The 57,671-nt window shown below is 42.7% G+C and carries 50 protein-coding genes and 1 other RNA gene (1 of these 51 running past the window's edge); 34 read left to right on the forward strand and 17 right to left on the reverse strand.

What is annotated here, in order from left to right; translation table 11 throughout:
• Positions 1-192: 192 nt before the first annotated feature.
• Entirely contained in the window at positions 193-1,311 is a 1,119-nt protein-coding gene (locus QNM18_RS24835; protein ID WP_284138726.1) for a serine hydrolase domain-containing protein, read from the forward strand.
• Positions 1,312-1,403: 92 nt separating this feature from the next.
• Here the strand turns inward: QNM18_RS24835 and QNM18_RS24840 are convergent, their stop codons facing one another.
• Positions 1,404-1,622: a hypothetical protein gene (locus tag QNM18_RS24840; protein WP_211010447.1), complete on the reverse strand. Its 219-nt coding sequence runs from the start codon at positions 1,620-1,622 to the stop codon at positions 1,404-1,406.
• Between the two features lie 98 nt (positions 1,623-1,720).
• On the opposite strand from QNM18_RS24840, the gene QNM18_RS24845 reads away from it, so the two are divergent.
• Positions 1,721-2,638, forward strand: coding sequence for a glycosyltransferase (locus tag QNM18_RS24845; RefSeq protein ID WP_284138727.1), 918 nt, complete (start codon positions 1,721-1,723; stop codon positions 2,636-2,638).
• Positions 2,639-3,142: 504 nt separating this feature from the next.
• Here QNM18_RS24845 and QNM18_RS24850 read toward each other — a convergent pair.
• The 3 genes from QNM18_RS24850 to fliK all read right to left on the reverse strand — a co-directional run bounded on the left by QNM18_RS24850 (position 3,143) and on the right by fliK (position 7,035).
• Positions 3,143-4,015 carry a TolB-like translocation protein gene (locus QNM18_RS24850; RefSeq protein ID WP_284138728.1) on the reverse strand — a complete coding sequence of 291 codons (873 nt, stop codon included), beginning with the start codon at positions 4,013-4,015 and terminating at the stop codon, positions 3,143-3,145.
• A 216-nt stretch (positions 4,016-4,231) separates the two neighbouring features.
• On the reverse strand, positions 4,232-4,528 hold the full coding sequence (locus tag QNM18_RS24855; RefSeq protein ID WP_023401831.1) for an EscU/YscU/HrcU family type III secretion system export apparatus switch protein: 297 nt from the start codon (positions 4,526-4,528) through the stop codon (positions 4,232-4,234).
• 2 nt (positions 4,529-4,530) lie between these two features.
• Positions 4,531-7,035, reverse strand: a complete 2,505-nt coding sequence (fliK, locus tag QNM18_RS24860) for a flagellar hook-length control protein FliK (protein WP_284138729.1) — start codon at positions 7,033-7,035, stop codon at positions 4,531-4,533.
• A 105-nt stretch (positions 7,036-7,140) separates the two neighbouring features.
• Between fliK and ccmA the strand changes: the two genes are divergently transcribed.
• From ccmA to QNM18_RS24910, 10 genes are read left to right on the forward strand one after another with little or no spacing between them, the layout of a single operon-like run.
• Positions 7,141-7,764 carry a cytochrome c biogenesis heme-transporting ATPase CcmA gene (ccmA, locus tag QNM18_RS24865; protein WP_284138730.1) on the forward strand — a complete coding sequence of 208 codons (624 nt, stop codon included), beginning with the start codon at positions 7,141-7,143 and terminating at the stop codon, positions 7,762-7,764.
• On the forward strand, positions 7,764-8,450 hold the full coding sequence (ccmB, locus tag QNM18_RS24870) for a heme exporter protein CcmB (protein ID WP_211010452.1): 687 nt from the start codon (positions 7,764-7,766) through the stop codon (positions 8,448-8,450). The genes ccmA and ccmB overlap by 1 nt, the downstream gene beginning before the upstream one ends.
• Before the next feature lies 1 nt (position 8,451).
• Positions 8,452-9,189, forward strand: a complete 738-nt coding sequence (locus QNM18_RS24875; protein ID WP_211010453.1) for a heme ABC transporter permease — start codon at positions 8,452-8,454, stop codon at positions 9,187-9,189.
• A gap of 2 nt (positions 9,190-9,191) precedes the next feature.
• Entirely contained in the window at positions 9,192-9,398 is a 207-nt protein-coding gene (gene ccmD / locus QNM18_RS24880; protein ID WP_063383319.1) for a heme exporter protein CcmD, read from the forward strand.
• Positions 9,395-9,874, forward strand: coding sequence for a cytochrome c maturation protein CcmE (gene ccmE, locus QNM18_RS24885; RefSeq protein WP_211010454.1), 480 nt, complete (start codon positions 9,395-9,397; stop codon positions 9,872-9,874). Before ccmD ends, ccmE begins: the two co-directional genes overlap by 4 nt.
• A 1-nt stretch (position 9,875) precedes the next feature.
• Entirely contained in the window at positions 9,876-11,828 is a 1,953-nt protein-coding gene (locus tag QNM18_RS24890; protein ID WP_211010455.1) for a heme lyase CcmF/NrfE family subunit, read from the forward strand.
• Positions 11,829-11,830: 2 nt separating this feature from the next.
• Positions 11,831-12,400: a redoxin family protein gene (locus QNM18_RS24895; protein WP_284138731.1), complete on the forward strand. Its 570-nt coding sequence runs from the start codon at positions 11,831-11,833 to the stop codon at positions 12,398-12,400.
• Positions 12,400-12,876 carry a cytochrome c-type biogenesis protein gene (locus QNM18_RS24900; RefSeq protein WP_211010457.1) on the forward strand — a complete coding sequence of 159 codons (477 nt, stop codon included), beginning with the start codon at positions 12,400-12,402 and terminating at the stop codon, positions 12,874-12,876. The genes QNM18_RS24895 and QNM18_RS24900 overlap by 1 nt, the downstream gene beginning before the upstream one ends.
• Complete coding sequence (gene ccmI, locus QNM18_RS24905) at positions 12,873-14,147, forward strand: c-type cytochrome biogenesis protein CcmI (protein WP_284138732.1); 1,275 nt, start codon at positions 12,873-12,875, stop codon at positions 14,145-14,147. The genes QNM18_RS24900 and ccmI overlap by 4 nt, the downstream gene beginning before the upstream one ends.
• Complete coding sequence (locus QNM18_RS24910) at positions 14,148-14,879, forward strand: MlaA family lipoprotein (protein ID WP_023401842.1); 732 nt, start codon at positions 14,148-14,150, stop codon at positions 14,877-14,879.
• Positions 14,880-14,940: 61 nt separating this feature from the next.
• On the opposite strand, the gene QNM18_RS24915 is transcribed toward QNM18_RS24910, so the two are convergent.
• Entirely contained in the window at positions 14,941-16,968 is a 2,028-nt protein-coding gene (locus tag QNM18_RS24915) for a TonB-dependent copper receptor (RefSeq protein WP_284138733.1), read from the reverse strand.
• Positions 16,969-17,196: 228 nt separating this feature from the next.
• A complete protein-coding gene (locus tag QNM18_RS24920; protein ID WP_211010460.1) occupies positions 17,197-18,420 on the reverse strand; it encodes an EAL and HDOD domain-containing protein in 1,224 nt (407 codons plus the stop codon).
• Positions 18,421-18,694: 274 nt separating this feature from the next.
• On the opposite strand from QNM18_RS24920, the gene putP reads away from it, so the two are divergent.
• Positions 18,695-20,173 carry a sodium/proline symporter PutP gene (gene putP, locus QNM18_RS24925; RefSeq protein ID WP_284138774.1) on the forward strand — a complete coding sequence of 493 codons (1,479 nt, stop codon included), beginning with the start codon at positions 18,695-18,697 and terminating at the stop codon, positions 20,171-20,173.
• A gap of 130 nt (positions 20,174-20,303) precedes the next feature.
• On the opposite strand, the gene QNM18_RS24930 is transcribed toward putP, so the two are convergent.
• From QNM18_RS24930 to map, 4 genes are all read right to left on the reverse strand, one after another.
• Positions 20,304-21,008: a hypothetical protein gene (locus QNM18_RS24930; protein ID WP_284138734.1), complete on the reverse strand. Its 705-nt coding sequence runs from the start codon at positions 21,006-21,008 to the stop codon at positions 20,304-20,306.
• Positions 21,009-21,131: 123 nt separating this feature from the next.
• Positions 21,132-21,959 (reverse strand): 2,3,4,5-tetrahydropyridine-2,6-dicarboxylate N-succinyltransferase, encoded by an 828-nt coding sequence (dapD, locus tag QNM18_RS24935; RefSeq protein WP_023401847.1) that lies wholly within the window; start codon positions 21,957-21,959, stop codon positions 21,132-21,134.
• Between the two features lie 11 nt (positions 21,960-21,970).
• On the reverse strand, positions 21,971-24,589 hold the full coding sequence (glnD, locus tag QNM18_RS24940) for a [protein-PII] uridylyltransferase (RefSeq protein WP_211010463.1): 2,619 nt from the start codon (positions 24,587-24,589) through the stop codon (positions 21,971-21,973).
• 190 nt (positions 24,590-24,779) lie between these two features.
• The gene (gene map, locus QNM18_RS24945; protein ID WP_023401849.1) at positions 24,780-25,568 is read right to left on the reverse strand and encodes a type I methionyl aminopeptidase; all 789 of its coding nucleotides are present in this window, start codon (positions 25,566-25,568) and stop codon (positions 24,780-24,782) included.
• A gap of 290 nt (positions 25,569-25,858) precedes the next feature.
• On the opposite strand from map, the gene rpsB reads away from it, so the two are divergent.
• The 16 genes from rpsB (at position 25,859) to dnaE (ending at position 44,209) form a co-directional block, all read left to right on the forward strand.
• Positions 25,859-26,587, forward strand: coding sequence for a 30S ribosomal protein S2 (rpsB, locus tag QNM18_RS24950; protein ID WP_211010464.1), 729 nt, complete (start codon positions 25,859-25,861; stop codon positions 26,585-26,587).
• A 104-nt stretch (positions 26,588-26,691) separates the two neighbouring features.
• Positions 26,692-27,543 carry a translation elongation factor Ts gene (gene tsf, locus QNM18_RS24955; protein WP_211010465.1) on the forward strand — a complete coding sequence of 284 codons (852 nt, stop codon included), beginning with the start codon at positions 26,692-26,694 and terminating at the stop codon, positions 27,541-27,543.
• A 141-nt stretch (positions 27,544-27,684) separates the two neighbouring features.
• Entirely contained in the window at positions 27,685-28,425 is a 741-nt protein-coding gene (gene pyrH / locus QNM18_RS24960) for a UMP kinase (protein ID WP_023401852.1), read from the forward strand.
• 104 nt (positions 28,426-28,529) lie between these two features.
• Positions 28,530-29,087, forward strand: coding sequence for a ribosome recycling factor (gene frr / locus QNM18_RS24965; RefSeq protein WP_211010466.1), 558 nt, complete (start codon positions 28,530-28,532; stop codon positions 29,085-29,087).
• 218 nt (positions 29,088-29,305) lie between these two features.
• A complete protein-coding gene (locus tag QNM18_RS24970; RefSeq protein WP_284138735.1) occupies positions 29,306-30,079 on the forward strand; it encodes an isoprenyl transferase in 774 nt (257 codons plus the stop codon).
• An 11-nt stretch (positions 30,080-30,090) separates the two neighbouring features.
• On the forward strand, positions 30,091-30,957 hold the full coding sequence (locus QNM18_RS24975; RefSeq protein ID WP_211010468.1) for a phosphatidate cytidylyltransferase: 867 nt from the start codon (positions 30,091-30,093) through the stop codon (positions 30,955-30,957).
• 14 nt (positions 30,958-30,971) lie between these two features.
• On the forward strand, positions 30,972-32,162 hold the full coding sequence (gene ispC / locus QNM18_RS24980) for a 1-deoxy-D-xylulose-5-phosphate reductoisomerase (protein WP_284138775.1): 1,191 nt from the start codon (positions 30,972-30,974) through the stop codon (positions 32,160-32,162).
• The gene (gene rseP / locus QNM18_RS24985) at positions 32,162-33,514 is read left to right on the forward strand and encodes a sigma E protease regulator RseP (protein ID WP_284138736.1); all 1,353 of its coding nucleotides are present in this window, start codon (positions 32,162-32,164) and stop codon (positions 33,512-33,514) included. Before ispC ends, rseP begins: the two co-directional genes overlap by 1 nt.
• A gap of 72 nt (positions 33,515-33,586) precedes the next feature.
• Entirely contained in the window at positions 33,587-36,058 is a 2,472-nt protein-coding gene (gene bamA / locus QNM18_RS24990) for an outer membrane protein assembly factor BamA (protein WP_211010472.1), read from the forward strand.
• Positions 36,059-36,069: 11 nt separating this feature from the next.
• Positions 36,070-36,588 (forward strand): OmpH/Skp family outer membrane protein, encoded by a 519-nt coding sequence (locus tag QNM18_RS24995; protein ID WP_211010473.1) that lies wholly within the window; start codon positions 36,070-36,072, stop codon positions 36,586-36,588.
• Complete coding sequence (lpxD, locus tag QNM18_RS25000) at positions 36,588-37,628, forward strand: UDP-3-O-(3-hydroxymyristoyl)glucosamine N-acyltransferase (protein ID WP_284138737.1); 1,041 nt, start codon at positions 36,588-36,590, stop codon at positions 37,626-37,628. The genes QNM18_RS24995 and lpxD overlap by 1 nt, the downstream gene beginning before the upstream one ends.
• Positions 37,629-37,639: 11 nt before the next feature.
• Complete coding sequence (gene fabZ, locus QNM18_RS25005) at positions 37,640-38,092, forward strand: 3-hydroxyacyl-ACP dehydratase FabZ (protein WP_023401861.1); 453 nt, start codon at positions 37,640-37,642, stop codon at positions 38,090-38,092.
• Between the two features lie 2 nt (positions 38,093-38,094).
• Positions 38,095-38,865 carry an acyl-ACP--UDP-N-acetylglucosamine O-acyltransferase gene (lpxA, locus tag QNM18_RS25010; protein ID WP_211010477.1) on the forward strand — a complete coding sequence of 257 codons (771 nt, stop codon included), beginning with the start codon at positions 38,095-38,097 and terminating at the stop codon, positions 38,863-38,865.
• Positions 38,866-38,977: 112 nt separating this feature from the next.
• Positions 38,978-40,132 carry a lipid-A-disaccharide synthase gene (gene lpxB / locus QNM18_RS25015; RefSeq protein WP_284138738.1) on the forward strand — a complete coding sequence of 385 codons (1,155 nt, stop codon included), beginning with the start codon at positions 38,978-38,980 and terminating at the stop codon, positions 40,130-40,132.
• Positions 40,122-40,715, forward strand: a complete 594-nt coding sequence (gene rnhB, locus QNM18_RS25020; RefSeq protein ID WP_023401864.1) for a ribonuclease HII — start codon at positions 40,122-40,124, stop codon at positions 40,713-40,715. The genes lpxB and rnhB overlap by 11 nt, the downstream gene beginning before the upstream one ends.
• 2 nt (positions 40,716-40,717) lie before the next feature.
• Positions 40,718-44,209, forward strand: a complete 3,492-nt coding sequence (gene dnaE / locus QNM18_RS25025; RefSeq protein WP_284138739.1) for a DNA polymerase III subunit alpha — start codon at positions 40,718-40,720, stop codon at positions 44,207-44,209.
• A gap of 71 nt (positions 44,210-44,280) precedes the next feature.
• Here the strand turns inward: dnaE and accA are convergent, their stop codons facing one another.
• Entirely contained in the window at positions 44,281-45,240 is a 960-nt protein-coding gene (gene accA, locus QNM18_RS25030) for an acetyl-CoA carboxylase carboxyl transferase subunit alpha (RefSeq protein ID WP_211010480.1), read from the reverse strand.
• Between the two features lie 666 nt (positions 45,241-45,906).
• Here accA and tilS point away from each other — a divergent pair.
• A complete protein-coding gene (tilS, locus tag QNM18_RS25035; protein WP_284138740.1) occupies positions 45,907-47,229 on the forward strand; it encodes a tRNA lysidine(34) synthetase TilS in 1,323 nt (440 codons plus the stop codon).
• A complete protein-coding gene (locus QNM18_RS25040) occupies positions 47,219-47,560 on the forward strand; it encodes a hypothetical protein (RefSeq protein ID WP_211010482.1) in 342 nt (113 codons plus the stop codon). Before tilS ends, QNM18_RS25040 begins: the two co-directional genes overlap by 11 nt.
• 42 nt (positions 47,561-47,602) lie before the next feature.
• Here the strand turns inward: QNM18_RS25040 and QNM18_RS25045 are convergent, their stop codons facing one another.
• On the reverse strand, positions 47,603-48,499 hold the full coding sequence (locus tag QNM18_RS25045) for a GGDEF domain-containing protein (protein ID WP_211010483.1): 897 nt from the start codon (positions 48,497-48,499) through the stop codon (positions 47,603-47,605).
• A 196-nt stretch (positions 48,500-48,695) separates the two neighbouring features.
• On the opposite strand from QNM18_RS25045, the gene QNM18_RS25050 reads away from it, so the two are divergent.
• Entirely contained in the window at positions 48,696-50,693 is a 1,998-nt protein-coding gene (locus QNM18_RS25050) for a monovalent cation:proton antiporter family protein (RefSeq protein WP_211010912.1), read from the forward strand.
• Here the strand turns inward: QNM18_RS25050 and QNM18_RS25055 are convergent.
• Positions 50,690-51,835 (reverse strand): patatin-like phospholipase family protein, encoded by a 1,146-nt coding sequence (locus QNM18_RS25055; RefSeq protein ID WP_023401871.1) that lies wholly within the window; start codon positions 51,833-51,835, stop codon positions 50,690-50,692. The genes QNM18_RS25050 and QNM18_RS25055 overlap by 4 nt on opposite strands.
• 361 nt (positions 51,836-52,196) lie before the next feature.
• Here QNM18_RS25055 and QNM18_RS25060 point away from each other — a divergent pair, with 361 nt between their 5' ends.
• Both QNM18_RS25060 and ffs read left to right on the forward strand, forming a co-directional pair.
• Positions 52,197-53,111 (forward strand): DUF3014 domain-containing protein, encoded by a 915-nt coding sequence (locus QNM18_RS25060; RefSeq protein ID WP_211010484.1) that lies wholly within the window; start codon positions 52,197-52,199, stop codon positions 53,109-53,111.
• Positions 53,112-53,258: 147 nt separating this feature from the next.
• Positions 53,259-53,355: signal recognition particle sRNA small type (ffs, locus tag QNM18_RS25065), an RNA gene on the forward strand.
• Positions 53,356-53,696: 341 nt separating this feature from the next.
• Here ffs and QNM18_RS25070 read toward each other — a convergent pair.
• From QNM18_RS25070 to QNM18_RS25085, 4 genes are all read right to left on the reverse strand, one after another.
• On the reverse strand, positions 53,697-55,184 hold the full coding sequence (locus QNM18_RS25070) for a DUF6035 family protein (protein WP_284138741.1): 1,488 nt from the start codon (positions 55,182-55,184) through the stop codon (positions 53,697-53,699).
• 446 nt (positions 55,185-55,630) lie between these two features.
• Positions 55,631-56,446: a hypothetical protein gene (locus QNM18_RS25075; RefSeq protein ID WP_284138742.1), complete on the reverse strand. Its 816-nt coding sequence runs from the start codon at positions 56,444-56,446 to the stop codon at positions 55,631-55,633.
• A gap of 92 nt (positions 56,447-56,538) precedes the next feature.
• Complete coding sequence (locus QNM18_RS25080; RefSeq protein ID WP_284138743.1) at positions 56,539-57,411, reverse strand: hypothetical protein; 873 nt, start codon at positions 57,409-57,411, stop codon at positions 56,539-56,541.
• Between the two features lie 100 nt (positions 57,412-57,511).
• On the reverse strand, positions 57,512-57,671 hold the 3' end of the coding sequence (locus QNM18_RS25085) for a PIN domain-containing protein (RefSeq protein ID WP_284138744.1). It continues 932 nt past the right edge of the window; the window shows 160 of its 1,092 coding nt (coding positions 933-1,092); its start codon lies beyond the right edge, outside the window; the stop codon is at positions 57,512-57,514.

Below are 57,671 nucleotides of genomic sequence, written 5' to 3' on the forward strand. Positions count from 1 at the left end.
CTTAAATTAAAAGGTGCCAAATGGCGCCTTTTTTAGTTTTAAGGTTTTAACGATTTTTGCTCAGCTCAGCCTAACCTTCTATCAGCGTTCACTTCCTATATGTGGCTTACTTTAGTGATAGTAAGTCGTTGCCTGCAACCTTAATGGTTTCGCAGTATTTATCTGGTTACTATGTTGTTCCAAGGAGGAGCAGTGTTCAAAATATTGATAGGCTTAATCGCATTTTGGACTGTTATAGGCTGCAGTCAAACAGTAAATGGACTACAACAAAAATTAGAACAGCAGGTTGTCAACAATGCAGCAGTGCATGGCATACCAGCTCAAGCTGTTCTGGTAAATAAAAATGGTAAGGTGATTTTTAAGTATGCTACGAATTCACCGAGTTCTAGGCTGCCCCAAACTCTAGATGAACATAGTGTTTTTCCTATTTTTTCTGTGAGTAAGCTTTTTGCTAATGTGCTCGTTTATCAGCTTTTAGAAAGGGGAGAATTAAACTTAGAAGATAATATAGGTGACTATTTAAATTTACCGCAGCAATGGCAAAAAATCCCCTTACGTGCACTACTCAACCACACATCTGGCATACCTGAATATTTTACAATGACGGATGGTCAGGTTGTCGCACCGAAAACGATAGAAGAGGTAATCATAGCGTTTCAGGACCAGCAGCTAACATCACAGCCAAATGAGAAAATAGCATATACACAAACCAATTATTTGCTGATTAAGTTACTATTAGAGGCGATCACAGCACAATCGTACGAAACGTTAGTAGAGGAACGCATATTTCACCCATTGCAAATGTCAAACACATATCTGCATGGGCGTTCAGATACCAGTAACTCGGTAGCATCATACCTTCCCAACGGCGGGCAAGATCTTGTGGCTAATCAATATGTTTTTCCTACCTACGGTAACTCACACACGGGTGCATACTCCACGGCACACGACTTAAATAGTTTTTTATCAGGACTAATGTCAGGCAAATTGGTGAATGTTACGCTCTTGAGAGAGCTTTGGCAGCAAAATAAGCTCACTAATGGCGATATGAATTATTTTTCTTCTGGTTGGCACGTAGAAAAAATGGGGCCTTGGCAGAGTGTTGGACATGATGGTGGTGCTTTGTTGCGAGTAACGGCTATGCTAAATCAGAGATCAGGTGAGTATATGCTTTTTATCTATCTAACCAACGGTAATCTTGATGGCGTTTGGAGCAATCGCCTCATAGGTTCATTACAGCAGCACGTCTTGCCAGACACTTTTTCTCGATTGATAGCTTGGGCCAGATATAAAGACTGGTTTATATTTTAAAGCTGGTATAACAAAACCCAGTAATTGATGCCTATCTTGTTCACTAAGTCTGAGACTGCATACTTCAAACTTAGACTGACTAACGCGTTATGTTAATCCCACTTAGTCGTGCAACCGTCACGGCAAGAATACTCTTGGGTTGGCATGCATGCAATGCAGCCGGTATGGCCTTTGGTCACTTTACAGTTCCTCATTGGATCTGTAGGGGGCAAAGATCCAAACCCACCGGCAACTTTGGGGGTTGCCTCTCGCATGGCATTGTCATTTTTCATCAGTTGCTTCAGATGCTTTTTGTTCATTGAAGGTTTCATAGTTCACTCCTTTTTTGTTTTATTTAGGTTAATTTTGTGTAAATGTACCTTATGTGGTACTGTAGTACAACATTTAATCGGTACGTCAAGGAGTTGGCATGAGTTTGAGTATAATTATTCCCTTTTTAAATGAAGGGATTAACGTTGAAAAAACCGTAACTAGCATTTTTAGTACTGTCAAAGGTGATGTAGAAGTGGTTTTGATTAACGATGCCAGTGATGATGATTTTGCATATGAGTCGGTTGCAAAGCAATATCACTGTGAATACATTCGTAACTCATTCAGGGTTGGCGTCGCAGCATGTAGGGATCTGGGGGTCAAACTTGCGAGTAATGAAGCCGTAATGTTTCTAGATGCGCACATGCAGTTTTTCCAAACGGGTTGGGATAAGCTGGTACTTGAGCGAGTTTTACACGAACCGAACACTATTTTTTGTGCCCGCTCAGTATACATGAATTTAAATTGGGAGGTTGTTAGCAATGCACCCCAAGGTTGTGGCGCGTTCATACCATTTGAGAACGTACAAGATTTCCTGGCGACAAAGTGGTTAATTAATCCGACTGATGATCATTCAATACCTTGTATTTTTGGTGCGGCGTATTGTTTTAATAAAAGCTTTTATGAGCAGCTTGGAGGATTATCTGGTTTACTTCAGTGGGGTGGAGATGAGCAGTTTTTGAGTGCAAAAGCTTTTATGTTTGGCGGGCGCTGCGCGTTGCTTCCTGAACTCTCTGTGGGTCATGTATATCGAGAAATATATCCATACGAATGCTCCCAAACTCTAAATGTTTACAATCAGCTTTATATTGCGTCAGTACTGCAACCAAAGGCATCAGCAGATCGCATGGTGAACCGCTTTTTGAACAGTGTAAGTCAAGTTGAAGGCGCCCGAGATTTGCTAGATGATATGCGCGAAGAAGTCCAAGCACATCGTGAATACTATTTGTCTTTCCTCAATAAGCGCAGCTTCGCAGAGTTTTTGGCGTACAATGAGGCTTTTCGACATAGGCATTAATTCATTAAGCAACTGCTTAGAGAAACGCGGCGAATGTGCAGACATTTAGTAATTATTTGGAGCCTGTTACTCAAGCTGCCTGTTCGGTTTATATCACGAGACAGTGCTGAACTGTGCTAAAAGTGTGGTGAAGTGTTCTTTGTTAGGCGCATTTGAGTAATGAATTATACCTATGCTAAAGCGCTGTTTGTTTTTTCACCAGTTTTTTTGTTGGTAGTAGCCTTGCAGCTGGAACTGTTTTGTTTTTAATCTCCTGAAGATGCCAATCGGAATAGTATGGAATTGCATAGCATGATGATATTGGAAGCGATTCAACATTTTCATATTTAGGAGGGACGCTAGTCGGATTCTATCGCCGAGATAGAGGAGAGGTTGGCAATGAGCCCGCCTCGGTGTTTATTGACGGGACAGCCATATAACATTCAATTATTAGACAACTTTTTGTTGCCCAAGTGTGAGAGGCAATCCTTAAAGGTTGCAATTGATTGAGCTGTTTAAAAAGCGTTACTGCTGTGATTTTAAATTTTTAATGATTTGTGCATCGACCCAGAAAATATCGACATTGTCATAGTTGCCAGTATTCATATTTCGATTGAAAAAAAGATATTTTCCATCAGGTGTAACATTGGCTAATGCTTCCCATGCTGGCGTGTTAATCTTGTCGCCCATATTTATCGGATCTCCCCAGCTACCATCGGCAGACTTAAAGCTGATATAAAGATCTGAACCGCCAAACCCTTCAGCTCGGGTGGCATCAAAAATCAAGTAGGACTCATCTGGAGCAATAAACGGGTGGAAGCTTTTTCCTGCGTTGATGTTTTTACTTAAAAGCTTGGGAGCTTCATATTTTCCTTCAATCAATCGAGCGTAGCGGATGTCGCCAGTGAAATCTTTTTTAAATTCATCGAAAAAGAAGGTTCCTTTTGCTGACACTGTCAGGCGCATTGTAGGTAACGTACCAAATGGTGCCGGTAGCTTTTTTATTTCAGACCATTTATCACCAATTTTGGTTTTGTAGCGGCTACTTAAATACATAGTTTGGCCATCAGGAGAAATAAACGGGGTGCCAACTCGTTTTGAAACGACTTCCTCATGCCACTGACCTTTTTCATTTCTATATCTTGTCAATGTTGGTGCTGTGTAAGGCCCTCCGTTGCGTATCAAATAGAATGAAGACATGTCATGGGAGAATAACCCTGTGAGCTCGTAGTGCTTTGTTGTGACTTTGCCTGGCGCAAAAGGTTTAGGAGTTAGACCAGGGGGCTGTTCACCTAAATATGGGTTGAGGTTAGATGAAGAGGGTTCATTGCTATTGGCTGCGACTGAAATAAATACGGCAGATAAAACAAGTGTGGCAATCAAGTTTGTTTGCTTCATGGAGTTACCTTATATTCGAATGATCCTAGCAAGCTAGGTTAATTTACACATATAATAAGGTACTCGTTTACATGACACTTGATGTTGTAATGATTTCCTGCTGATTTATCAATCGAACATGAAGAACGGATTTATATTCATTATTATCAAATGCTTACTCATTATTACGACAAAAAATAATTTAGTTGGGGTACTATTTCAAAGGCCTCACAGTCCCTAAGCTTTTATATTCAATTTACCCTGAAAGTTTTTCCATCCAGGTGGGAATTTACCCCGTAAAACATATGAAAAAGCGATGAGCTCTGCGATTACGTAGTAGAGTTCTTTTGGTATTTCTTCATGTAAGTCAAGTTGCCCTAGTGTTTTAACTAACGCTGCATCTTCATGGATCATGATCTCTTTTTCTTTCGCAAGAGCGATGATCTCTTCGGCAAGATCCCCAAACCCCTTGCATACAACTTCAGGAGATTTACCTGCTTCATATAATAGCCCGACGGCTGTTTTTTGTTCCATTTTTATACCTTTATATTGACGATGGCATGTTTATCATAAAACTGCCTTACTTGGACAGCATCTTCGCGTAATTCAATATCTCCGACTTGTAATCCATGTGCAGCAAGTTTGCTGCGCAGTGCATCAAGATGTGGCGCTGCAAGTTGGCACACGCTTGGACTATCGCCAATGATTTCACAATCGACAGCTCTGTCCATTAGCTCAGCTTGCACGCTTAGCTGGCCAAGAGCTTCATAATCAAAGTTTAGTCTGACAAACCATACCTGTTTGTCTGGAAGTCCGGCCTTACTTGGTTTTTTATAATTACCAATTTGTAGTTCACTTTGCTTACATTCCGGTGGGGTCTTCATTGGCAGAAACAAGTTGATTAACAGCTGACTCTCACTATCAAACTTTTGACCGAGTGCTTGGGGTTGATTAGTCAAAGACATGGCATTTTGAATAAAGCCGAGATCTTCAACCAAACTTTGCTGTGCGGTTAAGTTAACGGCTTGAATAAACTGTTTTGGTTGCTGTAGTTTGTTGCCTGGGAACAAAGTTTCAACCATAGTTGCAACCCGTTGTTCTTGAGTCACATTCTTGGGTAATTGACTGTTATCTTGCGTACTTAGTTGTGTGCCCAATAAAGTCACAAGCAGTTTGTCTAAGGCTTGAGTAAAGCTGGTAATTGGCACGCTGGTATTGAGCGGTGTAGCAATGTTGGGCAATCGGCTAAAGAGATCTTGGCTAACTGTTTCTGGGGTTGCATTACGCTCATCCATCAAGCGTGAAAAAGCTTGATGAACAAGGCGTGTGAGGTCTGCGGACTGGCTGCTTCTAAAGGTTATTTTTTCAGAGATCTTTTCACTTAACAATGCCGGATCTTTGTGATCAGGAGTCAGTTCTTGAGTTAAGCTTGATTCACGCAAAGGCTTTGTAAGAATGTGAGTGAGCGGTAATGATGGTGCGCTCGTAGTGACTGTACCTTGTGCGCTGCGCATTGGTATTGAAGTATTTTGAGGCGGCTGTGAACCCAACTTGGTTTGCGTTAAATTGAGCTGTTCAGCGGCAATGGGGGCAGCTGCTTTTGGCAAGGCTGCGGCGAATACTTGCTGGAGCAGTTGCATGCGCGCTTCGAATGGGATTTTTATATTGCTGTTATTTGAAGAGGGTAGAACCGGTTTAGACGATGGCGCTGGCATCTCAGCGCTTGGCACTTTATTTTGTTGTTTTTGTGCGTGATCACTTTGTACTGTATTTGGTTGAACTGTTGCCTTTTGCGCAGTAGTGTTGATTGGTTGGCTCGAAGCCTGAGGCGCATTGGGCGAGGAATTAAGTTTATCTAGCCCCGTAAAATTTTGTTTGATACCTTCGCTCAGTGTCATCAACGGAGAATTATTTGGGCGTACTGCATCGGGTGTAACTAATGGTTTGTGCAAATAGCTCAAATTGGTTGAAGACATAGCAGGTATGGCCGGTTGGGCTAGCTGACCTGTTTGGGCAGTACTTTGTTTCGCAGTGCGGTTAAAAAATGGAGTTTGGGTGATAGATTGCAGTGCTTGCTTGACTGTTTGTTTGATATCCGCCAATGAAACGTTAAATAGTGGCTTGTCATACTTTAAGGTTGGTTCACTTTGTGTGCGAGTGGCGACTTTCAGTTGCTCTTGAAATTCATGTGTATCTAACTTAGGCAATATGCTCTTCAGTGAGGTGGTGAGTTTGATTGTGGTTGATTTGGTTGCAATCGCTACCTCAATACCATCGTGATGACTACTGAGCTTTGCACTGTGCCAAACCTGTTTTTGCAATTGGTTTAACTCAGAGGGCGTTGGTGTCTGAAGTTGCGTGATGTTGTGTTGATTTCGACCAAGTTTTAGCGTGCCTTTGTTTTGTGTCAGTTGCACATAATTGGTCTCTTTCTGGCTAAGTTGACCAACTAGCTGAGCAATTGCTTTTTTTGCAATAGGCATTTGGTGTAATTTGTCACCAAACATGTTAAATACTTGCATCAATATTTTATCGCTTTTGGTACTTAGGCTGGCTATCAATTTTGACTCTTGTTGAAGCAAGCTTCCGACACTAGGTGGAAGAGGCACGTTAATTCCAAGTTTTGGTAATGTTAGCTGCATACCAGAAGTTTGTTTGATCCGAGCATCGGTTTGAATGGCGCTGTGATCACCAAATCCTTTTAACACGCCGAGCAAGCTGAGTAGCGACTGAGCCGATTTAAGAGAGAGTTTCGCCTCGGGAGTGATCAGCGTAAGGACAGTGCCTGTTGCATCCAATTTTAACTGAGCTTCGGGCAATTTTAATGCCTGTTCTACATTTGCTTGGCTACTCAGTCGAACAGGTTGCCAACGTCCATCTAAGGCCACCTCCATTTGAATTGAATCTGGCTTAATTACAATATTACGTGCCAAAAACGTTTTTTCTGCATCAAGTTGCGGCTGAGTGTTGCGACCTTGTGAATAAGGTGTTGTAGGTGACACATTTGTCTGATGTTGTACAGGAATTGTTTGCTTATTCATTATTCTAAATCAAATTTTCGGTAATTGGTCGCAACGTGATATACGTATTACCATATCACTATGATAGACTTACGCCCACTTTTGGGGTCGTGAGAATAACAAATTTTGCTAGAGATTGAGGCTTTAACTTGTATCAAACAAGACCGTTGTTTGTTCGAATCACTTAACTTTTCATTGTTATCTGGTCAAATCATGCAAATAGAAGGCCCAAATGGTGCAGGGAAAACCTCACTGTTGAGAATTATAGCTGGCTTCTCTCAACCTGATGATGGTAACGTTCTGTTTAATATGCGAAATATTAAAGAAGACTACGATGGCTATGCGCAATCATTACTCTTTATAGGCCATAAAACCGGCGTCAATCAACAGCTCACAGCCTATGAAAATGTCACCCACTGGCTCAGCGTTCACGGTTATACTAGCACCGAATCGGAAATTTATTCCCTCTTAGGCAAACTTGGTTTGGTCGGTCTTGAAGATGTCCCTGTGCGAACCTTATCAGCTGGACAGCAAAGACGTGTTGCTTTGGTTCGGCTTTGGCTAAATGACGCTAAGCTGTGGATCTTGGATGAACCTTTTACCGCCCTCGACAAGAAAGGGGTCGCCATGTTGCAATCCCGATTTCAGCAACATTTGGACAAGGGAGGCGCCATTTTGTTAACAACTCATCAGGATTTGACAGACACATTTGCATCATTACAAACCTTGGCTTTGGAGTACCGTCACTGATGCACGTAAGTAACTCATATTGGACTCTATTTTGTACGGTATATAAAAAAGACCTCACGTTGGCATTTAGGCAGCGTGCAGAGATAGTTAACCCACTGCTATTCTTCTTGATTGTTATCACCCTCTTTCCTCTCGCTATCGGACCTGAACCTGGATTACTGGCGCGAATGGCGCCAGGCATTATTTGGGTCGCGGCACTATTATCAACTATGTTAGGGTTAGATAAGATTTTTCGTGATGACTACATGGATGGATCACTTGAGCAATTAATTGCTTCTCCCTACCCATTGTCGTTAGCTGTTTTAGCCAAAGTGGCTGCTCACTGGACGACTGCTGGGTTACCTATGGTGATCATGGCACCTGTATTTGCCTTGTTGATGAATTTAGAATCACAAGCACTTGGTGCAACTTTATTAACGTTATTAATTGGCACCCCTCTATTGAGTTTTATAGGTGCCATTGGTGCAGGTTTGACCGTTGGCCTGCAAAAAGGTGGTATTTTAATGAGTTTACTTGTTTTGCCACTGTATATACCGGTATTAATTTTTGCAACGTCTGCTATTGATACAAGCATAATGTCTTTAGCATATAGTGGACAACTTGCGATCCTTGGTGCGATGTTAGCCGTCGCTTTTGTCGCCGCACCAATTGCTATATCGTCAGCTTTAAGAGTGAGTGTAAGTTAAAATGTGGAAGTGGTTACATCCTTATGCCAAAGCGGAGCGTGCTTACCAGTTGTGTAACACCTTGCTTCCGTACTTTGCCGTGGTGTCCGTGCTATGTATTGTCGTTGGGTGGGTCTGGGGGCTGGCTTATGCTCCTGCTGACTACCAACAAAAGGATAGTTACCGGATTATCTTTATTCATGTGCCGTCGGCTATTTTGTCCATGGGGGCATATTCTTCAATGGCTATTGCGGCCATTATTGCGTTGGTTTGGCAGTTGCGTAATGCAGAACTTGCGGTGATTGCGATTGCTCCGGTGGGGGCTGCAATGACGGCCATCGCATTGATCACAGGTTCTGCTTGGGGCAAACCTATGTGGGGAGCTTGGTGGGTATGGGATGCGAGACTCACATCGGAGTTAATCTTGTTGTTCTTGTATCTAGGTGTGTTGTCTTTGTTTCACGCCTTTGAAGATAAAAAAGCAGGGGGCAAGGCGGCTTGTATTTTGGCAATTGTTGGCGTAGTTAACCTACCGATCATTCATTTTTCGGTAGAGTGGTGGAACACATTGCATCAAGGGGCGACCATCACTAAGTTTGATACATCGGCTATTGATCCTTCTATGCTGTGGCCGCTGTTGATCAATATCCTAGGTTTTGCAGCCTTGGTAGGCGCGCTTTCTCTGATCCGCCTTAAAAATGAAATTGTGCAGGTTGAGAAGCATCGTCCTTGGGTCCGTCAATTAGTTAGTCGAGGTTGATTATGCAGTTTGAATCATTGAGCGACTTTATCGCCATGGGCGGTTATGGGTTTTATGTATGGCTCTCTTATGGAAGTTGTGCAGGGATCATATTAGGTTTGTTATTCTCTTCACTTTATGAAAATAAAAAATTAAAACAAGAAGTGAAGTCCCAAATGGCCAGAGAAGAACGTATTAAAAAGGCCAAAGAGTTGGAGGCGCAAGTATGAATCCAAGACGAAAAAAACGTATGTTTACAGTGTTGGCTGTCATTTTTGGTATTGGCTCAGCAGTTGGTCTTACGTTATATGCGTTGCAAGAGAACATTAATCTGTTTTATACCCCGAGTGAATTAGTTAATGGTAAGGGGCCTGAAAACGAGAAACCTGAAATAGGCCAGAAGCTGCGTATTGGCGGCATGGTGGTGCCAGGTTCGGTTGTGCGTGACGAAACATCGTTAGATGTGGAGTTTAAGTTGATAGATACAGGGCCTTTAGTGACTATTCGATATCAGGGGATTCTGCCTGATTTGTTCCGTGAAGGGCAGGGGATTGTTGCGCAGGGGACTCTAGTTGAGTCAGACGTTATTGAAGCCTTTGAAGTATTGGCCAAGCATGATGAGGAGTACATGCCCTCAGAAGTTGCTGAGGCAGTCAAAGGGATCAAGCACGAAAAACCAAAATATAATTTAAATAGCGAGAACTAGTATGATCCCAGAAATAGGATATTTCGCTCTAGTTTTAGCTATGGCGTTAAGCCTCTTACTGTGTATTTTTCCCTTGTGGGGGGCATACACCGGTAACTTGAGATTAATGCGAGCTGCGCCCGCATTGGCATTAGGGCAGTGTTTATTTGTACTCTTTTCATTTGGCATTCTGATCTACGTTACCCTCACTGATGATTTCACGGTGGCATATGTTGCTCACCATTCCAGTAGTACGCTTCCATGGTATTACAAAGTTACTTCGACTTGGGGTGGGCACGAAGGCGCCATTTTGTTGTGGCTTGTGATGCAATCTAGTTGGACAGCACTGGTTGCAATGATGTCTAAATCCTTACCTTGGGTGCTAAGAGCAAGAGTATTGGGCGTACTTGGCTTTTTAGGGGTTGGTTTTATGCTATACACCCTGTGGATGTCGAGCCCATTTGAGCGCTTGCTGCCATACTTCCCAGTAGAAGGCCGAGACTTAAACCCGCTACTTCAAGATCCTGGTATGATCATTCACCCACCTTTACTCTATATGGGGTATGTAGGACTTTCGGTATCATTCTCTTTTGCTATTGCGGCTTTGCTGACTGGCAAACTCGACAATACTTGGGCTAAGTGGTCTCGTCCATGGACTATGGTTGCATGGGCCTTTCTCACCTTGGGCATAACGATAGGAAGTTGGTGGGCGTATGCAGAATTAGGCTGGGGTGGCTGGTGGTTTTGGGATCCTGTAGAAAACGCTTCTTTGATGCCCTGGCTTGTGGCCACCGCGCTACTGCATTCTCTGGCCGCGACGGAAAAACGCGGTGTGTTTAAATCATGGACGGTGTTGCTCGCTATTGCCGCATTTAGTTTGTGCTTACTGGGGACCTTTATCGTTCGATCAGGGATCATTGTATCTGTACATGCTTTTGCAACAGATCCAGATAGAGGCTTATACATTCTGTCATTCCTTGCTGTTGTTGTCGGTGGCAGCTTAGCACTGTATGCCGCTCGAGTGTCTCAGGTTCATAGTGAAGGACGTTATCGATTTGTCTCTCGAGAAGTGGCGCTGTGGCTGAATAATATCTTCTTGGTCGTTGCGACTCTAATTGTACTGCTTGGTACTTTACTGCCGATGATCCATAAAGAGTTGGGCTTAGGGTCAATTTCTATAGGTGTACCATTTTTTAATCAAATGTTTTCAATCATCATTGTGCCATTTGCGCTACTTTTGGGAATTGCGCCAATGCTCAGATGGAAGCAGAACAAGTTGTCAGCAATGGCTAAAAAGTGGTTGGTAACGATAGGCCTAAGTTTGGTCGCTACGGCTGCATGGCTGTTCTCCAGCTATGACATGGTCTCTGGGTTAACGTTTGTAGCGACTGCTCTGGCTGTGTGGATTGTATTTGCTACTGTGGCAGACTTGTTACAAAAAGTCTCTTTGCAAAGCTCTATAACAGAGGGATTTAAGAGACTAGGGCTTAGTTACTGGGCAATGGTCTTGGGCCATGTTGGACTGGCATTTGTCATTGCTGGCGTCACTCTGACCTCTGCATATTCGGTAGAGCGTTCTGTGGCTATGAAACCTGGGGATATTGCAACACTGAACGAATATCAATACCGTTTTGAGGGCGTGAAAGAGATCCGAGGACCTAACTACAGCGGATATGCAGGTGTGGTGACTGTACTGAAACAAGAAAACGTGGTTACAGAATTGTACGCTGAGAAACGTTTATACGATATTGGTATGCAATTTATGACCGAAGCTGCGATTGATGATGGTTTTTTCCGTGATTTGTATTTGGCACTTGGCGAGCAAATGAGTCGAGGTGCTTGGTCTTTACGCATTTATCACAAGCCTTATGTACGTTGGATGTGGCTGGGAGGGATTTTAATTTCACTAGCGGGCTTCATTGTATTGGCAGATAAACGCTACCGTCGTCGTGTTAAAAAAGTCGCTCAGGGGTAACTATGAATCGTAAAATACTGGGCTTTTTGCCATTTTTAATTTTTGTATTGTTATGTGTGTTTCTTTATCAAGGGCTTTTTGGCAACCCAAGAGAATTGCAAACCGGTCGCCTTGGGCAAACTATGCCGAGTTTTAATTTACCAGATTTAATGGATGAGCAAACCCGTTGGACAGAAAAAGAGTTGCTCGGTGAAGTGTATTTGATGAATGTCTGGGGTACTTGGTGTCCAACCTGTATCGCGGAGCTGGGTTATCTGACTAGACTGCGTGAGCTGGGCGTCAAAATTGTCGGCTTGTATTATGAGCAAGCCTATGACCCTGACTTTGGTGATCACTTTGATATTCATGCTTTGAGAAATGAAGTGCAGACAATGCTTGGCCGGGCAGGCAATCCATATCAATTTAATATACTTGATTTGGAGCGTAGCTTGGCATTGGATTTGGGTGTCTCAGGCGCACCTGAAACTTTTTTAGTGGATAAACAAGGCACCATCTTATTGCATCATACTGGCGACATTAACCAAAGAGTGTGGCGCAGCAAGTTTTTACCGGTGCTAGAGGAGATACAGTGATGAACATTAGAACTGTGCTCCTGTTGGTTGCGTTGTTACTTTGTAGTATCGCTGTCGTTAATGCGGCGGAAGATCAATACGAATTTAAAAATGCCACGCAAGCTCAAACATTTAAAGAACTCACATTGGAGCTACGTTGCCCAAAGTGTCAAAATCAAAATATTGCAGATTCCGATGCCGTGGTTGCCAAAGATCTGCGAGACAAAGTACTGTCACTGGTTCATGAAGGAAATTCAAAGCAAGAAATAATCGATTATATGATAGATAGGTACGGTTATTTTGTGCATTACCAACCACCGGTCACACCAGCGACTATCATTCTTTGGGTTTTACCAGTCATCATTGTCGTCTTGGGCTTTGGCTTTATTGTATTTAGACAAAAGAAAGCGGCAAAAAAACAGCAGTGGAGTGAGCAAGAGGAGAAGCAGCTAGAAAAGTTGATAGCGCAATATCAGCGTAAGGAGCGTCATCAATGATTGAATTAACACAAATGTGGGGAATATTTGCCCTATTGGCAGTTTTGAGTTGCCTATTTGTGGTTGTGCCCTTTTTACGAAAAGAAAAGGTTGTGTCAGTTGATCATGATGCCAATGCGCAGCGTATTGATATTTATCATCAAAGATTAGATGAATTAAAGGCCGAATTGGAAAACCAGCGTATTGGAAAAATTGACTTTGAAGAGTCTGTTATAGAGTTAAAAAGGCGATTGCTCAATGAACTTTCACCTGAGCAAACTCTGGATACTCGCGGCAATAATCTGGTTTTGGGAGCAACGGGCATTGCATTTACGCTCGTTGTCAGCGGTGTCTTTTACTATTTTACCGGTAGCCATCAGCAAATTACCAATTGGCAAAAAGCTGTGGAAAAATTGCCAGAATATGGTGAAAGAGCCGTACTGCAAACAGGCGAACCGTTATCAGCGAATGAGCTACAAGCTTTTGCATTGGGTCTGCGCACCAAATTGGCAAACAGTGGGGATGACGCTGTCGCGTGGATGTTATTGGGTCGTGTTGCGATGTCATTGAATGACTACGAAATGGCAATGCAGGCGTTTGATAAAGCGCTAGCTATGCAACCAGATAACCATAACGTGTTGGTCAACTACAGCCAAGCACTATTGATTGAGGGGTCTGAGTCAAGTGTTAATCGTGCTGCGCGAATGCTGTCGAGCGTATTGAGAAAAGACCCGCAGAATATTGATGCAGTGTCACTACTTGCGTTAATTGCTTATCAGCGAGAAGACTGGCTAGAAGCAAAGTCAGCTTTTGAGCTTTTATTGACAACAGTGCAACCTAACGACCCGCGCTATAACATGATCAAACAGCGCATTGATGAAGTTACTCAAAAACTTGGCGCAAATGAGTCAGCATCAGATGCTAACGGCCCGGAATTAAGTGTGCGTGTTCACCTTGACGATAAGTTAAAAGCTCAATTACCCGACAATGCGACTTTGTTTGTGTTTGCAAAAGCAGCAAACGGACCAAGAATGCCACTTGCAGTGCAAAAACTTACAGTTTTTAACTTGCCTTTAGATGTCACTTTGAATGATAGTATGGCAATGTTGCCAGATCTGAAGTTGTCCAATTTCGATGAAGTTGTGATAACGGCGCGTATCTCGGTTGATGACTCGGTTATGACACAAGCTGGTGAGCTTGAAGGTAATTCTGATGTGATCACCCTGAATAAGGATTTGCGCCAACAGGTTAGTGTCACTATAAGTCGTGTTATAACCAGCACAGGAAGCTAAATGTATAAAAAAATTGTCGGTGCAGCGCTTGCGTTCATGCTTGTTGGCTGTGCGCAGGTCCCCGAGGTGAAGCAAGATCCCCGTGATCCGTTGCAATCAATGAATAGGCCCATCTATGATTTCAATATGGATGTGCTTGATGCCTATATTTTGCGCCCAGCTGCGAAAGGGTATGTCGCAATTACTCCAACACCCGTGCGCAGTAGCATTGTAAACTTTACTACTAATATTGCAGCGCCTACTGACGCTATCAATGCCGCATTGCAGGGAAAACCCGGTGATGCCGGTATCAATGTTGCACGTTTCTTGATCAATTCAACAGTAGGTGTTTTAGGTCTGTTTGATGTTGCCAAAGAAATAGGCCTTGAGCATAAAGATGAAGACTTTGGTCAAACTCTTGGTGTGTGGGGCGTTGGCGATGGTGCGTATTTAATGTTACCAGCAATGGGCCCTTCTACAGTTCGTAATACTGCGGGTGATTTGGTGGACAACCTTGTGTTACCTGAAATCGCTTTGACGACACCGCAGACGTTAATTGTGTTTGCGTTGAGAGCGGTAGAGGCGCGTGCATCACTGATGTCGCAAGAGAAGCTACTAAATGAGTCTTTGGATCCGTACACCTTTCTAAAAGATGTGTATTTTCAAAGACAACTTTATGAACTCCATGATGGCAATCCTCCTATGGAGGAAGAGCCGGAAGACTTCGATGATGACTTTTTAGAAAACCTTTAAGTCATGCGTATAAAAAAGCCAGCGTTAGCTGGCTTTTTTATGTTTTTCAGATGGTTACTTTCTAAAATTTCCAGTTCATATTGAGCCAAAGTGTCCTGCCAGCTTCATTGACTTTCGCGGTTTGTGGGTAACCACTTACCATTGTACCGGAGCGACTCAAGTGCTCGGCATAGGTTTTGTCGAATACGTTGTCTACACCTAAATTAAAGACGAGATCAGCGTTATGAGAATATGACGTATTTAGTGCTAGCGTACCAAATCCATGACTTTCTGAGACATCTTGACCTGCAATGTTACCTTGGCCAATGGCGACACGGTGTTGTTTTTGAACGATTCGCCACAAGCTGCCAAACTGCCACTTACCTTTGATATAACTGAGTGCAAAGCGAACCTGCAAAGGGGGTTGCTGGGCAAGCGCAACATTATCAGTGCGATTTTCTCCTTTGACATAGTTGATGCTTGCAGTGGTTACGAGGTTTTTATTCAGGTTGTAGCGACTCTCAGCTTCAAAGCCATAAGTTTGTGCATCTATATTTCGTGTTACCTTGCTGATCATGCCCATTTTTTCGTACAGGTTATCGGTGAGCAGGTAATTGTCGATACGATTAATAAAAACCGAGACTGAGTTCGTAAAGGACTTTGATTGACCAAGCCAGCCAATGTCTAGTTGGTTTGTTGTCTCATGGTCGACTAAAAATGCACTCGGGCTATTAACCCCAACGCGACCACCGCCCATCAACTCCCAATAGTCAGGAAAACGTTCTGTTCGGCCGACACCTATGTAGTAACTGCTGTTTTTAGATTGCGCTTGATAGCGAGTAAAGCCGCTGATCAATGTGTCACTTCGTGAGAGATCTGCAGTCGGGTTCGGTACTACTTGCATCATAACAGAGCGGGTTTGGCGTCTATCTGTAGCTTCCCAGTCGTCAATTCGTAAACCGCTCACCCATTGACTGCTTTGGCCAAGGCTATATTCAACTTCTGCGAATAAGCCGGTTTGTTCGAATTCTGCGGTTTCTAATCGCACCATTGATTCAACCGGCATGTTGACGAGATCTCGGCTGATCCTCAAACGGTGACGATTTTGTTGGTGGTCTAATCCGTAAGCCAAACTTATCTGATCATTGAATTGAGAGCTTAGGAGGATTTTGCCACCCCAAGTGCGCCTATCAGGATTTGAGGAAACCGGCGTTTTCATCATCATGTTTGGCATAAACTGGCGCAAACTGTGGTTGTCCATGATGTGATCTATGTCGTTAAAAAACACATTGGCTTCGATGCTAGTGACAAAACCGTCTAGCTCACTTTTTACCATTTGCAAAGCGACTTGTGTGCGGTCAAACAGGCTGCCGTCCATCATTCTGTCAGCATAAGCCACTTCGCCGTCACTACGGCCAATGCTGACACTATACAAAGTCGAATCGTCAGGGGTGTAGGCAAATTGAGAATCTAAATTCCATTTTTCATATGCTGAATGAATGTGCGTGCCATCACCATCTTGATAGTCGTCGGCTTCACTATAGCTGGCAGCCACTCGAGCAAAATAGTCTTGAGTACCCATTTTAATATCACTATTTAAGACGCGTTTGCCAAACGTGCCGATTGTTGTATTGATAAAGCCAGTTGTACCACTTTCCAACAGGCGCTCCGATTCGCGCTCGAAGACAACTGTTGCAGCACTATTTCCCGGTCCATATAAGACAGTTTGCGGACCTTTGATAACCGTTAGGGTGTCATATGTCTGTGGTGTGATATAAGCGGTAGGTGGGTCCATTCTGCCACCGCAACCACCAAGTGTAACGCCACCATCTGTGATGATGTTAATACGTGATCCTGCCATTCCCCTAAATACAGGGTCGCTACTTGCGCCGCCTTTTTTTACTAACGAAAACCCGGCAATACTCGATAACAGATCTGCGCCATCTTGCGCTGGGAGCGGTTGTCTGGTTGCCTTGGGATCTGTTTTAATATCGAGTGGGCTATGCATTGGCGCAATTACCTCAATATGCTCCATCGTTTGATCCGATTGTGCGTGCCCTTGCCAAGCAATTGCTGCTGTTATAACCGTGCAGATCAGGCGCTTTTTCATTTTTGTCCTCATAGGTATATGTATCAACGTAATTTTTAGTAATGACGTTGATTTAATTGCCAATAGATTATTCTGGCGCGTATTCTACTGATGAGGAAGGGCGTTGGGATGTGACATAATGTCGCACTTCACTGGTAGGCAAAGCGTTTTTTGATTTAAGTCAATACAGTGTTTTAGGTGGATGGTGGAACGAAAGTGCCACCACCTATGTTATCAAAGCAAATAATATTATATTCCCATTGCTTCTATTTGTTGATCGCACCACTGTAATGCGTCTTTATACAGCTCAGGTAGTGATTGAGCCTGAAGGTTGAGTTGTTCTGTTAACTGTGATGCGTCATTCCAGTTGGCCTGTTCATATGACGTTACGAGACGCAAATATTGCGCTAGCATGCCTTCACCAAGTAATAAAGCGTCTTTGATATCTATGGTTAAAGGCAGTTTTTGCATGACGCTTTGCATAGTTTCATCCAAGATGGCATCCATCAAGGACATCATACCGGTCAAAAATGCCATCCCAGTGTCTTTCATTTTATTATGTTTGATCGCAATCAGCTCACAAAACCTCGCGCGAGTGAGGGACAGCCTAATAAGCTCCATGGGTTTTTCTGATGCCACTTGAGATGCAAACAGCAGCGACAAAAACTTTTTCAGCTCTTGGTTGCCAAGCACCACGAGTGCTTGTTTAATGGTAGAAATCTCAGCTCTACGTTTGAACGCCGCAGAATTTGAATAGCGTAACAGCTTATAGCTGAGATTAACGTCGCGTTCAAAAACTTGCGTAATGCGCTTAAGGTCAACATCAACACTGGATGTTTCATATAAAAGTTCTGCCAAGGTCATCTCTGATGGTGGCAGCGCCTTAGTTTGCACCATCTCAGGTTTGGCGAAGAAAAAGCCTTGGAACAGGGTGAAGCCTAACTCTAGTGCGAGCTGATATTGCTCATAAGTTTCGACTTTCTCAGCGACTAATTCAATATTTTTATAGGGTTCAATGGCTTGTTTGAGCTCGTGGATCTCCTCAATACTGGTTACCAACATATCCACTTTGATTTGGTCTATAAATGGATAAAAATGGCGCCATACCTTTTGATGTTTATAGTCGTCTAAAACGAGCTTATAGCCTTTGGACTTAAGATCTTGAACTGCGGCGAGCAACCGTTTACCGGGTTGCACCGTTTCCAAAATTTCGACTATTAATTGGTCGCGCCCCATCATGGTGGGGTAACCCTTTAAAATAGTTTCTAAGGTGAAGTTGATGTACGCAGGTTTACCATCAGTGAGATCTTCTAGGCCAAAATTAAACTGACTTCCTTCAATGAGTTTGGAAGTTGCTTCCACGTCATCGACATTTGGAAACACATTGTCTACGCCATCGCGAAACAACAGTTCATAGCCGACGACTTCTTTATTTATATTTAAAATAGGTTGCCTAGCGGCATAAAAATACATGGAACGAGACACCCAGTAGTTACTTCATTTCATTTCAATATAAGGCAATCTACAACGTATTTCATTATGAAATTTACACTTTCTTAGTATTTTCGTACTAAAGGGTAATATTTTAGAGTGCTAAATGTGCAATAGAACCTATTTAATCTCACTTACTTGGGGGCCGAGTGGAGCCGTGATATAGTGCGGCTTTGTATTTGGCTTTTGTTCCAATATCAGTTATTGACTTGATTAACTGCTATTCGGAGAGAAGCTCTTTTTGACGGAGGTCATTTTGGAAATTGGCACAATGATATCGCTGGCTTTGTATTTTGCGGCAATGCTGGCTATTGGCCTTTATGCCTATCGTAAATCTACCGATGATGTATCAGGCTATATGTTGGGCGGTCGAAATTTACCACCGAGTGTAGCGGCACTATCAGCAGGCGCTTCTGATATGAGTGGTTGGATCTTAATGGGTTTGCCAGGCGCGATGTTTTTAACCGGATTCAGCAGTACTTGGATCGCAGTGGGATTAGTTATTGGCGCGTTTTTGAACTACTTGCTCGTTGCACCAAGATTGCGTGTTTATACTGAGGTTGCTAACGACGCAATCACCATTCCGGATTATTTTGCTAATCGATTTGAAGATAACAGCAATGCACTACGTATTGTTTCTGCAATCGTGATTATTGTGTTCTTCACGTTATATACCTCGTCGGGCGTTGTAGCTGGTGGCAAGTTATTTGAAAATTCATTTGGTATGAGCTACGAAACGGGTTTATATGTCACAACCGGTGTTGTTGTTCTTTATACGCTATTTGGTGGATTCTTGGCCGTTAGCCTGACCGATTTTGTACAGGGCTGTATTATGTTCATTGCGCTTGTACTTGTGCCGCTAGTGACATTCAGTTTGCTAGAGCAGCCGCTCTCGGCAACATTAAATGAGTTAAATCCAGAGATGTTAACTTGGGTTGGTGCCGGTGGTGTAATCGGTATTATCTCGGCGATGTCTTGGGGTTTGGGTTATTTTGGTCAACCGCATATCATTGTGCGTTTCATGTCTGTTCGCAGTGTAAAAGATATGCCAACGGCTAGAAACATAGGTATGAGTTGGATGGTCGTAGCGACTATCGGGGCTATTACAACAGGTCTATTTGGCGCTGCATACGCTCATGAAAACAATATTGTTGTCAAAGATGCCGAAACAATATTCCTAGTCTTGTCTGAATTACTGTTCCACCCTTTGATAGCAGGGTTTTTACTGGCTGCAATTTTGGCTGCCATCATGAGTACCATTTCTTCGCAGTTATTAGTCAGCTCTAGCTCGTTGACGGAAGATTTTTACAAAGTGTTTATTAAACCAAATGCGACGGATAAAGAACTTGTTTTAGTTGGACGAATTAGTGTGGCTGCGGTTTCCGTTCTTGCGATTTATCTTGCCCATGACAGAGAAAGTACCATCTTAAGCTTGGTAAGTAACGCGTGGGCTGGGTTTGGTGCAGCATTTGGCCCGTTGGTACTATTTAGCCTATTTTGGAAGCGTATGAACTTCTCAGGCGCGCTGGCAGGTATGGTGGTTGGTGCGACAACTGTGTTGGTTTGGATCTATGCACCATTTACCATTGCTGGACAAAGTCCAAGCGGGTTTATTTATGAGATTGTACCTGGGTTTATTGCCGCATCAATTGCGATTGTTGTTGTCAGTTTAATGACATCACCACCTTCGACAACTATCGAAGAGAAGTTTGAAGAAATGCATCGCGGCTTGTAACACGAAAGTACAAGTATTTTAAAAGGTGGGCTCGGCCCGCCTTTTTTATTTTAGTCATTGTTAAGCACATCGAATGTTTGTAGGAAAATGAGCACTCAGAGCGCTTGTCAGTGATAACCGTTGCGATAAGCTACATTCTGGTGCCAAACTCATACACGCAATGTTTACTAACGTGATGTGGCTCAATGGGATTTAATTGGATCAACTTAATTTGACTGACTTTATCCTGAGTTGTCATTTGACGGTGCTCAAAGTAACGACTCCATCCTATGCCTTTATAAGGTCTGAGTTCCATATAAGGGTATTGGGCATAGTGCCAAGTACCTTTTAGCAGCGCTGGGTCTTCCTGCGCAATAGTACTTCCTGATATTTCATAAGCCCCATTTTGCAATAAATTGAGTTTAAAAGTGCTTCCACAGCTGCTGGTTTCGAATTCTCGAACTAGATCGGCCTTGAGTAGGGGGCTATTTTGCTTATCTTTTGGAAAGGGATAGATAGCGATTGAGTTCTTGGTGTACCAGTGGTTACCTTCTTTTAGCGCTTGAATATTTGTTGTTTTAAATCCACTATTTTGTGCCGTTTGTTTTACCAGCTGCAGGGCATCTGGGTCTTGTAACATCAAAGAATGTAAAATGGTATTGCGAGAAATAGTTGTCGGAAAATCAAGCGTATTGGTTTCGACCGCGAAGCCTTTTTCCTCCAGTGCGGCACGTAAATTGATGCTTGCTTCATTGGGAATATACTTTGCGTAAATATGAACCGTTGTGGTGTTGGCACATCCAGCTATACAAAAAGCGAGAGCTGTGACCGTGATTTGGCGGACTGTTGTGATCATTATTATTATTACCTACATCCAAACGTACCATTATTTTTAACACACATTGAATGGGTTGTAAGTAGTAATAATCGAGTGCTGAAAAAGCAGCCGTGCAAAAGGCTTGCACGGCTGAGGGATCTATTAGTCCTGAACAGAGCGAAGTAGGGCATTAACACCCACTTTTTCTCGTGTCTGTTGGTCTACTTTTTTAACAATAATCGCAGCATATAGGCTGTGTGTACCGTCTTTGCTTGGCAGTGAACCAGGCACAACAACTGAGCCAGCAGGCACTCGGCCATAGTGAATTTCGCCAGTTTCTCGGTCATAAATACGCGTACTTTGAGAAATATAAACACCCATTGAAATCACCGCGCCTTCCTCGACGATAACACCTTCCACGATCTCTGAACGGGCGCCAATAAAACAGTTGTCTTCGATAATGGTAGGGTTCGCCTGTAATGGCTCTAGCACGCCACCAATGCCGACACCACCCGATAGATGAACGTTTTTACCAATCTGCGCGCATGAGCCAACAGTAGCCCATGTATCGACCATGGTACCTTCATCTACATATGCGCCGATATTTACGTAAGACGGCATTAACACGACATTCTTACCGACGAAACTGCCTTGACGAGCAACAGCGTTAGGAACTACGCGCATACCGCCTTGCTGAAATTGCTCTGGTGTGTAATCACTGAACTTAAGCGGTACCTTGTCGTAAAATTGGTTTACACCATCGCTCATTGGTTGATTGTCACGAATTCTAAACGACAATAGTACGGCTTTTTTCAACCACTGGTGTACTACCCATTCTCCGCTGACTTTTTCCGCTACGCGCGCTGCGCCCTTGTCGAGCAATTCTAGTGAATCCACAATCGCTTTTTTCACTTCTGGCGCGACAGATGAAGGTGTAATGTTATCGCGGTTTTCCCACGCTTGTTCAATAATACTTTTTAAATCCGACATAGTTTCCTCGTTTATTCAGATTCGGCGTTTAATTTTTTCATAAGTGAGTAATGTAAAGCTGTTTTTTCATCTTCACTCAAGGCTAAATAATGTTCATTTGAGACTACGAAAAAGTCCTCTGCACGTTCCCCAACGGTGGTGATCCGCGCTGCGTGGATATGTAGGTTATGAACCTGCAATACTTCCGCAATTTTGGTTAACAGTCCCTGAATATCCACAGCCTGTATTTCGACTAAGTTTCTATCATCGCGAGCATGTGGACGGACAATAACTTTTGGTTTGATATTAAAATCTTTAAAGCGCTGTGAACGGTTTTTCTTTAAGCGTATCTTCTTTTTAGGATCTGCGAGAATACTGTCCAGCCCACGGCGTAAGTTTTTGGCTCGGCTGCCACTAATGGCATCGCCGTTGACCTCCAAAATAACGAAACTAAAGACCACATAGCCATCTTTAGTCGTCATGACTTGCGCGTGCTGGATTTGCGCTTTTTTGCTGCCTATCACTGAAACTAGCTTAGCAAATAAACTGGCTTCGTATGGTGCATAAACAAATACCTGAGTACCGCCATGCATGGGTTTTTCAGATACTGCAACGCCAGAGACGCTATGCTCACTTAAAGAAAGTAAGTACTCACTTTGCCACGAGATTTGCTCTTCACTAAAGCCAGTGAAATAATTGGCTTTAAATCGAGACCAAAGTTTTGTTACTTTTTCTTCTAAATGACCTGCTTCTATAAGTCTTTGCATGGCTTGCGCTTTTTTATCTCGGATCTGATCGCGCATATCCATTGGGTGTTCTAGGCCTAACCTCAAAGCTCTTTGAGCATGTAAATAGAGCTCTCTTAATAGGGTGTTTTTCCAGTCATTCCACAAGTTATCGTTAGTTGCACGAATGTCTGCAACAGTCAGACAATAGAGGTAGTCCAGCTGTCTTTCGTTTTTAACCTTGGAGGCAAATTCATTGATAACGTCGGGGTCATTAATATCTTTGCGTTGTGCTGTAACAGACATGAGTAGGTGGTGTTCTACCAACCAAGCGACTAGTTTAGCGTCTGAAGGCGTTAATTTATGCATGCTGGCAAACGCATTGGCATCGACTGCGCCTAATTCAGAATGGTCACCGCCTCGACCTTTGGCAATGTCATGAAAAATACCAGCCAGATAAAGGAGTTCAGGCTTATCCATGCGAGTCATGATTTCGGCACAAATCGGAAACGCTTTGTTAAGCTGCTTATCACGATATTTATGAATATTATTAATCAGTTTGTGGGTATGCTCGTCCACTGTGTATGCGTGAAATAAATCAAATTGCATTTGACCGAAAATGCTACGCCATTGCGGTAAGTACGCTGCAATGATCCCGTGCTTGTGCATGAGCGTGAAGGCGCGACCCATACCATTTGGATGTTTGAGCAACCGCATAAATGCATCTCGACATGCGGCATAATCTTGCAAATCTCCAAGGAGGCGTCTTCTTACTTGGCGGACCGAGCGTATCGTATTTGGGTCAATGTCGGTGATATCAGTGTTATCAGCAATATGCTCAAAGAGCACTAAGAGGTTTTCTCGCAAAAAGAAAGCTGATGGGTCTTTGACTCGAATTTTATTTCCGATCCGCTCAAAGTGGGCATCTAAAGGCGTAACGACAAGTGCATCTTGTTCAGGCAAAATACTTTGCTCGAAGTAAGCCAGCAGCATTTGATTCATTTCTCGCACTCGGCTCATGATGCGGAAGAGGCGTTTCATCATACGTTCAACTGACGGTTTGCCTTCTGAGCCAAAGCCCAGCAATTCGGCTGCGTGAGGCTGGTAGTCGAATAACAAACGGTTTTCACTACGACCTGCAGCCAGATGCAACGCAAAGCGTATATTCCATAGGTTTTCCAGACACTCCATCAGCTCTTGATATTCTTCGTGCGTCAAATAACCGTGACCGATTAGCTCCTCAAGCGTTTCTGCGTGGAAATGCTTTTTTGCGACCCAAAAAATGGTTTGCAGATCTCTGAGTCCACCGGGGTTCTCTTTAATATTCGGTTCGAGATTGTAAGCGGTACCATGGCACTTTTTTCGCCGCAATTTTTGTTCTTTAACTTTGGCGATAAAAAAGTCGTCAGACCGCCAAATTGGCGTCTTGACGATGTGACTTTTTAACCGTTCGAATTCAACCAAGTTGCCACAAATAAGCCTGCTTTCAAGCAAGCTGGTGGTAAAGTGAACATCTTTGCGTTTTTGCTCCAAGACTTGCTCATGGGTGCGTACACTGTGACCGATGTCGAGGTTTAGGTCCCATAAATAGGTGACAAACGCTTCTAATGCATGCCGCAACTCTTCACTGGGATCGCCATCTGTTAGCAACAGAAAATCAATATCGGAAAATGGGTGAAGTTCACCACGCCCGTATCCACCAATGCCTATCAGTGCCAATTGAGGAAATTTGGACAATCCAGTTTGAACAAATAGTTCTTTTAGCAGGGTGTCGATAAATTCAGAGCGTGCGTTGATGAGTAATCTAACAGGTTGTTTTGAAAACTGATTATTTAGCCACTTATAGAAATAGGTCAGGCAGCCTTTATAATCATTGAGTTGTTCTGCTTGCTCGAGCAGCAACTTTACTTTATTGGGTAACGCCACGAGATATCCTTGGAACACGAGATAAAGTCAGTTTACTTGTATATTGGAATGACTTGAAGCAGGGAGCGCGCGTTTTTGTCGGTTTTATTTCATAAGTCTTCTAATTGCGTAATTTTTACCTAAAATTATGCCAATTTTCAGAGCGTTTGTTTGTGGTAGCTGCTTGAACTTGCAAGCAGCTACCATTGTATTATCCGTGTTCGATAATACGATCTATGGTGTCGTCTTTGCGGTGGGTTAGGATCTCAACACCGTTGTCAGTCACCAACAATGTGTGCTCCCACTGTGCTGATAGACTGCGGTCTTTAGTTACGACTGTCCAATCGTCTTTAAGCAATTTACACTGGCGTTTGCCTGCATTAACCATAGGCTCGATTGTTAAACACATACCGGCTTTTAAGGTTTCGCCTGTACCGGGCTTGCCATAGTGCATGACTTGCGGGTCTTCGTGAAATTGTGCGCCGATACCGTGACCACAATATTCACGAACGATAGAGTAATTGAAACCTTCAGCATATTTTTGAATTGCGGCACCGATGTCACCGAGGCGTACACCCGGTTTTACCATTTTAATTGCAAGGTAAAGAGATTCTTGAGTGATTTCGCTAAGACGCTTACCTTGAATACTAGGCTTGCCGACATAGAACATTTTTGACGTATCGCCATGGTAACCGTCTTTGATGACTGTGACATCAATATTGATAATGTCGCCTTCTTTAAGCGGCTTTTCATTTGGGATACCGTGACAGATTACATGGTTAACTGAGGTACAAATTGACTTTGGAAATCCGTGATAATTGAGTGGTGCAGGAATGCAGCCTTGAACATCCACAATGTAATTATGACAAATTGTGTTTAATTCGTCTGTGGTAACCCCAGGCTTCACATACTCTTCGATCATTTCCAATACTTCAGCCGCTAACCTACCGGCAACACGCATTTTTTCGATTTCTTCAGGGGTTTTAATCACTGCACTCATTGAGACTCCAAGTCATAATTTTTACAAAGCAATGACGAGCAATTTTTGTTCTCATCATTGAGTTAATTTATTTTATATGGTATAAAGCGCGCCGTCTTTTTACAAATAAATCTTCTAGATTTGATCTTGAGGTTGTTTGTACTTAAGACAAGCAAAATTTAATTTTAACACACACACATATCGACACATACACTTGGGTGCATGTTTGTATCGGTTAAAGATACGCAATAAGCATGTTGGTGCTATGGGATATGTGGAGGCCTAACCCTACTAAAATAGAGGAAAATACAATGGCAAACGTTTCAATGCGCGATATGCTTCAAGCTGGTGTTCACTTCGGTCACCAAGCACGTTACTGGAACCCTAAGATGAAGCCGTTCATCTTCGGTGCACGTAACCGCGTTCACATCATCAACCTAGAAAAGACAGTTCCACTTTTCAACGATGCACTTAAGTTTTTATCAAACGTTGCATCTAACAAAGGTAAAATCCTTTTCGTTGGTACTAAGCGCGCAGCTGGTGAAGCAGTTAAAGAAGCAGCTATCTCAAGTGAGCAGTTCTACGTAAATCACCGTTGGTTAGGTGGTATGTTGACTAACTGGAAAACAGTTCGTCAATCAATCAAGCGTCTTAAAGACCTTGAGACTCAAAGCCAAGACGGTACTTTCGAGAAGCTTACTAAGAAAGAAGCGCTAATGAAAACGCGTGAAATGGAAAAGCTTGAGAAGAGCCTTGGCGGTATCAAAGATATGGGCGGTCTACCTGACGCTATCTTCGTAATCGATGCTGACCACGAGCACATCGCTATCCGCGAAGCTAACAACCTAGGTATTCCAGTAGTATCTGTTGTTGATACTAACTCAAACCCAGATGGTGTTGATTTCATCATCCCAGGTAACGACGATGCGATCCGCGCAATCCAGCTTTACACTAACGCTGTTGCAACTGCTATCACTGAAGGTCGTGAAAGCAACATCGTTGCTCAAGCAGAAAACGACGATTTCGTAGAAGCTGAGTAATTAGCTGTCATCAAGTCTTCATCCAAATGTGATGAAGGCTTGATATTCTTTACAAGCGGTAATTCGCTTATCAAAAAACCGAATTCAGAATTGAGGATATTCTAATGGCTGTAACTGCTGCCCTAGTTAAAGAACTTCGCGAGCGTACTGGCGCTGGCATGATGGATTGTAAAAAAGCACTAACTGAAACAAATGGTGACATCGATCTAGCTATCGAAAACATGCGTAAAAGTGGTGCTGCTAAAGCTGCTAAAAAAGCAGGTAACATCGCTGCTGAAGGTACAATCCTTATCAAGCAAGGTGAAGGTTTCGCTGCACTTCTTGAAGTTAACTGTCAAACTGACTTCGTTGCTAAAGACGAAAACTTCCTAGGTTTTGCTAACACTGTTCTTGATGACGCTGTTGCTACTAAAGCATCAATTGCTGACCTTCAAGCAAAGTTCGAAGAAACACGTGTTGCGCTAGTTGCTAAAATCGGTGAAAACATCAACGTTCGTCGCGTTGAGTACATCGATGGTGACAAGCTATCTGCATACCGTCACGGCGACCGTATCGGTGTTGTTGTAACTGGTGATGCTGACGAAGAAACGCTTAAGCACGTTGCAATGCACGTTGCTGCTTCTAAGCCTGACTACCTAAACCCAGAAGACGTACCAGCTGACGTTGTAGAGAAAGAAAAAGCGGTTCAGGTTGAAATCGCTATGAACGAAGGCAAGCCTGCTGAAATCGCAGAAAAAATGGTTGTTGGCCGCATGAAGAAGTTCACTGGTGAGATCTCTCTTACTGGTCAAGCTTTCATCATGGAGCCTAAGAAGTCTGTAGGTGAGTACCTTAAAGAGAAAGGTGCTGCTGTTTCTTCATTCATTCGCCTAGAAGTTGGTGAAGGTATCGAGAAGAAAGAAGAAGACTTCGCTGCTGAAGTTGCTGCACAAATCGCTGCTGCAAAAGGCGAATAATCGCAATAGAATAATCTTATTGACATAAAAGTGTTGATTTGCTTTTGCGTCAATGAAGAAAATTCTCTAAAATAACCGCGCATTTATGTCTATCATAAGCGCGGTTATTTTTTGTCTCAATTTTAACTTGGCCCGGAAATTATGACTATCAATCGAAAACCTGTTTTTAGACGCGTTCTTCTTAAATTAAGCGGTGAAGCTTTAATGGGAGATGAAGGCTTTGGTATTGATCCAAAAGTATTGGATCGTATGGCGCAAGAAATCAAAGAGCTTGTAGAACTCGACGTAGAAGTGGGTTTGGTTATCGGCGGCGGTAACTTTTTACGCGGCGGATCATTAGCGGAAGCGGGTATGAACCGTGTTGTTGGTGACCATATGGGCATGTTAGCGACAGTGATGAATGGCTTGGCGATGCGCGATGCACTGCACAGAGCGTTCGTTAATGCCCGTTTGATGTCTGCAATTCCACTAAATGGTGTGTGTGATGCGTACAATTGGGCTGAGGCAATTAGCTTGTTAAAATCAGGCCGTGTTGTTATCTTTTCAGCAGGTACCGGCAACCCATTCTTTACCACTGATTCAGCTGCGTGTTTACGCGGCATTGAAATTGAAGCTGACACAGTAATCAAAGCAACGAAAGTAGATGGTGTTTACAGTGACGACCCTGTTAAGAACCCTGAAGCAACTTTGTATAGCCAGCTTACTCATGACGAAATAATTGATAAAGAATTAAAAGTAATGGATTTAGCTGCATTCACTCTGGCTCGTGACCACAATATGCCGTTAAGCGTATTTAACATGAACAAGCCGGGTGCCTTGAAGCGTGTCATCATGGGTGAAGATGAAGGTACCCTGATCACGTCGAAAAAAGCAGCGGAATAAACAGCAATTGAGAATGGGGCTTGATGCCCCATTCTCTTAGAATAACCCAACCTAAATAGCATGATTTAGTTAAAGGTTGGAACAGTAAAAATAGGATTGCAACTGTGATTAATGATATCCAAAAAGACGCTCAAGAGCGCATGAAAAAAAGTGTGGCGGCGCTGGCTAGCCAACTATCAAAAATTCGCACAGGTCGTGCTCACCCTGCACTACTTGATGGTATTTCAGTTTCATACTACGGCGCAGATACGCCACTTAACCAGGTTGCGAACGTAACTGTTGAAGATTCACGCACACTTGCTATCAATGTCTTCGATAAGTCATTAGCGCAAGCGGTTGAAAAAGCGATTATGGCTTCTGATTTGGGCCTAAACCCAATGTCAGCAGGTACAGTTATTCGTGTACCGCTTCCTCCACTTACGGAAGAGCGTCGTAAAGATTTAATCAAAATTGTTCGTGGCGAAGTGGAAGGTGGCCGCGTAGCGGTTCGTAACATTCGTCGTGATGCGAATGGTGACATCAAAGCACTGTTAAAAGACAAAGAAATTTCTGAAGATGAAGCGCGTCAAGCTGAAGATCAAATCCAAAAGATCACAGATACGCACATCAAAGAAATGGACACGCAGTTAAGTGCAAAAGAAGCTGAGCTGATGGAAATCTAATTCCAGTTACAACTGCTTGAAATGAAGAGCCGCTTTATAGCGGCTTTTTTCATGTTTAGAGGTTAAAATTATTGCGGATTTAAGATATTTACATACTCATAAAGTTTCGGTGTGAAATTTAAGCAGTTTTTTTGTAATTTGAAGATAAAGAATTTTATTAGGTTTGCAGCGACGACTGCGCTATACTAGGCGGCGTTTTTTTTATTTAAAATAGTACTATGGTTTTAAACGCTGACGCGATTTCTCAACAATCACTACCAAAGCATGTTGCCATAATTATGGATGGCAATGGACGCTGGGCCCAAGCCCGAAAGCGCCCAAGAGCTTATGGTCATAAAAAAGGTGTAGACTCTGTTCGCAGCGCTGTACAGTTTTGCTCTAAATTAGGCATAGAGTCTTTAACTCTATTCGCATTTAGCAGTGAAAACTGGCGTAGACCTGAGGATGAAGTCAGTACCTTGATGGAATTATTCCTTTTCGTCTTGAGTAAAGAAGTAAAAAAGTTACATAAAAATAATGTAAAGCTAAATATTATTGGCGATATATCAAAGTTTCCTCAAAGCTTGCAAGATAAAGTACATAGCGCTCATGCATTGACTGCTGAAAATTCTGGGTTGCAATTAAATATTGCTGCAAACTATGGAGGCCGATGGGATATCATCACAGCAGCTCAATCTTTAGCATCGCAAGTAAAAAATGGCGAGTTGGATGTAACTGATATCACTGAAGAAGCATTATCAAAACAGCTAACTATGGCTGAACAAAGCCCACTAGACCTTCTCATCCGTACTGGAGGAGATTACCGGATAAGCAATTTCTTGCTCTGGCAAGCAGCATACGCAGAGCTGTATTTTACAGAGACTCTTTGGCCTGATTTTGACGAAGAAGCTTTCTCAGAAGCGATCGCTTGCTATATTTCTAGAGAAAGGCGCTTTGGTTGCACAGGTGAACAAATAAAACAACTACTCGCCGAGAGCAATTCAACAAGTTAAAGGTATACAGTTTGTTAAAACAACGCATTATGACGTCAGCTGTGCTCGCACCGCTGGCGCTAATTTTAGTATTTTATACCCCACTGAACCTATTTAGTGTGATAGCTGCATCAATCGTGTTATTAGGTGCTTGGGAATGGGCGTCACTAATGGGTATCACCAAGCCACTGTATCGGTTGGCTTATGTTGCTGTAACGGGTGTATTAATTGCGACACTGCACTTTCATTGGCCAATTGAAAGCCTATGGCATGAGAATAAATTAGTCGCGGATGCCAATTATATATTTACCCTTGCTGCGGCGTGGTGGATTGTTGCAACACTGCTCGTGCTACGATATCCAAAAATGGCTAAGTCTTGGAGTCAAGGTATCGTAATGCCTGGGATTGCAGGCTTTTTGACACTCATCCCTTTATGGCTAGCCTTGAATGTACTAAGAAGCGCAGAATACCATTCGTCTGAACAGTTAGGTTCGGTGTTAATTATGGTAGTGCTTGGCATCGTTTGGAGTGCAGATATTGGCGCTTATTTTGCCGGTAAAAATCTAGGCAAGAGAAAACTAATGCCAAATGTAAGCCCGAACAAAACAATCGAAGGGCTTATTGGTGGCCTGCTTACGGCTGTAGTGTTTGTTTTAATTTTTTGTTTTTGCGCAGATATCGAGCACAAACACTGGTTAATGTACGGTTTATTAACCGTCGTTATCGCTCTATTTTCGGCAATTGGTGATCTGCTTGAGAGTATGTTCAAACGAGAAGCCGGGTTGAAAGATTCGGGAAGTTGTTTGCCTGGTCACGGCGGTATTTTAGATCGTATAGACAGCCTTACAGCTGCTGCACCTATATTCGCGTTATTTTATGCGTGGACGGTGACGTTATGAGCGTAGCAAAGTCAATGGCTGAGCAAGTAGTTATACTCGGTTCAAGTGGCTCTATCGGTACATCAACACTAGATGTAATAAGCCGAAACAAAGAACGATTTAACGTTTTTGCCCTTGTTGCGGGCAAAAACGTCGATGTGGTTCACCAGCAAGTTTTACTCCATACACCTAAATATGTGGTTATGCATGACGAACCCGCCGCTCTGTCTTTGAAAGAGCGCTTGCAGGGTGTGGATACCGAAGTACTTAGCGGCACACAAGCAATGTGCGATGTTTCCGCGCATAGTGATGTAGATATAGTGATGTCTGCCATTGTTGGCGCTGCGGGGCTTCTACCGACTTTAGCAGCGGTCGAGGCAGGCAAAAAAGTACTACTGGCCAACAAAGAATCACTGGTCATGTCTGGCAAGCTGTTTATGGATAAAGTGAAGCGCCACGGTGCGACACTGCTACCGATAGACAGTGAACACAATGCGATATTTCAGTGTATGCCTCGCCAAATGCAACAAGGTATTCAAACCAATTTTGCGCCATTGGGAATACGAAAAATACTCTTAACGGGCTCTGGTGGACCTTTCTTAAACCGTGATATTAACACACTAGATGATGTTACGGTCGCCGAAGCCGTCGCTCATCCCAATTGGTCTATGGGCCAAAAGATTTCCGTCGATTCTGCTACGATGATGAATAAGGGTCTTGAGTTTATTGAGGCCAAGTGGTTATTTGATTGTCAGGCTGATGATATAGAGGTCGTGATCCATCCGCAGAGCATGATCCATTCAATGGTACAGTACCAAGACGGTTCTGTTATCGCTCAAATGGGGCAACCAGATATGCGAACTCCTATTGCATACGGGTTAGCTTATCCTGAGCGTATTGATGCGGGTGTAAAGCCCCTCGATTTCTCTGACATGAAAGATTTTACGTTTACCGAGCCTGACTACGCTCGCTATCCAAATTTAAAATTAGCAATAGAAGCTTGCCGTCTAGGTCAGGCCGCCACGACGACGCTCAATGCCGCTAATGAAGTTTCAGTGGCAGCATTTTTGAAAAAACAAATCGGCTTTATGGACATTTTCAAAGTTAATGAGCAAGTTTTGTCAATGAGTGCACAAAGAGATGTGAACTCACTGGATGAGATCATGGACGCAGATTCAGCGGCTCGCAGGTGTGCTAATGAACTTGTTATGAGGCAGATGCGCTAATGATTGATTTTTTCTGGAATCTTGGTTCTTTTGTTGTTGCGCTCAGTATTTTGGTCGCGGTACATGAATATGGACACTTTTGGGTTGCCAGAAAAGCCGGTGTGAAAGTGCTACGTTTCTCAATAGGCTTTGGTAAGCCTCTTGTCACTTGGTACGACAAGCTCGGCACAGAATACGCCATTTCAATGATCCCCTTAGGGGGCTATGTCAGAATGTTGGACTCCCGCGTGGATGATATGGCAGAACACGACCGCACGCGCACCTTAGACAGTAAGTCTGTCTATGCCAGAATGGCGGTTGCAGCCGCTGGACCACTGGCTAATTTCCTATTTGCAATATTTGCGTTAGCAATAATGTATATCATCGGCGTACAGAATATAAAGCCTGTGGTAGGTACCATTGTACCAAACTCAATTGCCTATCAAGCGGGCGTGCAATCGGGAGATATCATAAAGCGTATTGGAGACGAAGAGGTCACCTCTTGGCAAGATGTAAACTTTGCTGTGATATCAAGCCTGGGTGAACAACGCCTAGATATTAAGGTGACAGATAAACAAGGCCAAATAGCGATAAGAACACTCAATGTCGATGGTTGGAAGTTAGATGAGCGGGATGTCGCGCCGTTGACTTCAATCGGTATAACGCCATATCGGCCTGATATTACAACAGAGTTAGCACTGGTAGCTGAAAACTCTGCTGCTCAAAAAGCGGGCGTGCAAGTAGGCGATGTGATTGTATCGTTTAACCAAGAGCAAATTTCTAGCTGGTCACAATTTGTCGAGTTAGTTCAGTTATCACCCAACAAACAAAGTGTGCTCACTGTACTGAGAGACAAACAGACAGTGACGTTGAATATTACACCTGATGCTCGCGAAACTTCACCGGGGACATCCATTGGGTATTTAGGGGTCGTGCCTAGACAGAAAAGTTGGCCTTCTGGATACATTGAGACTAGACAGTATGGTGTGTTCGATAGTATCGTGCTTGGCGTTCAGAAAACCTATGCCCTGACAATGCTGAGCTTCGATATGATTGGCAATCTGATCACAGGTCAAGTCTCTGTGAAAAATATCAGTGGGCCTGTTGGAATTGCAGTAGGGGCTGGTGACAGTGTTAGTTATGGATTAGTTGCCTTTTTGAGCTTTCTAGCTCTTATCAGCGTCAACTTAGGGGTTTTTAACCTTTTACCACTGCCGATGTTGGATGGTGGACATTTGATGTATTACTTAATTGAACTAATTCGAAAAAAACCGGTCTCTGAAAAGACACAAGAGTTAGGTTATAAGCTGGGAGCAATGATGTTGCTGGCACTGACCTGTTTTGCACTGTTTAATGATGTATCGAGGCTCTAAGCTCTTAGAATAAGGGCGGTAGCGCACGTGGCGCGTAGTTCGCCGTAAGCTGTAAAGGATAAAGATAACAAAATGCCTATAAAAAAACATTTAGCTGTAACGAGTTTACTTGGCGCTAGTTTTGCTGCTCTAGGGCAAAACTCCTTTATCGTAGAAGATTTAAAAGTTGAAGGGTTACAACGTGTTGCACTGGGTGCAGCCTTGACTCATATTCCAATTAACGTTGGTGATGAAGTTGATAACTATACGGTTTCAAAAACCATTAAGGCGCTGTTTTCATCAGGGCATTTCGACGATATTTCTGCTTACCGTGATGGTAATCAAATTGTTTTCAAGGTGAAAGAGCGTCCAACCATCGCTTCAATTGAATTTGATGGCAACAAAGACATAAAAGATGAACAGCTGCAGGAAAGTTTGGATGGTAAAGACATTCGAACAGGCGAAACACTAGATAGAACGGTTATCGATGGGATCGAAAAAGGCCTTATCGAGTTCTTCCATAGTATTGGTAAATACAATGCAAAAATGGAAGTAAGCATCATCGAATTGCCACGTAACCGAGTTAAGCTCAAGTTTGAGTTTGATGAAGGGGACGCAGCTTCTGTACGCCAGATTAACCTTGTTGGTAATGAGCTATTTTCTGACGAGCAATTATTGCGTCTAGTTGAATCTCAACAAGATTTACCTTGGTGGAAGTTCTTGTCTAGCGATCGTTATCAAAAACAAACTATCGAAGGTGATTTGGAGAAGATCCGTAGTTACTATTTAGATAGAGGCTATTTGAGATTTAACATCGACTCTACACAAGTCTCTGTCAGTCCAGAGCGTGAGTCTGTATACGTGACAGCAAACATCTCAGAAGGCGAAAAGTACACAGTTAAAGGGTTTGACTTTATCGGTGATTTACTTGGTCGTGAAGAGTTGATTGAAAGTGTCATACCACTAAAATCTGGTGAGCTTTATAACGGTTCATTGGTTACTTCATCGGAAGAGTTCATCAAGAGTTACTTAGCGCGCTTTGGTTATGCCAATGCGGAAGTACGTACTATCCCAGATATCGATGATGAAAACAAAGAAGTGCATTTAACCTTATCCGTGGATCCGGGCAAGCGTGTTTATGTTCGTCGTATTCTTGTCAATGGTAACCAAAGTACAGCTGATCACGTTGTTCGAAGAGAGATGACACAACTTGAAGGTGCTTGGCTATCTAATCAAAGCCTTGAACGTTCTAAGTTACAAATCCAACGTTTGCCGTACATGGAAACCGTGGACTTTGAAGTTAAACCGATTCCAGGTGTAGACGATCAAGTAGATGTAGATTTTAACGTTAAAGAACAGCCTGCTGGAAGTTTCCAAGCAGGTGTTGCGTATGGCTCTTACGCGGGCTTACAGTTTAATGTCGGTGTGAGTGAATCAAACTTCTTAGGCTCTGGCGACCAAGTTGCTTTTAACGTAAATACGTCTAAGGCATCAACACGCTACAGCGTATCGTATACAGATCCGTATTTCACGCCAGATGGTATTTCTCAAGGTAGCAGTGTCTTTTTCAGTAAATTTGACGGTTCTGAGATTGGCCTGATCGATTACGACTCTCGTAGTTACGGTATTGGTACGCATTTTGGTATTCCAATTAACCCGGTTAACCGTTTGAACTTTAGTTTCCGTTGGGTTGAAGAAGAACTTGACCGTATCGCTGACTATGAACAGACGCGCGTTCTTCGGCTAACTTTCCAAGATCCAAATGACCCAGATGGTGGTTATGATTTCACTAAATATGAGTTAGGTATTGGTTGGTCACGTATTACAGTAAACCGTGGTATGTTCCCAACAGATGGCTCTCGTCAAAACGCCAACTTTAATATTACGACGCCGAACTCAGATTTAAATTACTTTAAGCTAAGTTACGATTCGCGTTTTTATTGGCCAGTAAGTAATGATCACCGCTGGGTATTCTCAACTAGAGCATCATTGGCATATGGTAATGGCTACGGTTCGGAAAATGGCTTTGACCAAGTTCTTCCGTTCCAAGAGTTCTATCGTATCACTGAGATGGAATTGAGAGGTTTTGAGCGAAATACGATATTACCACTCGCAGTACAACGTAGACCTCAGTCTATTATAGGTACTCCACTTCCAGATGGCTCAAATAGTAATGTTATTGGGGGCGATCCAGCGTTCGACCAATTGATTACTGCTGGACGTATTGGTGGTAATGCCAAAGCCGTATTTGGTGCTGAAATGATTGTGCCTACACCGTTTCTAGATGAAGAAAACACAAGTTCTGTGAGAACGAGTTTCTTTGTCGATGCAGCAAACGTTTGGGATACTGAGTTTGACGTAGACCGCTACGCAAACCTACCAGAGCATCAATATAATCAACTATCAGATTTCTCTGACCCGAGCCGCTTTAGGGTTTCAACCGGTATGTCTATTCAATGGATCTCACCGATGGGACCAATGTTAATTAGTTTTGCGTATCCACTGAAGAAAGAAGAAGATGATGATACTAAGAACATCAGCTTCAACATCAGTAATACATTCTAAGGAGTTTAATTGTGAAAAAGATGTTTAAAACCTCTGCTATGGGTATTTTAGCAGCGTTATTAATGGGTAATTCAATCAATGCATTTGCACATAAAGTGGGCATTGTTGATATGCAGACTGTTTACTCGCAGTTGCCACAAATGGCTAAAATTGAACAAACTTTGAAAAGTGAATTCTCAGAGCGTCGCCAAGAACTTGAAAAACTACAAGGTGACATCCGTTTTGAAGCTGAAAAGTTTAAGCGTGAAAGCGCGACAATGAGTGAAGAACAAAAAACAGCATTACGTGACAAAATTCAAGGCATGCAAAAAACGCTTGCTGAGAAGGGTCGCCCGCTTGAGCAAGAAATTAAACAGCGCCAAAACCAAGAGTTAGCAAAAATACAAAAACTGATCCTAGATGCAATTGAAAATGTTGCTAAAAAAGGAAAGTTTGACGAAGTTAGACTAAAAGAAACGACAATCTACTTCAACCCTGATAAAGTTAGCGATCTGTCGGATGATATTGTTGAAGCAGTTAGCAAAAAGTAATGACTAAACACTACACGTTGTCGCAACTGGCTGATCATTTAGGTGCAACCCTTGATGGGAATGCGGATCAGCCAATTGTAAAAATTGCCACTTTACTAAATGCGAAAGATCAAGACATCGCATTTTTGGCAAATAAAAAATACCGCAGCCAGCTTGAATCAACACAAGCTGGCGCTGTGATTTTATCAGCGGAAGATGCGGCTTATTTTTCGGGTAACAAACTGATTTGTGATAACCCATATGTGGCCTACGCAAAACTTGCGCAATATATGGATACAACGCCTAACGCGGCGAGTTCAATACACAGCAGTGCCGTGATAGACGAAAGTGCCTCTTTGGGCAACAATGTTAAAATTGCCGCGAATGCGGTAATTGAAGCTGGTGCTGTGATTGGTGATGATGTTGAAATTGGCGCTGGCAGTTTTATTGGAAAGCATGCACGTATTGGTGCTGGAACGAAGCTGTGGGCCAACGTAACAATTTACCATGAAGTAGAAATTGGTGAACATTGTTTGTTTCAATCAGGCAGTGTGATTGGCAGTGACGGCTTTGGTTACGCTAATGAATCAGGTGAGTGGGTCAAAATTCCACAGATTGGTACTGTGATCGTTGGTGATCGCGTTGAAGTCGGTGCATGTACTTCAATTGACCGAGGGGCAATTGACAATACAATCATTCACGATAACGTCATTCTCGACAATCAAATTCAAATCGCACATAACGTTGAAATAGGTTATGGCACTGCAATAGCTGGTTGTACGGTACTTGCCGGAAGCGTAAAAATCGGAAAGTACTGCCAAATTGGCGGCATGGTAGCTATTAATGGTCACAACGAGGTGTGTGATGGCGTTGTGATTACTGGTATGAGTATGGTTACTAAAGGCATCACAAAGCCTGGAGTGTACTCGTCAGGTATGCCACATACCACCAACAAAGAGTGGCGCAAGAGTATTGCCCATTTGCGTAATCTTTCTGATTTTAAAGCGCGCATTAAAGCTCTCGAGAATCTTACCGAGCAGTTACAACATACGGATAAATAAAAGGTACTATTTTGGCCAACGAATTAAACAGCTTTGATATTCAAGAAATCTTGAAGTTACTTCCTCATCGTTACCCTATGCTATTAGTGGATAAGGTTGTCGATCATAAGCCCGGAGAGTATTTACACGCAGTAAAAAATGTGACGGCAAATGAGCCAATCTTTACCGGACACTTTCCTGATCAACCGATTTTCCCAGGTGTAATGATCTTAGAAGCACTTGCTCAGGCAACAGGTCTACTCGGTTTTAAGACGGTCGAGAACCGCAGTGATAATGAGCTATACTTATTTGCAGCCATTGACAACGCTAGATTTAAGCAGCCAGTTGTTCCTGGTGATACGATGCATTTACACGTACAATTTGTTAAAGAGCGCCGCAACATCTGGAAGTTTTCAGCTGAAGCGAAAGTTGATGGCAATGTTGTATGTAGTGCTGAAATTATGTGTGCTAGAAGAGAGTTTTAAGCGTGATCCATCCTACTGCAATTATTGAGCCTGGCGCTAAATTAGGAAACAATGTCTCGGTTGGACCTTACAGTTATATTGGTAATGATGTCGTTATCGGTGACGACTGTAAAATAGAATCGCATGTAGTGATTAAAGGCCCAAGTGAGATAGGTTCAGGAAACCATATTTTCCAATTCGCTTCGGTAGGCGAAGCCTGTCAAGATAAAAAGTACAAGGATGAACCAACCAAATTGATTATTGGTGACAACAATGTGATCAGAGAGTGTGCAACGATCCACCGTGGCACTATCCAAGATCAAGGTGTGACCATCATTGGTAGTAATAACTTATTCATGGCGTATACCCATGTAGCACATGATGCTGTCATCGGTAGTAACGTAATTTTTGCGAATAACGCAAGTGTTGCTGGTCATGTTCATATTGGCGATTGGGTTATTCTAGCGGGTAATTCTGGTGTACACCAATTCTGTAAAGTGGGCGCTCACGCCTTTGTTGGTATGTACTCAGGGGTTAATCAAGATGTCCCGCCTTTTGTAACGACCACAGGTACACCAGCAAGACCAGTTGCTATCAACACTGAAGGCTTAAAACGAAGAGGGTTTGAGCCTGACGAAGTAATGGCAACTCGCAGAGCATACAAAACGTTGTTCCGCAAAGGACTTAAATTGGATGAAGCTGTCGCAGCATTACAAGATGAGGCAAAGCAATTCCCAGCAGTGCAACAAATGATAGACTTTATTGCGACATCAGAACGCGGATTAGTTCGCTAATCCAAGCATGCTCTTTGTCGCCTTATTGTAATTTATCAGATAACAAAGAGCTGGTTCTGATATAATAACGCCATACTTAGTATGGCGTTTTTTATTTTCTAGAAGAACAAAAATGGCAAACGAAAAATTAATCACTGTCGGGATCGTCGCAGGCGAGTTATCTGGCGATATTCTTGGCGCAGGCCTGATCAAGGCATTAAAAAAGCGCTTTCCTAATGCTCAATTTGTAGGTATCGCAGGCCCCAAAATGCAGGCGGAAGGCTGTCAAAGCTTATTTGATATGGAAGAGTTGGCTGTTATGGGGCTTGTGGAAGTTCTCGGGCGCCTTCCTAGATTACTTAAGATCCGCAAAGAGCTGGTAAATTACTTTATCGACAATCCACCAGATGTGTTTATTGGCGTTGATGCACCTGATTTTAACCTTCGCGTCGAGAAGCCACTCAAAGCAGCTGGCATTAAAACCGTTCAATACGTGAGCCCATCTGTGTGGGCTTGGCGTCCAAAACGCATCCATACTATTGCAGAGGCAACAAATCTGGTTCTATCGTTACTTCCATTTGAAAAAGCATTTTATGACAAATACGAAGTGCCGTGTACATTTGTAGGTCATACATTGGCAGATGAAATTCCACTTGAATCAGATACACGGGCTGCAAGGCAAGAAATCGGATTAGATGAGTCAGACACTGTGCTGGCGTTGCTGCCGGGGAGCCGAGGCTCAGAAGTTGGGCTACTGAGTGAGACCTATTTACTGACAGCAAAACAGTTGGTAGATAAAATTCCAGACTTAAAAATTGTCGTTCCTTTGGTCAATGAAAAGCGTCAAAAACAATTTTCCCAGATACTGAATAAAGTCGCGCCAGAGCTGAGACCCATCTTATTAGATGGTAAGTCTTCATTGGCTATGAGCGCAGCAGATGCAGTGTTGTTGGCGTCGGGTACGGCTACCCTAGAAGCCATGCTGTATAAAAAGCCAATGGTGGTTGGCTATCGCCTAAAAACCCTAAGCTACAAGATATTTAGCACATTCTTCACGTTTAACATTAAACACTTTTCACTGCCTAACTTGTTGGCTGATGCGCCGCTTGTTGCTGAGTTTTTACAAGATGATTGTAACCCTGATGCGCTAACAGATGCGCTGTTGCCGTTATTAAGAGGGGATAACTCAGCCTTGATAGAGCGCTTTTATGAAATACATAAAGACATTCGTTTGAATGCCAGTGAACAGGCAGCGGTTGCTGTTGCGGAGGTTATAGATGCAGATTGAGCGTCCAGAAGTTAATCATATTGCAGGTGTAGACGAAGTAGGGCGTGGTCCTCTTGTTGGTGATGTGGTGACTGCCGCAGTTATTTTAGATCCGTCCAAACCAATTGAAGGGCTAACAGACTCTAAAAAACTCTCTGAAAAGAAACGCAATGCGCTTGCTGAGGAAATCAAAGAAAAGGCACTGTGTTACTGTATTGCCCGCGCAACTGTCGAAGAGATTGATGAGCTGAATATTTTACACGCCACCATGTTGGCGATGAAACGTGCAGTAGAAGGTTTAAAAATCCCTGCTGAGTTTGTATTTGTAGATGGCAATCGCCTACCTGATATCTCAGTCCCTGCACAAGCTGTGGTTAAAGGGGATAGCTTAGTAGCCGAGATCAGTGCCGCGTCTATTTTGGCTAAAGTGACACGTGATAACGAAATGATTGAACTAGATGCGCAATATCCAGAGTTCGGTTTTGCCGGTCACAAAGGCTATCCGACCAAAGCGCATTTTGCAGCACTGGCTGAGCATGGTGTTACGCCGCATCATCGAAAAAGCTTTAAGCCTGTACAGCGAATCCTAGCGGAGCAGTCGTAATCATGCCAACGCCTAATTTTGTACATTTACGCGTACACAGCGATTTTTCTATGGTAGATGGCTTGGCTAAAACCAAGCCGATTGTGGCTCGAGCCCAAGAGCTTGAAATGCCAGCCTTTGCAATTACGGACCAAATGAACTTATGTGGTTTGGTACGTTTTTATGGTGGAGCTCATGGCGCAGGGATCAAGCCAATGGTTGGCGCAGATCTTTGGCTTAAAAGTGATGAGTTCCCTGAAGAACCTTGCCGGATAGTGATTTTAGCAAAAAACAATGAAGGTTATAAAAACCTGACATTGCTGATTTCAGAAGCCTTTTTGCGTGGTCATGTGTTTCATCGCCCAGTCGTCGACAAAGCGTGGTTGGCACAATATAAAGAGGGGTTGATCCTTCTCTCTGGTGCGAAAGATGGCGATGTCGGAAAGGCGTTGCTCAAAGGCAACCCGCAGCTTGTAGCAGACACGCTCGCATTCTATGAAGAACACTTTGCAGATCATTATTATTTGGAGCTTCATCGTACTGAACGTGAGCAAGAAGAAGAGTATTTGCACGCCGCTGTTGCTTTGGCAACTGAGCGAAACCTACCTGTTGTAGCAACTAATGAAGTGGTCTTCTTGCATGAAGAAGACTTTGAAGCGCACGAGATCCGCGTTGCTATTCACGATGGTTACACCCTAGAAGATAAAAACAGACCTAAACGCTTCTCTAAGGAACAATATCTAAAAACGCCAGAGCAAATGGCTGAACTGTTCAGTGATATTCCCGAAGCCCTTGAGAATACAGTTGAGATCGCCAAGCGTTGTAATGTGACGGTACAACTAGGCACATACTTTCTACCAGACTATCCAACTGGCGATTTAAAAATTGACGACTTCTTGGTTAAGGTGTCAGAGGATGGCCTTGAAGAGCGTTTACAGTTTTTATTCCCTGACGAAGAAGACCGCAAAGTTAAGCGTGTCGAATATGACGATCGTCTCAGAATTGAGCTAGATGTAATCAACCAAATGGGATTCCCAGGTTACTTCTTGATCGTAATGGAGTTCATCCAGTGGAGTAAAGATAACAATATACCTGTTGGTCCTGGTCGAGGATCGGGTGCAGGTTCACTGGTTGCTTATGCACTCAAAATCACAGATCTTGACCCTCTTGAGTTCGACTTACTATTCGAACGATTCTTGAACCCCGAGCGTGTATCAATGCCGGACTTTGACGTTGACTTCTGTATGGATAGACGAGATGAGGTAATCGATCACGTTGCCAAACTATACGGGCGTCAAGCGGTATCACAGATCATCACGTTTGGTACCATGGCGGCCAAAGCCGTAATTCGAGATGTAGGTCGAGTACTCGGACACCCTTACGGCTTTGTCGATCGTATTTCAAAGTTAGTACCGGGCGATCCGGGTATGACACTTGCCAAAGCTTTTGAAGTCGAACCGAGGCTGCCAGAAGCTTATGATGGCGATGATGAGGTTAAAGAGTTAATCGATAAATGCCGCATCCTAGAAGGCTGTACTCGTAACGCAGGTAAACACGCAGGTGGTGTTGTTATCTCGCCAACCAGCATTACTGACTTTGCCGCACTTTATTGTGACGAAGAGGGTAAATTCCCGGTTACGCAGTTCGATAAAAACGACGTAGAGACTGCCGGTCTGGTTAAGTTTGACTTCCTTGGTCTAAGAACCCTGACGATCTTACAATGGGCGTTGGACATGGCCAATGAGCGCTTGGCGCGTGAAGGAAAATCATTTGTCGATATAAATGCCATCCCACTTGACGACCATGCCAGCTTTGAAGTGTTACTCAGAGCCGAAACAACCGCCGTTTTCCAGCTAGAATCGCGTGGTATGAAAGACCTTATTCGCCGTCTAAAGCCGGACTGCTTTGAGGATATGATCGCACTGGTTGCACTTTTCCGTCCAGGTCCTCTGCAATCGGGGATGGTAGATAACTTTATCGACCGTAAGCACGGTCGAGAAGAAATATCATTTCCAGATGCACAATATCAGCATGAGAGCTTGGCTCCAATTCTAGAGCCAACCTACGGGATCATCCTGTATCAGGAACAGGTAATGCAGATCGCGCAGGTATTAGCGGGTTACAGCCTCGGCGGCGCTGACTTATTACGTCGTGCGATGGGTAAGAAAAAACCTGAGGAAATGGCAAAGCAGCGTTCAACCTTTGAAGAGGGATCAATAAATAACGGTGTTGACGGCGAACTTGCGATGAAGATCTTCGATCTTGTAGAAAAGTTCGCGGGCTACGGTTTTAACAAATCTCACTCGGCTGCCTACGCGCTTGTTTCTTATCAAACGCTATGGATGAAAACCCACTTCCCCGCAGAGTTCATGGCCGCTGTTATGTCGGCAGATATGGATAATACCGATAAAATCGTCACCTTGGTTGATGAATGTGAAAACATGAAATTGACCTTGTTGCCACCTGATGTAAATGCAGGTGTGTACAAGTTTGCCGTTAATCTACAAGGGGAAATTGTTTACGGTATTGGTGCTATAAAAGGGGTTGGTGAAGGCCCTGTAGAGGCCATACTGGAAGCGCGTGAACAAGGCGGTGAGTTTAAAGACCTATTTGATTTCTGTGCACGTGTTGATCTGAAACGATTGAACCGCCGTGTAATTGAAAAGCTTATTTATGCGGGCGCACTAGATAAGCTTGGTCCAGAGAAAAAGCAAGGCGGCCGTGCCACATTACTGGCAAGCTTAAAAGACGCTATGAAGTCCGCTGAGCAGCACCACAAAGCAGAGCAACTTGGTCAGTCTGATTTATTTGGATTGCTCGCCGTTGAACCAGATGAAGTGGCAAAGGCATTTGTACATGCACCGCCGCTGAGTGACAACGAATGGCTACATGGTGAAAAAGAGACCCTTGGGTTATATCTGACCGGTCATCCAATTAATCAGTACCGCAAAGAATTAAAGCATTATACTTCAGGTAAGTTAGTGGATTTGCAGCCTACTAATAGGGATATGCAATCGACTGCTGCAGGACTTGTCATTAACGCCCGGACGTTAATAAACAAAAAGGGTAATCGCTGGGGATTGATCACGTTAGATGATAAGAGTGCGCGTATTGATGTCCGCTTTTTCCCTGAGCAGTTTGAAATGTACGAAGAGTTGCTACAGGTCAATCAAGTATTGGTGATCACCGGTCAAGTGAGCTTTGATAATTTCTCTGGGGGGATAACCATGACCGCTAGAGACGTGAATACCATTGCTCAAGCGAGAGAAAAGCGCATCAATGCACTTAAAATGACACTCAGCATGACGCAAATTGACGCCGGCTTTGGTGAAAATTTAAAACGTGTACTAGAGCCATATAAGTTTGGTACGTGCCAAGTGATTATAGAATACCATCGACCCGATGCGACGGCTGATTTGACGTTAGGTACACAGTGGTGTGTGACCCCCAGTGATGAGTTGATCCGAGCGTTGAAAAAGCTCACTGGGCAAGAAGTTGAATTGATCTTCGATTAATTCAGCTCAAAAGCGAGATACAAAAAAGGCCACCAAGTGATACTTGGTGGCCTTTTTAATTTGTTTTCTATTTAGTTACAGTAACCAAATGACATTAAGCGCTGATATCTTTGCTCTAGCATTTCTTCTTGGCTTAGCTTAGAAACTGCATCAAGATCTTTTAGGATCTGTGCTTTTAGGTTTCTCGCCGCAGTATCGTAATCGCGGTGTGCGCCACCTAGCGGCTCAGATACGATTTCATCGATAAGGTTATTGTCTTTAATACGCTGTGCAGAAACACCCATGGCTTCAGCTGCAAGCGGTGCTTTTTCTGCGCTTTTCCAAAGGATTGATGCACAACCTTCAGGTGTGATTACAGAATATGTGCTGTAACGTAACATGTTTACTCGGTCACCGACACCAATGGCAAGTGCACCACCAGAACCACCTTCACCGATAACACTACAGATTGTAGGTACTTTTAATGCAGCCATCACTTTCAAGTTCATTGCGATAGCTTCACTTTGACCACGCTCTTCTGCGCCGATACCCGGGTATGCACCCTGTGTATCAATTAATGTGATAACAGGCATTTTAAAACGCTCTGCCATTTCCATTAAACGCTTTGCTTTACGGTAACCTTCTGGACGTGGCATACCGAAATTACGTTTGATTTTCTCAGCTGTGTCGCGGCCTTTTTCCTGTGCGATAACCATAACAGGCTTGCCGTCCAATCGTGCTGTACCGCCAATGATCGCAGGATCGTTTGCAAATGCACGGTCACCTGCAAACTCGTCAAATTCTGTAAACATGCGCTTGATGTAATCGCTTGCGTGAGGGCGCATTGGGTGGCGAGCAAGTTGTAGTAGCTGCCATGGGTTTAGTTCTGAGTAAATTTTTTCAGTAAGCTGAACGCTTTTTTCCTTTAGCTTGCTGATTTCTTCTTCCAGACTTAGGTCCAAAGAACCTGAGCGACTAACAGCTTGTAGCTCTTTAATTTTTTGCTCTAATTCAGCTACTGGAAGTTCAAATTCTAGATAATTTAAGCTCATTTTCTAACCTATCTGATAATTTTTTAAAGTTTGTCTCGGTTTTATGTAGAGAGTACAGATTCAAAATGCCGTGACTCAGTTATTTTTCAGCATAATATTCAGCATAGTCTAATGTGCTAAATGGAGCTTAAACTAAGTGTTAGTATCGCTTATTTAAGTCAGTTTTTGCAGAAGATAGCGTATTTTAGCTACATTTACCTTCTTCATTTTTTAACTGTTTTTCCTTCGTGAAGGCGAGTTCTCTGTCATCACATACAATTTTATGCACATTATACTGCCCCGAGCTGCATCTTGAAAACAGACCAGCAAGATAATGCGACTTTTTAAACATAAGTAGGGATTTACCTAGATTTTAGCACTGATGTCAATTAATTTCGGGTTTGTTTTATCGATGTAAATATTGAAAATACCTTTTACAATAAATCAATGTCAGTTCACAGTAATTGGTAAAATTGTTTTTTTGTATAATTAAGTTGTTGTGGCGTTTAAAGTCTAGCCTATTTGAGAAACAAAATTATATATCTCTGGGAGAATAATATTACTTAAACCAAGGGCAGGTTTTGAACAAGCGCTGATCTGGCGCACAATAAAGTAGCTGTCATCGTATATCGCATTGCAATTTAGGGAGGATCAGGTATAACGCACGGGAATGTTAGAGGAAATAGTATGGAATCGACCAACGTTTATAACAAGTTTGTCACCGCGCTTGAGCAGCAAAATCATAATCGCACACAGCAACGGCTATGTGTTGCGTTATCCGGCGGGGTTGATTCTGTGGTACTACTACATTTATGCCATCAATATGCCAAGTTAAATGGAACGGTCAAACTTGAAGCCATCTATGTTAATCATGGTTTATCTGACAATGCTTTGATGTGGCAGCAGTTTTGTACACAGTTATGTGCACAGCTGGCAGTTCCCTTTCGCGCAGTTAGTGTAGATATACAAGCTAAATCTCGTACCAGCTTGGAAGCGCAAGCAAGGGATGCGCGTTATTTAGCACTGGATACGCATGCCAGTAAAGACGCAACTTTAGTGCTTGGACAACATGCTGACGATCAAATTGAAACGTTATTAATTCGCCTCAAACGTGGCTCTGGCTTACAAGGGCTAGGAGCTATGCGAGCAAAAACGCAGCTAGCTAGCGGTCGGTATTGTATTAGGCCTTTGCTGGATATAGAGAGAAAAGATATCGAAGCGTTTGCTCAAACCTTTTCATTGACACACATTGAAGATGAATCAAACCACAGCGACGTATTTGACAGGAACTTTTTACGCAATCAAGTGATCCCACTTTTAAAATCTCGTTTTAGTGGCTTTGTGCCTAGTGTTTTGAGGTCAATATCGATATTGCAAGCGCAGCAAGCTTTGATCGATGAGATCGCCCAAAGCGACTTAGAATCATGTAGCGACAAAAAGCAGCTTGATATCGCACGATTAACAGGGTTGTCAGCACTAAGGCAAAGTAATGCTGTTCGAGCTTGGTTTGCCAAACAAGGTATCAGCATGCCGTCTCAAAAGCAGTTGGCACAAATTCTTGACCAAGCGATTAACGGACGAGAGGACGCACAAGTGAATATCCTGCTGCGTTCTGGGTCAGTTAAACGCTACAACGCTTTGCTGTATTGGGTACCAAAAAATCACATTGAGTTGGCCGACATTGAGAATATTAGCCTAACCGCTGAGATGAAATTGGCTGATGGGCGTACATTGCTTACGATTTCCAGTGAGGGTGTGAGAGCGCCGCTAGCAACAGAGTCTGTGACCATTCGCTTCGGGCGCATAAACGAAAAAATAAAGCCATTTGGCAAACCAGGTCGTAACTCCGTAAAACATTGGTTGAAAGAAGCTAAAGTGCCCAGTTGGGAGCGCACGCAAATACCCATGGTTTATTACAATGATACGCTCGTTGCGGTAGCTGGTTATTTTATTAACTCAGATTATGCCGAAAAGTCGGGCATTAATTGGCAGATCCAAGATGCAGAATAACAAACAAATTGGCCAGTCTCTGGCAAATAAGGCACCCATTGTTGTCATTACATGTGTGGCGATTTTTATATTATTGTCGCTCTGCTCACCACTAAATTGGCTAAATCTCTTGTTATCACTTGGTGTCGGGTCGCTGTCTGCCGGGCTTTTGTTAGCGTATTGGCATGGTAAGGGCGGAAGTTACTTTATTTTAGGCCTGTTAGCACCTATGTTGTCTATCGTATTAAGCGAGCTTCCCGATTTTTGGTCGTTGGGTTGGGTGATAAGTGGGTTTTTCTGTGGTTTTGCCATGTTCCTTTGGCTATTTAAACTGCTATCTAGTCAGCGTTAAGGGAGGTACTTACCAATTAGGGGATGGTAAGTACCGAACATGCTAGACCGCCCGTGCGCAATTTCTGCCTGCTTGTTTCGCTTTGTATAAACCACTGTCTGCTCGGGCAAAGATTTCATTTGAACAATCTTGACTCGACGCCAGTGTAAAACCAATACTGGTGGTAACTTGGTGTTTAGCCAATAGGCTATTATTGTTGACACGTTGCATGATGCGTTCAGCAATGACTTTATTGGTTGTAAATGCAGGATCGTCAATTAAAATCGCAAACTCATCTCCGCCAAACCTGAATACGGCATCAGTTGCTCGAATACTTGACGTTAAGATGTTGGCAAAGCCAATGAGTACTTCATCACCTTTTTTGTGGCCATATTCATCGTTCACTTGTTTAAAGTTATCTAGGTCTAGCAGCATCAAGCTAAAATTACGGTGTTGTCGGCGACTACGCTCAAGCTTGGTGTCCAGGTACTCATTAAACTGGCTGCGATTATATAGCCCGGTCAGTGTGTCTTTCGTTGCCAGTTGCAACACTCGGTGGTACATCAAGGCATTTCTCAATGGATAGAGCAGACAGGCATGCAGCTGCATTAAGCGTGCGCGTATCGTGCCACTGAGGCTGTATTTGCTAAAATACACTAGTTGCCCTAAGTGCTGACCGTCTAGGTCTAGATCAAATGTATAAGGTTTAAGCTGGTTGTCACCTTGTTGAGTTTGAAACAGTCCTTGATTGGAATGAAACTGCAGCCCTGCAAGATCAGTTATGCGCTTAACGTAGGAAGCAAAGATATCTAAAATACCATTGACCTCTAGCGTTGTTTGCAGCTTTTCAACGAGCACATTGGGTTGTTCAGGCGCCTGCGATACGTACTGCTCGGTGGCGAACGGAACATAATCACCGCGCGTAGGCGTTCGTTGTGCCAAAATATGGACATTTTCCATCTGGTAATTCCCCTAATTACAACATTCCCGAACATATAAGCGAGTTTCGTGCCAAAAAATTAAACTGGCTGAAAAACAGTTGGTTGCTATAGTTAAATTGTATGAAAAATAATCCAAAACAATTCTTTGACACTTAGGGGGCAGTTTGCAGCAAAATTTTGCCGGGCTTTTTTCCGATAAAATCATCGCCGGGCTCATGAACGCCGTACATGGTCATTTTGCCGATGTTGTCGCTCTTCTTTTATGTGCGGTAATTTTGGTTTGGTCATTTAAAAGGGTAGGGCTGCCGCCGATCTTAGCCTATTTACTCACTGGTTTGGTCGCCGCAGGTTATGGCTTGATAGATAACAGCCATGAGATCCATTTAATCGCGGAAGTGGGAATTGTTTTTTTATTGTTCAGTTTAGGTTTGGAATTTTCTATCCCGAAGCTAATGGCCATGCGCAGTGTGGTATTTGGCTTAGGTAGTGCACAGGTCTTGCTGTCTATCTTAATTGGAACATCGCTGGTTTCGTTATTTGGCTTTAGTGGCTCTGAATCCCTCATGATTGCCTGCATTGTTTCGCTATCCTCAACAGCTGTGGTCGTAAAAATCATGAAAGAAAGCGGTATGTTGAATATGCGTAAAGGCCAGCTTGCAATAGGGGTTTTACTGTTTCAAGACATTGCAGTAGTGCCTATGCTGATTATCTTTCCGCTCATGGCGAGTACTGACAATCAAGTTTTAGTTGGCGCGCTGGTCTTAGCTTTGGCTAAGGGCGCTTTTGTGTGTTTACTACTATGGGCAATTGGTAAGTGGATACTACCTAAAGTATTCAATGAAGTTGCGCTGGCTAGGACCGATGAACTGTTTGTTTTAACGACGCTCGTGGTCGCTTTGTGTGCTGGAGCGCTTACCTATGCATTTGGATTATCCATGGCACTGGGGGCATTTTTGGCGGGTATGATGCTCGGAGAGAGCCAATACCGGCATCAGCTTGAAGCAGAAATAAGACCATTTAGAGATATTTTGATGGGGCTGTTTTTCGTGACCGTCGGCATGCAATTAGATGTGGCTTATGTGATAACAGCATTTGGCTATATTGTGGCGGCACTTGCTGCGTTGTTGTTGGCTAAAGTAACCATTATTTATTTTAGCGCTCAGTTGATGGGGGAGAGGAAAAGAGATGCCCTGGCATCCGGTGTGATGCTTTGGCAAATGGGGGAGTTTGGTTTTGTGTTGGTTGCCCTAGCAGGACAGCATAATTTACTAACCCCAGATACTGCCTCATTTTTGATTGCACTGGGTGTTTTATCTATGGCTCTTACCCCGTATTTAATTGGAGAAATAGAGCGGCTACTTAAATTGTTCAAATTAGATGGTGAACATAAATCTGATTTTTCTTATGCTGGATTTAAAGAAAACACAGTGAAAGATCATGTGGTGATCTTTGGTTATGCCCGGGTTGGCCAAACCATCGCGCGATTTTTAAAACCAGAAGCAATCCCTTATATTGCCATTGAGCGCAATCCAATTATTGTACAAGAAGCACAAACCGCGGGAGAGCCTGTTATATTTGGCCATGCGGGACAAAAGGCCATTTTAAAATCGGCTTGTGTCAATAAAGCGCGGTTGGTGATTGTGACCATGGATGACTTTGAGCAAAGCCAAATCGTGATAGATGCTTTGAAGCACTACGCCCCTGAAGTAAAAATTTTGGTAAGAATGCAAGATGACACCCATTTGGAGGACTTAAAGCAACTGGGTGTGACAGAAGTGGTTCCGGAGTCTTTGGAGGCAAGCCTAATGCTGGTTTCTCATGTACTTTATATGTCAGGGGTACCGATGCGTCGAATATTTAAGCGGGTGAGTAAAGAGCGGCAGAATCGCTATGAATACCTCCATGGCTTTTTTACCGGCAGCCCGGATGAAATGAACGAGTATGGGAACAATCACTCTAGCTTTGTGACTGATAGATTAGAGTATTTGCATGCGGTTGCGCTGCCCGAAGACGCTTATGCAGTGGATAAAACCATATCAGAGCTACAACTCGTTAGACATAAAGTAGTGGTTAAGGCGCTCAGGCGTGACGGTATTGAAATTTCCATGCCTGATGAAGATATTTTGCTGCAATCGAGCGATGTGCTATTGCTTAAAGGCAAACCACGGCGGGTAGAGCGGGCAGAGCAGTTTATTCTAGACGGTTTGCCTTAATCTAACTCTAAAAATGCTTTAATTTCGTCCAACCGCTCGAGCCCGTCTTGATACCCGATATTAATGAGCTCTTGGGTATAGCTTTTTTCAAACAACAAGTAACTGGTTAAACTCGATTGAGAGTGCTTTTTCACACCAATGGTTCTCAGTAGGAGTTTCACTGCAATGGGCAGGTCGTCGTAAAAATCGATCGCCAGTTCATTGAAGTTATGTGATGGATTGACAATAAGTGTATCAACGCGTTTTAACTCTTTATGTTTATCTCTGGCTGGCAGCAAGCTGAGTGTGCGATTGACTCGTTCAAGTCGCTCTAAATCCGACTGTAAAGTATCGCTGAAAATACTATCTAACAAGTGGCCTGCGACCACGGACATACCCGGGAAATGAGGCTCATAGCCTAGGGGCTGTTGTACTTTTGGTTGTTCAACACCAATGATGAATATTTTGCTGGCACCTAGGTGTATTGATGGGCTCAAAGGCGAGAGCTGGTGGATTGAGCCGTCGCCATAATAGTTATGTTTGACTCTAACACTTGGAAACACCATGGGAATGGCGCTAGAAGCCATAAGGTGATCAATATTCAACTGCGTTTGAATGCCTTCGCGTTTAGCGCGCTGCCATGGCTTGGCTTCTTTTGACTGAAAAAATGCCACCGATTTTCCACTTGAGTAACTCGATACGGTCACTGATAAAGCATCAATAAAACCACGTTGAATATTTCGGTCAATTCTCGCTAAATCAAGCACCTCTTCTAGCAAGACGCGTAACGGGGTGTTATCGAGCAAACTGGCTGGGGGGTGGTTTAAGTAATCAGCTTGAAAACTGCGCATAACGTTATTAAATAAGTGTCCGAATGCGCCGAGCAATGTACTTTTATACACCATGTTGGTATGAAAATTTTTCCAGATCCATTCAATTTTTCGAATGGCGAGGTGCATGTTAGAGGAGTAGCACGCAAGGCCGGTGGAGTTGATAGCCCCGGCAGATGTCCCATTGATAATTTTAAATGGTAGGGGGGCACTTCTGGGTAAACTCAGCGCAATGGCCTTGAGTACACCCACTTGATATGCCGCTCTCGCTCCACCACCGGTAAGTAACAACGCGATATGCGGCTTGCCAATTTTACACTGTACTTTTTTCATATTTGTTCCTTCGAAGTAGGGTGTAAGTTGCAACGATAAAAACAAGTCGCTTTCTTATACTATAATCAATTGATGACGAATGTATATTTTACATCTCTTATAAATATCAGCCTGTTACGTAATTTTGACAAATATTAAGTGGTAAAAAAGTGTCATGATTATGTGGTTTATTGTCGATTTGGTGCTTGTTTGCGCGGGTGTTCATGTAATTGTCAGCAAATCGGTGCGAGTTTGAGATAAACTCTCGTTAATGCGCGTTGACGCAGATGAGATATCTTTTAGTTTGTGTTTTAATTACAAGGTGCCGCTGAGGTAAATGCCTTAGCTGCCGAGTTTTTTAAGCGAATTTTACGGAGCCTCCATGTCAGAGCACAGTTCAGCAGAACCAAGGACAAATAAAAAGCCTTCTAACAGTCAATTACTTCTTGCGGCAATCGCAGTGGTTGCCTTGATCATTGTGGCTGTATTTGTATTAGCGAACAAAGATAGTAAGCCCGCAGAAAATACAAAATTTCGACAGGATGTCGTCGTGCCTGAAGAAACCCCTAAAACCGTTGTGAATACAGCGCGTCAAGAAGCTGAGCAAAACAAGTCAGCTGAGGTTGCACCAAGTGTTGAGCCAGAACCAGTTGATGAAGAGCCAACGGTTTCTCAAGTGACTGAACCTGAACCAAGACCTCAAGAGCCAGTTGAACCTGTGCTACCAAGTTTAGATGACAGTGACAATAGTGTGCGTGACACAGTTGCAAACTACTTGAGCAAACAGGCGATGGAGCTGCTGGTAACAGAAGATATGGTTAGGCGCAGTGTGGTATTTATTGACAACTTAGCGCAAGGTAAAGTAGCTAAAAAACATTACCCTGTGAGTAAACCAGCCGATAACTTTATGGTCATTGAAGATGACTTAATTATCACTGATCCGAATAGCTTTGAGCGCTACACGCCTTATGTAAATATGTTGAACTCAATGAGCACAGCGCAACTTGTGCGTTTATATGAGCAGTATAAGCCGCTTATCAATGAAGCTTATGAAGAGATTGGCTACAACGGTGGTGAATTCGATTATACCTTACAAGAGGCACTGGGCGAGTTACTTGAAACGCCTATTCCAGAGTCAAACTTGCCGCTTATTCAAGAGTCAGTGACCTATAAGTATGCTTACGCAGAGTGGGAACAGTTGTCTGATGCACAGAAACTATTCTTGCGTATGGGCCCTGAAAATATGAAAAAAGCCAAAAAGCGCCTACAAGCTTTTCAGCGTGCATTGGCTAACTAGTACAAATTTAATACTTAAATAATCAAAAGCTTGCTTACTTGCTTAAACAAACAGCAAACGAGCAAGCTTTTTTAGTTTTCGCTTGCATCCCAGTAAGAAAATCGCCATAATTCAACCCGCGCCAAACAAGGCCCTCAATGGTAGTCTTATTGGTCCTCTCGCAACAATAGTTCGTGAACCTGGTCAGGTCCGGAAGGAAGCAGCCACAGCGGATGACTTGTGTGCCGGGATGTGGCTGGTAAGACTACCACCCAAATTTCCTCATTTGTTGTTTGAAGTGTAAGTCTGCAAATTTGTAGTAAAACCCCGCATAAAAATTGAATTATAATCCTGCATAGCCTACTTTTAGATCGTCTCGCATATTCGATGATGGTTATGATCAGGCGTAAACTAAAGCACTCCAGAGTTAAAAATCTTTATAAGTTTGCAAGTCAAAAGAACAAAGCCACTTGCTTCGTTGAATCATCCTTAGAATTCGATGCGTGCTTTCACTTTGAATACTCTCGTGAAATAAAAACCTTTGAAGCACAACCGTTAGGGTTTGCCGTTACACGCCTGATTTTTTGATTACTCATCAAGAAAAATCTACGCCTCAACTTGTTCATAAACAAGTTCAACATCTTTAAGGCGTGGCTCTGACGCAAACCACTCCAAAAAGCCGTGTATACTCTTGTTTTCCTCTTCACAGTCCATCTTTAAAGGCATATGAAGGCGCTTTAATACATTTTCGTCTGCGAGAATTTCATCTTTCAGAGGGCTAAGCTCTATAGCTTTTAGGCAAAGAGACTGATACGGAATAAACGAGCCGTAATCAAAAAAGTTGTGAACAGCTCTACAGTGAGATTTATTCTTAGTATTTAAATGGCTTGTTAAATCGTACCCTAAAATTAGCAGAACCTTTTCAACTACTTGCAGATTCATATTTCTACTAACACCAAAGCTGTCAACTTTAGCCAATTTGTTTTCTAATTCACTCCACCGTTGATAAAATTGTTCACCTTGCTTTGAATAATGTCTCACTACTTCTAATATTTTACGTTTTACTTCAAGTTCACGCGATTCATAGTCAATTTTAAAAAGCGCTTTTAGCCATTTACGTTCGTGGTCAACTTCTAAAGAAGGCCATTCACTTTTTGCAGCTTTTAAAAACTCATTCCAATTATGTACTCTATATTCACGGATATTTTCTTGTAAGGTTTTACGTCCCAAATCTCGTAGCCTATCCTTATGCGCTTTGTTTATCGCAAAGAAATCCTTATAGAAAGTTTCACCGTCTTCATATGTGAGCTGAGCGTAATCAATTTTATATTCATTCCAGTCATATTTAATCCTCTTAGAATCAAGCTTCAAGTAAGACTCCCACACCATCGCTATTAACTGAAGCTGACCTTTTTTTACTGACTTTTCAGCTTGTATGGCATCAAAGATAAACCAGTTTCCGCGATTGCAAAACGCAATATCTTTGTGGACTTGCTTAACAAAACCTTTATCCTCATCGACAAATATATTGTCTTTAGTTGCACTTAACCAAATGAGTTGAAAACCTTTATTTTTGTAAAACTCTTGGCGCGTCATTACAACTTTTGGGGATTCACTTCTTAACTGCACCTCAAAAACAACATCTTTACCCTTATACTGCGCGTGTAAGTCTGGTTTGGCCCGATTGAGCTTATCAGCACTGAATATAAACTTTTTGTCTATGTCTATAATTTGCCAGTGCTCTAATTGCGTTAATGTATGTGCAAGTAAGCGCTTTGTTTCTAAGTGCAAACGGCCTTCTTCAACGCCTGCATAGATCTCTGCAACAGTAGTAGAGTCTGATTTCCATGGACATACAGCGTCTTTATGATGACTGAAATAATAGTGGTGACCGTGTAGTCTACTTTCGTCTGCTAACGCCTTAAGAAAGACTGGATTTTTACAGTTCTGACAAGCAAACCTATTTGTAAACTTTTTATTGGTCCTAAAGCCTTGCAGCTCAGCTTGTTCATATATGAAGTCAAAGGAATCAACCCATAATGATTCCTCTTCCCATGTGTCTACGACAATGGGGATCTGATGTCGCTTTTCCATCTCTAGAAATCCTTTCTATAAGTTTGCTGTATTCGTGTTATTAAGTGTTGTACATGTACAAAGCACATTATTAGGATTAAAAAATAAACTAAATTAAAACTAAACTAAATACTTATCTCAACGTTTAAGTAGACTTTTTGACTGAATCGCTGGTAATACCCATATATTCAAAAGTTTCACGCACTGAACTGTGGTAATACAACTTTTGAAATACACTTATGTCGGTTCCTTGCTTGTATGCATGATAGTCAAACGTTATGCGCATAGAAAGTGCATTAAGGGGATAGTTCGGGCTTAAGCATTCAGAAATGAATGCTAGGTATCAGGTTTTACAATGTGCAACGCCCTGAAGATCCTAAAACCGGTTCTTCTAATTGCCTCATATACAGTGAACATTCTTATAACTTTTAGAATCAAAGTCGTTGATATCCCTCTTAAATTGATTGTTATACGTTTGCATCAAGATCTGAAAGATCCAAATCTACTACCATCGTATTCAGGTCGCATGAGTGTTTTTCTGCAAACACTTTAAGCATCATAGCAACAGGGTACTGTGAATCGGTTGTAACACTGTTTATACATAGCTTTCTCTCGAACCGCTCTGTGTCTTCATTATCATAAAGAAGACCGTACTTTTCTAAGATAGCGATGTGGTTGTATGCTTCTCGAGCGTCCATACTAACGACATATTGAAATTCATTGAGTAAAAACTCACAATTTTCATCGGCTCGATTTAACACGATAGAGAAAATTTTCCTTGTTGCAGGAGAAACTTTATTTAGCAGAAAAACCAATTCATCAAGTTCAGACTGATAAATGTGTTCTTCCGATTGTTCTATGAGTTTAAGCTCAATTAGAGCTTTAAGCGATTTCGCTTTCTTAGGCTCATAGGCTAGAGCAACGTCATACACATCGTTAGCTAAGGAATCGAGCACCTTTTCAAACTTTGCTTCATGCTTTCGTTTAATCTCGCGCATTCTTGCTACGTCAAACTTGTCAACATCATCAGTCTCTTTATGATGACGATGGCACATTAATAACAAATTCTCAAATTGTCTTCTTTGCTCATTTGTTTGATCTTCATTAAATCGTTGTCCCCCGACTGATGCCGCTTCTATATGGCATAACTGCGCAACATAAACTCCATTTGTATCCACAATTGGGTGTAAACAGTTCGGAAATGCACAAACATTCCCAGACTTCAGAAATAGTTCTCTCAACACTTCTGGTTTAGGAGTAAGTCTTTTTACTTTTTCAGTCATAAATATCAGACCTTCATATAATTAATTATGCAACTTTGGGTATTCGGACGTATAACGCCAAGCTAAGCGCCGTAAAAATGTTTGGCCTCGGTTTATTCCATTTTATTAAAGTAATCAAAACCCAGCATGGTGTGAATTTGTTTGAGCCAATTTGTAACTGGAGAATTACCAAATTCATTAACAGACCTAGATACACCCGTAGTGTTTACAATAAATAAGCAGTTACCGTGAGGGAAATATCGACTCGTTATTATCCAAAAACACCAATAATCTTTGTCAAATGGAGCTACGATTGGTATTACTCCTGATTTTTGTTTTGTTAAAAATTCCATTTGGAGATCTGCAATTTTATTAAACGCAAATTCGTTATTACCTACATGCCTTTGCAATGTATGGCATATGTCGGACACAATATTACCCAAGTGCATTAACGAATCAATTTCGGAACTTTGAGCGATACTGACTAATCCAAATCTTGGAGAGTTACGTTCCAGTCCATATTTTTTAGTTTTTTTACTAAAAGTACTCCAAACTGCATCTTTTAAAGCTTGTCCATCGCCATAAAAATTCTTCTTTGGAGCTTTATCAACTACCTCATATGGAGCGTTAGATTTCCAAATATTTCTAGGGGCACTACCATTTTCGAAGTACGGGTTAGATTTAGTCGTAATATCCCACGGACCTCCAGTAATACACTGAACGTCAACATAAAAATCTTTTGGGCGGTTTTCTCCAAAGCTTCGGGAACCAATAATAAAGTCTGGCTTTAACAAGCCGTCTTCTAGATATTTATATTTATCTTGCCCATCTATTTTTGTAACTATTGGACACTTTAAAGCGGTCAGTAATTTGTATGCATATTCTTCTGCGTCTGCTGCATCTTTTTTCTTGGAACTCTGGTTTAGCTTAATTTGACAAAGTTCTTCAAGTGTAAATGCATGCTTTAAAAGTTTATCATGTTCCATAAAGAGGCCTAACGACGTTGTAACCGGCTAAAAATAGTTGTCTAAAATTTTGTGAGGCACGAACAAAGCCAACTGTTTTTTGTCCGAGTTTACAACTTTATTAGCTTCGAGCTGATAGTTGCTCAATACTTAAGTTTGAACATATTTCTGACGTTGTATCATATTCAAAGCTTGCATCTATATATAACCTAAAGATGAAAGAAAGGTTTACAGTATCCTCATCAATTTCAATATTATAAAGTGCCTCTATATTCTCAATA

Source organism: Pseudoalteromonas obscura, from assembly GCF_030135505.1.
GTDB lineage: Bacteria > Pseudomonadota > Gammaproteobacteria > Enterobacterales > Alteromonadaceae > Pseudoalteromonas > Pseudoalteromonas obscura.

Excerpts from the sequence above, each read along its gene's own strand:
- QNM18_RS24840 (WP_211010447.1), bottom strand. The coding sequence starts at position 1,622 with ATGAAACCTTCAATGAACAAAAAGCATCTGAAGCAACTGATGAAAAAT.
- QNM18_RS24845 (WP_284138727.1), top strand. The coding sequence starts at position 1,721 with ATGAGTTTGAGTATAATTATTCCCTTTTTAAATGAAGGGATTAACGTT.
- QNM18_RS24850 (WP_284138728.1), bottom strand. The coding sequence starts at position 4,015 with ATGAAGCAAACAAACTTGATTGCCACACTTGTTTTATCTGCCGTATTT.
- QNM18_RS24855 (WP_023401831.1), bottom strand. The coding sequence starts at position 4,528 with ATGGAACAAAAAACAGCCGTCGGGCTATTATATGAAGCAGGTAAATCT.
- fliK (WP_284138729.1), bottom strand. The coding sequence starts at position 7,035 with ATGAATAAGCAAACAATTCCTGTACAACATCAGACAAATGTGTCACCT.
- ccmB (WP_211010452.1), top strand. The coding sequence starts at position 7,764 with ATGCACGTAAGTAACTCATATTGGACTCTATTTTGTACGGTATATAAA.
- QNM18_RS24875 (WP_211010453.1), top strand. The coding sequence starts at position 8,452 with ATGTGGAAGTGGTTACATCCTTATGCCAAAGCGGAGCGTGCTTACCAG.
- ccmD (WP_063383319.1), top strand. The coding sequence starts at position 9,192 with ATGCAGTTTGAATCATTGAGCGACTTTATCGCCATGGGCGGTTATGGG.
- ccmE (WP_211010454.1), top strand. The coding sequence starts at position 9,395 with ATGAATCCAAGACGAAAAAAACGTATGTTTACAGTGTTGGCTGTCATT.
- QNM18_RS24890 (WP_211010455.1), top strand. The coding sequence starts at position 9,876 with ATGATCCCAGAAATAGGATATTTCGCTCTAGTTTTAGCTATGGCGTTA.
- QNM18_RS24895 (WP_284138731.1), top strand. The coding sequence starts at position 11,831 with ATGAATCGTAAAATACTGGGCTTTTTGCCATTTTTAATTTTTGTATTG.
- QNM18_RS24900 (WP_211010457.1), top strand. The coding sequence starts at position 12,400 with ATGAACATTAGAACTGTGCTCCTGTTGGTTGCGTTGTTACTTTGTAGT.
- ccmI (WP_284138732.1), top strand. The coding sequence starts at position 12,873 with ATGATTGAATTAACACAAATGTGGGGAATATTTGCCCTATTGGCAGTT.
- QNM18_RS24910 (WP_023401842.1), top strand. The coding sequence starts at position 14,148 with ATGTATAAAAAAATTGTCGGTGCAGCGCTTGCGTTCATGCTTGTTGGC.
- QNM18_RS24915 (WP_284138733.1), bottom strand. The coding sequence starts at position 16,968 with ATGAAAAAGCGCCTGATCTGCACGGTTATAACAGCAGCAATTGCTTGG.
- QNM18_RS24920 (WP_211010460.1), bottom strand. The coding sequence starts at position 18,420 with ATGTATTTTTATGCCGCTAGGCAACCTATTTTAAATATAAATAAAGAA.
- QNM18_RS24930 (WP_284138734.1), bottom strand. The coding sequence starts at position 21,008 with ATGATCACAACAGTCCGCCAAATCACGGTCACAGCTCTCGCTTTTTGT.
- dapD (WP_023401847.1), bottom strand. The coding sequence starts at position 21,959 with ATGTCGGATTTAAAAAGTATTATTGAACAAGCGTGGGAAAACCGCGAT.
- map (WP_023401849.1), bottom strand. The coding sequence starts at position 25,568 with ATGAGTGCAGTGATTAAAACCCCTGAAGAAATCGAAAAAATGCGTGTT.
- rpsB (WP_211010464.1), top strand. The coding sequence starts at position 25,859 with ATGGCAAACGTTTCAATGCGCGATATGCTTCAAGCTGGTGTTCACTTC.
- tsf (WP_211010465.1), top strand. The coding sequence starts at position 26,692 with ATGGCTGTAACTGCTGCCCTAGTTAAAGAACTTCGCGAGCGTACTGGC.
- pyrH (WP_023401852.1), top strand. The coding sequence starts at position 27,685 with ATGACTATCAATCGAAAACCTGTTTTTAGACGCGTTCTTCTTAAATTA.
- QNM18_RS24970 (WP_284138735.1), top strand. The coding sequence starts at position 29,306 with ATGGTTTTAAACGCTGACGCGATTTCTCAACAATCACTACCAAAGCAT.
- ispC (WP_284138775.1), top strand. The coding sequence starts at position 30,972 with ATGGCTGAGCAAGTAGTTATACTCGGTTCAAGTGGCTCTATCGGTACA.
- rseP (WP_284138736.1), top strand. The coding sequence starts at position 32,162 with ATGATTGATTTTTTCTGGAATCTTGGTTCTTTTGTTGTTGCGCTCAGT.
- bamA (WP_211010472.1), top strand. The coding sequence starts at position 33,587 with ATGCCTATAAAAAAACATTTAGCTGTAACGAGTTTACTTGGCGCTAGT.
- lpxD (WP_284138737.1), top strand. The coding sequence starts at position 36,588 with ATGACTAAACACTACACGTTGTCGCAACTGGCTGATCATTTAGGTGCA.
- lpxB (WP_284138738.1), top strand. The coding sequence starts at position 38,978 with ATGGCAAACGAAAAATTAATCACTGTCGGGATCGTCGCAGGCGAGTTA.
- rnhB (WP_023401864.1), top strand. The coding sequence starts at position 40,122 with ATGCAGATTGAGCGTCCAGAAGTTAATCATATTGCAGGTGTAGACGAA.
- dnaE (WP_284138739.1), top strand. The coding sequence starts at position 40,718 with ATGCCAACGCCTAATTTTGTACATTTACGCGTACACAGCGATTTTTCT.
- accA (WP_211010480.1), bottom strand. The coding sequence starts at position 45,240 with ATGAGCTTAAATTATCTAGAATTTGAACTTCCAGTAGCTGAATTAGAG.
- tilS (WP_284138740.1), top strand. The coding sequence starts at position 45,907 with ATGGAATCGACCAACGTTTATAACAAGTTTGTCACCGCGCTTGAGCAG.
- QNM18_RS25040 (WP_211010482.1), top strand. The coding sequence starts at position 47,219 with ATGCAGAATAACAAACAAATTGGCCAGTCTCTGGCAAATAAGGCACCC.
- QNM18_RS25045 (WP_211010483.1), bottom strand. The coding sequence starts at position 48,499 with ATGGAAAATGTCCATATTTTGGCACAACGAACGCCTACGCGCGGTGAT.
- QNM18_RS25050 (WP_211010912.1), top strand. The coding sequence starts at position 48,696 with ATGAACGCCGTACATGGTCATTTTGCCGATGTTGTCGCTCTTCTTTTA.
- QNM18_RS25055 (WP_023401871.1), bottom strand. The coding sequence starts at position 51,835 with ATGAAAAAAGTACAGTGTAAAATTGGCAAGCCGCATATCGCGTTGTTA.
- QNM18_RS25060 (WP_211010484.1), top strand. The coding sequence starts at position 52,197 with ATGTCAGAGCACAGTTCAGCAGAACCAAGGACAAATAAAAAGCCTTCT.
- QNM18_RS25070 (WP_284138741.1), bottom strand. The coding sequence starts at position 55,184 with ATGGAAAAGCGACATCAGATCCCCATTGTCGTAGACACATGGGAAGAG.
- QNM18_RS25075 (WP_284138742.1), bottom strand. The coding sequence starts at position 56,446 with ATGACTGAAAAAGTAAAAAGACTTACTCCTAAACCAGAAGTGTTGAGA.
- QNM18_RS25080 (WP_284138743.1), bottom strand. The coding sequence starts at position 57,411 with ATGGAACATGATAAACTTTTAAAGCATGCATTTACACTTGAAGAACTT.